Consider the following 57,671-nt stretch of genomic DNA (forward strand, 5'->3'; position numbering starts at 1 on the left):
TATGTTTAACATTGTTTTCCCCTTTAATTGAATTTTTGCATTTCATATTTATTCCTCTATGTCGAATATTTTCGTCAGTATCATATTGAATATACTCAATATAACGGCTCCTATTATGGACCCGAAAAAGCCTCTGACCTCGAATCCCGGAACCAGCGCTGCAGTTATATATAGCATGAATCCGTTGATTGCAAGAGTGAAAAGTCCCAACGTGAGAAGGTTGATCGGGAGCGTCAAAAGAAGCACTACAGGCTTTAAAAAAAGGTTCACAATTCCAAGTATTACCGCTGCAACCAAAGTGGCTCCTATTCCCGACACATCTACCGATGCCAGCATCTTCGCCGTGAGGAATATACTCAGAGCCGACACTATCCACCTTGCAATAAAATTCTTCATCATATGCATCCACCTCCCATAAAAGATGTACAATTCACAGCATCATTACTTCAGATAAAATGAATACTATTCCCAGTAGGCCCATTATGCTTAAAATGGGCTGTTAGGAATATAATATATTATTTACATCGCATAATTTTCATTATAGACTAATAATCTCCACTTCCATGCTTTCTACAGCTTCGTCCACTAGTCTTTCCACATCGAGAACCGACTCCGATTTGATTATCTTGTCAACCCTAGGTCTTGTGACTGGATGCTTTGGCAGGAACACCGTGCAACAGTCTTCTTCAGGTATTATTGAAGTTTCATAAGTCTCTATTTTCTTTGAAATATCTATTATGTCTATCTTGTCGAATGCTATTAGCGGTCTGAACACCGGAATATCAACCGCATTGTCAGTAACCTCAAGCCCGTTTATGGTCTGAGATGCCACTTGGCCTATGCTCTCTCCCGTAACAAGGGCATTGCAGTTTTCCATCTTTGCGACCTTCTGGGCTATTTTCATCATGAACCTTCTTGCTATTATAGTAAGCTCGTCCTCAGGGCAATTTTCGTTTATCTGCTTTTGTATTGGCAGAATGTTTACGCTGTGGAACTTTATAGGGCCACAGTATTTCGAAAGAGTCCTAGCAAGTTCCTTTACCTTTTCAAGAGACCTTTCGTTTGTGAACGGATAGCTGTGATAGTGGATAGCCTCTATCTCAACGCCTCTTTTGGCAACCATCCATGCAGCCACGGGGCTGTCTATTCCGCCTGAAAGAAGAACCATCGCCTTTCCGTTTGTTCCAAGAGGCATTCCTCCGAAGGCGTCGATTTTATCCGAATAGCAAAGACAGCTGTCTTCCCTGACTTCCACGTGCATTATGACGTCAGGATTGTTTACATCAACCCCTATTTTTCCGTCAAGATTAGAAAGAAGGTAGCCTCCCATGTCCCTGCTTATTTCAGGTGACTTAAGATTGAAGCTCTTGTCAGTTCTTTTTGATTCGACCTTGAATGTAGATGCGTCTTCAAAATCTATCTTGTCCGTTAAAAGCTCAAGAGCCTTTTCCTTTAAAAGGTCGTAGTCCTTTTCGATCATTATCGCAGGGCTTAGAGAAAATACGCCGAATACCTTTTTAGCTTCCCTTATTATGTCCTCGTAGTCATACTCCCCTATTCCTATATATAGCCTGCCGTGCTTTCTGTAAACACTTATATCCCTTCCTATGGCCCTTAAGCTGTTTTTAATGTTTGAAATAAGCTTTTTTTCAAAAACAGGCCTGTTTTTTCCCTTTACTGCTATCTCACCATATCTTACTATTATCACGTTATACAATATTATCACCCCGTATATTATCTTTTGACTATTTTCCTGTACTCCTCAACATGTTTTTGAACCATTTTAGCCCCCGCAAGAATCTGTGATTCGTCGTTCATTCCCGAAAGGCTAAATCTTATCGCGCCGTCAAGCTCTTTTGGCGAAAGTCCCATTTCCAAAAGAACATGGCTTCCCTTCTTCTTTGATGAGCATGCAGATCCGGTCGAAACGTAAACCCCGTCCTGCTCAAGCGAGTGAAGAAGAACCTCTCCTCTAACCCCTAAAAACGATACGTTCAGCACGTGGCATGCACCATCTTCAGGAGAATTGACCTTTATGTCGTCTATGTTTTTTTCTATTTCAAATCTGAGCATATCCTTGAGCCTTGAAATCTTTTCAACATTTCCCTTTATATTGTCTACTGCCCTTTCCGCGGCCATTACAAATCCCATTATTCCAGGGATATTTTCAGTTCCAGACCTTATTCCCATCTCCTGGCCTCCGCCTGTGATCATGGGCCTTATCTTGGTTCCTTCTTTTATATAGAGTATTCCTGCGCCTTTTGGACCGTGTATCTTGTGTGAGCTCACCGACATTAAGTCTATTCCATATTTAGACGGCTTAAAGTCTATCTTCCCGAAAGACTGGACAGCATCAACAAAAAAATAAGTTTTGCTTCCTTTTTTCCTGGAAAGATATTTCCCTATCTTTTCTATGGGCTGCACACTTCCCGTTTCATTGTTTACATGCATTATAGCTGCGAGCACCGTGTCTTCTCTAAGAGACGATTTGAAGCTGTCAAAGCTTACCACTCCGTTTTCATCTGGCTTTAGGTATGTAACCTCGTAGCCCTCCTCCTCAAGCTCTTTCACTGTATTGAGTACGGCAGGATGCTCGATGCTTGTAGTTATAATATGCTTTCCAGCCCTCTTGTTTGCCTTTACTACTCCCCTTATGGCCATGTTGTCGGATTCAGTTCCTCCCGATGTGAAAACAATCTCCTTTTCATTCGCGCCGATAAGGTTTGCCATCCTCTTTCTCGCGCCTTTGAGTTTCTTTTCAACTTCAAGGCCCATCCTGTGAACAGAAGAAGGATTTGCATAATGTGTTTTTAAATATAAAAACATTTCATCTGCAACCTCGTCGTAAACTTTCGTAGTCGCACTGTTGTCCATATATATATCCAAAAAATCACCCTCTTTTACAGTCATTACAATCACGCTTTTTCTATTATATCACACTGCCTGCATACTTGTTAGCCGTGAAAAATACACAGTTTCTTTTCAAATGATTTATATCGGTTTGATTATACTTTAAATTGTATGCGCATATATATACACACTATAAAAGATTACCCGTTTCAAGACAACATATGTCTTTTACAACCGTACATTACACACTCCCCCTACTTTCCAATTACAACAATGGCTCTATATCCTGCTTGCAGGCTTTATTATCCATTCAAATCTGTTTTAAACATTTTTTCAAAAAAAAATCACAAAAACCGTTGCAGAATTTGTCGCTTTTTGTTATACTGTCTTTAGTGGTTATCCCCCTGACAACCCGAATAAAATCTCTATTCTCAATACCCCTTTCGAACGGATTTTCACACTTTTGTGTGAACCCGCTTTCTTGATGAAGAAAGCGGGTTTTTTTTTAGACATATCAAACCTACGGAAAAGGCATGTGCCATATGAGCCCGCATTATATAACCCCTATGAGAATTTACAAAAATAGTAATACAGTATTACTATTTCATCGAATACATGGACGCCCATCGCACACAGTTTTATATATTTGTAAAATATATATGACTATTCTCAAAAAGATGATACTATTAAATAAACTATATCTACGGCAGAGCTGCAGAGCACGTCCGCTTAATAAAATAAATCAAAAAGGAGCTGGAGTATGAAAGATACCGTTGCAATAGTATTCACCGGCGGAACCATATCGATGACAATAGACCCTCGAATCGGCGCCGCAATACCTTCTCTTTCAGGAGAACAGATAATGTCAATGGTTACAAACATTGACAAGATAGCTTCAACAAGGGTTATAAACTTTTCCGAGATACCAGGCCCACATATGACTCCTCAAAAGCTTATGGATCTTAAAGCGCTTGTTGAAAGCCTGCTTTTGGACCCTGAAATAAAAGGGATCGTGGTTACTCATGGAACAGACAGCCTTGAAGAAACCGCTTATTTTCTTGATCTTACAATAAAAAGCGAAAAACCCGTTGTAGTAGTTGGAGCAATGAGAAACAGCTCTGAGCTTGGATATGACGGCCCGAGCAACCTTGCTGCAGCTGTATGTACAGCAGTGTCTGAAAAAGCAAAAAACAAGGGTGTTCTCGTAGTACTTAACAATGAAGTCAATTCTGCTCTTGAAGTCACAAAGACAAACACATTGAGCCTTGGTACATTCAGGTCGCTTTCTTATGGCCCTATTGGAATAATAGACAATGACATATTGATACTCCACAGAGATATAATACAAAGACAGCACATAAAAACTTCTACTCTCGAAGAAAAGGTTGCTCTTTTTAAAAGTGTAATCGGAATGGATTCTGACCTTATAAACCATTGTGTGGATGCCGGGTACAAGGGGATAGTCATAGAGGCCATGGGCAGGGGTAACATACCGCCTTCAATGCTCGAAGGCGTACAGCATGCCATAAGCCATAACGTACCCGTAGTAATAGTTTCAAGATGCCCTTCAGGAAGGGTATTGGACACATACGGATACGAGGGAGCAGGAAACTCCCTCAGAAAAATGGGATGCATATTTGGAGGAGAGCTAAACGGACCTAAAGCCAGAATAAAGCTCATGCTTGCGCTCGGAACGACTGATGACATGGACGAGATAAGAGATCTATTTGAAAAAGACGAATACAATTAAACCTGCCTGTTTCAGTCCAAAATATAAAGACAGCAAAATCGCCATATGCGATTTGCTGTCTTTTGTAGTTATACTTATATTTTAAAGCTGCTCTCCAGATATGAATTCATATATAGGCTTTCCAGGAGGAACTATAGGATATACGTTCTCATCCTTGTCTATTACGCATTCTATGAATACAGGCTTCCTGTTATCACCTGCATAGTCAAGCGCCGCTTCCAATTCATCCATGTTTTCTGCTTTGAATCCCTTTATGCCATAAGCATCTGCAAGCTTTACATAGTCTATCTTCTCATCTGAATCAGTCTGAGAATACCTTTTGTTTGAAAACATCTTTTGCCACTGCCTTACCATTCCAAGGCTTCTGTTATTAAGCAGCATCACTACAACAGGCAGGTCGCATTTTGAAAGCGCCGCAAGCTCGTTGCAGTTCATCCTGAAACTTCCATCTCCAGTTACAAGAACCACTCTCTCATCCGATTTGCCAAGCTGCGCGCCTATTGCAGCTCCAAGGCCGTACCCCATTGTTCCAAGCCCCCCAGACGATATGAAGGTCCTTGGTTTTTTGAACTTCCATATCTGGGCAGTCCACATCTGGTGCTGGCCTACATCAGTTGCAACAATGGCATCCTCGAATTTAGAGTTTGCAGCATTTAATATGTTAAGCGGATTAAATGCCTGCTTGTCATGGTTTTCTGGAGCTTTCCAAGAAGATATCTGCTCATGCCAGTCGCTTCTGTCCAACTTTTTCATCCTGTCCTTGAGCACTCCAAGTACATATTTCAAATTCCCCTGTATTGGAAGATATGCATCCATGTTCTTGTTGAGCTCTGTTGCATCTATGTCTATGTGTATTATTTTTGCGGAAGGTGCGAATTTTTGAGGGTTTCCTATAACCCTGTCACTGAATCTCGCTCCCACTGCTATTATAAGGTCGCTGTTTGTAACGGCCATATTGGCCTCCTCATATCCGTGCATTCCAACCATGCCGAGTGAAAGACGGCTGCTTCTAGGAAAGCTTCCAAGTCCCATGAGTGTGTTGACCACAGGTATGTCTCCCTTAAGGGCAAATGCTGTAAGCTCGGCTGCTCTGTTTGAGGATACCACTCCTCCACCTGCATATATTACAGGTTTCTTTGCAGAGTCTATCATTCCTATAGCATCTTCCAAAAGCTTTTCGTCAAGCCCGCTTTCATCTGCTTTGACAACTTCACTTGATTCAGCCCTTTCATATTCAACCTGTGAAGTAAATACATCCTTTGGTATGTCTATAAGCACAGGTCCAGGCCTTCCTGAAGATGCCACCTCAAAAGCCTTTCTCATTACATCTGCAAGCCTGCTTATATCCTTCACCTGATAATTGTGCTTTGTTATAGGAAGAGTCATTCCCACTATGTCTATCTCCTGGAATGAATCTTTTCCCAAAAGCACTCTTGGCACCTGTCCTGTTACCACGACAAGTGGTACCGAGTCCATATATGCCGTCGCTATTCCAGTGATTATGTTTGTGGCACCGGGACCCGAAGTCGCAAAGCACACCCCTACCTTTCCAGTGGCCCTGGCATATCCGTCGGCTGCATGTATAGCTCCCTGCTCATGGGATGTTCTGACATGATTAAAGTGGTCAGATTCATCGTAAAGAGCATCATAAAGTGGAATTACGGCTCCTCCCGGATATCCAAATATAGTATCTACTTTTTTTTCTTTCAAACACTCTAGTACAACCTGAGCCCCGCTTAAAACCACATCATTCACCCTTTCTCAAAAAAATTATGTCTTAGTCTTTTTTAAATACTGCTCCCTGAGCTGCCGAAGAAACCATCTTTGCATATCTTCCAAGATACCCCTTGTAACTCTTCTGCTTAAGCTGAACCGACTCTTTTCTCTTTGCCATTTCAGCTTCGTCTACAAGCAGATCGAGTATTCCGTTTAGCATGTCTATCTTTACAAGGTCTCCCTCCATCACATATGCTATTGGTCCTCCCTCGCTTGCTTCCGGAGACACGTGTCCTATTGCCGCTCCTCTTGTTCCCCCTGAGAATCTTCCATCTGTTATAAGCGATACGTGCCTGTCAAGGCCCATTCCTCCAAGTGCCGATGTAGGAGAAAGCATCTCTCTCATTCCAGGTCCGCCCTTTGGCCCCTCGTACCTTATTACTATAACGTCACCTTTTTCTATTTTTCCTGAGAGTATAGCCTCTACAGAATCCTCCTCCGATTCAAACACCCTTGCCTTTGCAGTAGTTTGAAGCATCGCGTCAACAACGGCCGACTTTTTGACTACCGCACCGTCAGGAGCAAGGCTTCCCCTTAGCACCGCAATTCCCCCGGTAGTGCTGTGAGGCTTTTCAATCGATGCAATCACATCGGATTTTTTCTCTTTTCCCTTTATTACTTCTCCCATGCTCTTTCCTGTAACCGTAATCTGATCAAGGTGAATCATTCCTTCAAGTTTTGAAACCTCGTTTATCACAGCGGTTATTCCCCCCGCCATGTTAAGGTCCTCTATATGGTGAGGTCCCGCTGGAGAAAGCTTGCAAAGATTAGGAGTCTTTGAACTTATGTTGTTTATCTTGTCAAGGTCTACATGCACTCCCGCCTCATTTGCTATGGCAGTAAGGTGGAGCACTGTGTTTGTAGAACATCCAAGCGCCATATCAACTACAAGGGCGTTTTCAAACGCCTTTTCAGTAAGTATGCCGCTAGGTCTTATGTCCTTTCTCACAAGCTCCATTATCTGCATTCCGGCCTCTTTTGCAAGTCTTTTCCTATGCGAATATACGGCCGGTATTGTTCCATTTCCAGGAAGGGCCATTCCAAGCACTTCGCTCATGCAGTTCATTGAATTCGCAGTGAACATTCCAGAGCACGACCCGCATGTCGGGCAGGCGTCCTCTTCAAGATTGTATAGCTCTTCTTCAGTGATCTTTCCGCTCGCAAGCGCTCCTACTCCTTCAAATACAGTTGTAAGATCCGACTTGCCGCTTAATGACCTTCCCGCAAGCATAGGCCCGCCGCTTACAACTATAGCAGGAATGTCAAGTCTGGCTGCAGCCATAAGCATTCCCGGAACAACCTTGTCACAATTCGGAATAAGCACCAGCCCGTCAAAGCCGTGTGCCCTTGCCATTATCTCTATGCTGTCCGCTATTATCTCCCTGCTCGCAAGAGAATATCTCATTCCCTCGTGGTTCATCGCTATTCCATCGCAAACCGCTATTGTAGGAAATTCAAACGGGGTTCCGCCCTCCATAAGCACTCCCTTTTTCACGGCTTCAGCTATTTCCCTGAGCCCTATATGTCCGGGAACTATCTCATTGAAGGAATTTACAACTCCTATGAAAGGTTTTTCAATCTCCTTGTCACTAAGCCCCAAAGCCTTCAACAAAGACCTGTGTGGAGCTTTCTGGCTTCCGCATTTTACATTTTCACTATTCACAATCGCTACCCCCAAAACCGTTTAGTCTGTATTATCTTATTTGTTTATCCAAGTCATCATAGATCTTAGCTCTTTTCCAACCTCTACTATAGGATGCTCAAGTTCATTTCTCTTTATAGAGTTGAAATTAGGCCTGTTAAGCGCATTTTCCATAAGCCAGTTTCTTGCAAATTCCCCATTTTGGATTTCAGAAAGCACCTTTTTCATCTCTGCTCTGGTCTCGTCAGTAACCACTCTTCTTCCTATCATGTAGTCTCCGTATTCAGCAGTATCAGATATGCTGTATCTCATGTTTTCGAATCCGCCCTCGTAAAGAAGGTCCACTATAAGCTTTAGCTCGTGAAGGCACTCGAAATATGCGACTTCCTTTTGGTATCCCGCGTTTACAAGTGTATCAAATCCTGCCTTTATAAGCTCTGTAACCCCTCCGCAAAGTACTGCCTGCTCTCCGAAAAGATCTGTTTCTGTCTCTTCTTTAAACGACGTCTCAAGAACTCCTGCTCTTGCCGAACCTATTCCTATTGCATAAGACATTGCAATATCTCTTGCCTTGCCGCTGTAGTCCTGATGGATAGCTATAAGAGCCGGAACTCCCCCTCCTTCGGTGTACACTCTTCTTACAAGGTGACCAGGTCCCTTTGGAGCTGCCATGAATACGTCTACGTTTTCAGGCGGTGTAATCTGAGTGAAGTGTACGTTGAATCCATGTGCAAATGCAAGTGCATCGCCTTCATTAAGATTGTCCTTTATGCTCTCCTCGTAAACCTGTCTTTGCTTTTCATCCGGAATAAGCAGCATTACTACATTAGCCATCTTTGCAGCCTCAGCAACTTCATATACCTCGAATCCATCTTGTCTCGCCTTTTCAGCTGACTTGCTGCCCTTGTGAAGCCCTATTACAACATCCGCTCCGCTTTCCTTAAGGTTTAGCGCATGGGCGTGACCCTGGCTTCCATATCCTATTACCGCAACTTTTCTGTCCTTTATCACGTTGAAATCTCCGTCTTTTTCGTAGTACATTTTTGCCATTTTAATTTTCCCCCTTAAGTTCTTCTATTTCAAATACATCTACAAGCTTTTCCATATGCTTTATTGCCTGATTTACTCCAAGTCTTTCTCCATCATTTATAGTTATAAAAAGGCTTGATGTCCCACAGTCTGAAAAATCCATTTGTAAATTTTTTATAGAGAATTCCTTTCTTCTCAAAACTCCTACAACTCTCAAAAGAGATTCCATACCGCTTTCAACCTTTACACTTAGCATTCTATCCATATTAATTCCCCCTCCGAAATATTTTTGAAGATTTCGAATATTCAAATTTCGATATTTGCAGCTCTCCCCGTCATTCTGATTCTCAAATATATATGTTAACAGCTCGGCCCACTTTTGAATTTTTGTAAACAAAAAACCTTCGCTCCTACAACTATAATATATAGTTATAGGGACGAAGGTATATATTCCTCGTGGTACCACCCTAATTCATGGCAAAAGCCATCTCTAAACTCAGGTCAGGGGCAAGCCTTAACCATATAGCCATATAACGGTGGCGACCGGCCTTGCCTACTTGGATTCTTTCGACTTGGCAGCTCGGGAGTGATCATTGTACACCTCACACGATGCTAATTTCCACCAACCATTAGCTCTCTATAATCATGCAAACAGGTATTTTTGTCTCCGTCTAAACTTTTGACTCAATTCATTTCATTTTCGATTTCTATGTATGCTATTATAAAAGCATTCAGACAATATGTCAAGCATATTGTCTGAATTTTTTATGTTTTTAGTATTTTTTGATATTGACCTCTTTTTCCTCGAGCTCTTTCTTTAAATGTTCTATCTCTTTCGCCATCTGCTTTATTATGTTCTTCATTATCTTTATTATCTGTTCTTTTTCCCTAAGTTCTAGATCTCTCTCGTCCATAACCATTCCCCCATGTCAAAACCAGCTGCTGTTTTACGTTGCAAAGCTATATATACTAATACATATTTTTTATTTATTATACCCACACAACCCTAATTTAAAAAAGATTTTCAAAATTTCATACAGGATGATTTTATTTTATTTAATCTTTTTGTCGAAATAAGTCGCACAGCTAATTCTAGTCCCAATCCAGATTTTTAGTTTACTTCAAATTCACAAGAAACAACCGCTGTGATTTCTTTTTCTATTGACGTGGTATCATTTATTCCATAGTCGGATACTTCATTTGAATAAAGCGGAGTAATTTGAAAAACCCCAAGTCTTGCGGACCTTAGTTTTCCAGGCTTATTTCCTGTTACAGAAAGAAGTTTCTGCGCCCTTTGCTTCGAATCCTGCGCCGCAAGCTCTATCATCTCTAATTTCAAATCTGAAAGTTTTGTATAGAAATATTGTGGGGAATTAGACTGAAATTCAACACCCTCATTTATAAGTTCCGTAGACTTTCTTGAAATCTGTGTTATCTTGTCTATATCATTAGAATTTATTTCAACATTTTGATAGAGCCTATAGCTTTCAATTCTGTTTGTATATACGCCATTAGGCAAAATTTCATTATATGTTGATGTATTTATCGCCGAAAAGACTATGTCCTGTTCAGGAACTCCGTTTTCCACCAGATACTCCTTTACCTTTTTTGCACTTTCACTTAGCATGCCATATGCATTCGACAATTCTGACGACTGCACGCTAAAACTGCCTGTCCAAACTGCAAAATCGGATTTGATCTGTTTTTTTGCCGAACCTTTAACCGAAAGGGTGTTTTGAAGCGACTTTACCTTTACAAATCCTCCCATAACTACAATGGATGAAATAATTAATGCTACCGACAACATAAGAGCCGCCACAGGTATAGCTTTATTTTTGCCGCCGTTTTCCATAATAACCCCTCCAATCCGTCTATACAAACATCAAAAGACTTATCGCCATTACAATCATTCCCGATATAAGACCGTATATGGATATGTGATGTTCCCCGTATTCCCTTGCTGCCGGAAGCAGTTCATCAAAAGATATGAACACCATTATCCCAGCAACCCCCGCAAAAAGAATCCCAAACACAAGATCATTGAAGAACCTAAGGAAAAGCACATATCCCACAATCGCTCCGATAGGCTCTGCAAGCCCCGACAAAAACGAATAGTAGAATGCCTTTTTCTTGTTTCCAGTGGCATAATATATTGGAACGGAAACGGCTATCCCCTCGGGAATGTTATGTATTGCTATCGCAACTGCAATTGGGATTCCAAGGGATACATCCTTAAGAGCCGCTGTAAATGTAGCAAGTCCTTCTGGAAAATTGTGTATACCTATTGCAATCGCTGAAAAAAGCCCAAGCCTTAAGAGCTTTGTCTTTTTATCCGTTTCCCCGCCGCGAAGCTCCTCGACTTCTCCCATTTGCTCAACACTTCTCACTTCGTGCGGGTTTTCAAATGCCGGAACAAGTTTGTCTATTACAGCTATAAAAGCCATTCCCCCAAAAAAAGCCGCCACAGTTATCCAGTTTCCCAGCTTCACTCCCATAAATTCAACAAGAGAGTCCTTGGCCTTAAAGAAAATTTCAACAAAAGACACATAAACCATGACTCCTGCTGAAAAACCAAGTGAATATGACAAGAATTTTTTGTTAGTAGTTTTTGCAAAAAATGCAAGTGCGCTTCCCACACCAGTTGCAAGGCCTGCAAAAAGTGTCAGTCCAAATGCCATCATCAAGTTTTCACTAGGCATAAGCTTCCTCCAATACAATAAGTTTCAATAGTTTTATACAAATATGATATCCATTATTATCCTCTTCAAACCCATTTTGTAATTTTGCGAATCTTCTTAACTTTACATTATATCACATTTTTATCATCATTATTACATTTTCATTATCCCTTCCCAGCCGTCTATTTTTTTATACTATTTTACTTTCATTGTGCACTATTTTATTTTCCTCTTGTGATAAGCTTCTTTTTTAAACAGGCTATATAGTCAAGTACCTTTATGCCATCGCCAAACTTGACCGTTATGGTTTTTTCATCTTTTTCTATAACAAGTCCCCTTTTAAAATTCTTGTGATACACATATTCACCTTTATCTGCGCATTCTGCACATGTATACATTTCATCGACAAACCTGGATGGGCTTGTCGATTTGCCGTATTTTTGCTTTGGAACATATATTTGAACGCTGTCTTTGGCCCTTGTGAGCGCAACATAAAAAAGTCTTCTTTCCTCTTCCATACCTTCTTCCACGCTCTTTTCATGCGGAGATATCCCCTCTACAGCGCCTATTACATATACATTCTGGAATTCCAGACCCTTTGCGCCATGCATTGTTGTAAGCGTAACGCTGTTTTCAATTTTCTTTTTTCTCTGCTCCAAAATTTCTGTTTTGACATTGTCTATGTGCTCAATAAATGCTTTTATATCCGAAAAATACTTAGCCGATTCCTGCATCTCGTCAAGGACTTCAAAAAGCCCCTCAGGCTTTATGCTCCTCTTATCCGAATACTCCAGTATATACCTGTCATATTCTATCTGGGTCCTTAAAACAGAAATTGCATCCTCAGGTGCAGCACTTGACATCAGAGCCAAATCCCTTTTCATCTCGTCGAGCGTCTTTATCTGCACCTTGTGGAGATTCGAATACCTCTTTAGCCCTTCTATAAAGTCCATGCATCCCCTTGCACTAGCTATGCTGTCCTTTGAGATGTATCTGAAGGGCTTGTTTATTATCCTCTTGTAGTCGTCTCCCGACGCCATTTCACACGATGCCTTGAGATATGCTATGACATCCTTTGCGACCCAGTGGTCGTAAACAGTGACTATCCTGTCAGCAACCGTGAATGGTATGTTGTGGTCCATAAAAATATCTATTACAGCCCTGGACTGCATATTTGTCCTGTATATGACCGCAAAGTCAGAAAAGTCCATTGAAACCTTTCTTACCCTTTCCATTATGTCATTTGCTATTTTTTCAGCCTCGTCTACAGAATCCTTGGCGCTGACAATGTTCACGTCACCATCATCCTCTCTTACAGGCTTTATATTCTTAAAATTTCTCTCTCTGTTATTTCTTATGAGGCTGTTGGCCGACTCAACTATGCTCGCCGCAGACCTGTAGTTTGAGCTAAGTATTATCTTCCTTACAGGCGAGAAATAGTTTTCAAACTCGCTTAAAAACTCCGGCCTTGCGCCTCTGAACCCGTATATGGACTGGTCCTCGTCCCCCACCACGAAAATGTTTTGCTCGCTTGACACCAGCATTTTCACGGTCTCAAGCTGAACCCTGTTTATGTCCTGAAACTCGTCTATTAGTATATATTTGTACCTGCCTCTTACATATTCAAGCGCCTTCTCATCCTCCTCAAAAAGCCTGTGCGTAAGTGTCAGCATGTCATCGAAGTCTATCTTGTTCATCTCTTTTTTGTAATTTTCATACGATTCGAACACCTTTTGCAGCTCATCATTTGAAATCACTTGGGAATTGAACTCCCCGATTGGAATCATGTCATTTTTTATATACGAAATCTCAAGTATCACCTCAGATACAAAATCATCATCTTGGGCGTTTTCCACCGAAAACGTCACCAATATGTTCTTAATGATCTTTTTTTTCGAATTTTCATCAAGCACATTGTCAGAGCTATAGGCCCTAAATGCCCTGAGCATCCTGAAAAACACCGAGTGGAACGTTCCAAATGAACAATTGCAGCTCTCCTGGCAAATCCCTATGGCCCTTTCCTTCATTTCGAGCGCAGATGCTCTTGTAAAGCTTATTGAAAGTATGTTTTTAGGACTTACTCCATTGTTTTTTATCAAATTCGCAATCCTGTATGTTATCGCCCTGGTCTTTCCAGAACCGGGACCCGCTATTACAGCGCATGGACCCTTGAAATGCTTCATAGCCTCTATCTGTTCGTTATCCAACCCATTGTACATATCGCCATTACCCACCTTCTATATAAAGCTTTTAGCCATCAGCTGCCAATTCACATCTGTATTCGGTAATATACAGCTCCTTGATATTTAACACTCAGTCAAAGTATAATATACACAAGAAAAGCCAAAATCGAACATATTGAATTTCCGCATGGAAATCTCTACAGCAGCTATAAAACTCAAACTTATAATCATAATAAACTACGGACTATCCACTTATTATGATAACATATGTATTTCCTAAAACAATTTTTACAAAATATTTACTAACTTTTAATTTTAAAATATAGTTCACATCCCGTCCAGCTCTCCAATCCGCTGCATTAAAAGACGGGTTCCAACGAACTTTCCTGTTAAAAAGGAGGACTTAATTCATGGAAATAATTTCGCATACTATGGATGAAAAAATGGGACTGCCTGAAAATCACTGCATATTCGACATAGAGACTACGGGACTCAGCCACTCGCATTCCCACGTTATACTCATAGGCGTTCTTTTCGAAAAAGACGGCAAGACGCATATAAAGCAGATTTTCGCACACAACAGGCAAAGCGAAAAGGAGCTTCTATTTTATTTCAAGGAGCTCTTCAATACATTCGAAGGACACATATCGTATAATGGGTTTTCATTCGACATCCCTTTTTTAAATGCGAGGCTTGAAAATTGCGGTATAGATTTTCATATCGAAAAGGAAAACGGAATAGATCTTCTTAAAATTGTAAGGTCAAACAAGGATCTTCTTGGCCTTGAAAGCTGCCGCCTAAAGGATATAGAAATAGCCCTTGGAATACAAAGAGACGACACCATTTCCGGAAAAGAAAGCGTACAGCTTTACGAATTGTTTGAAAAGAGTCAGGATGAAAATCTCAAAAGTAAAATACTGCTTCATAACCACGACGACATATACTATCTTTCAAAGCTTCTAAATATAAGGGACTTTATAAAAAGCAAAAAGGCCCAAAACTCTACCTCCTTGAATATAAACGGGCAAGAATCTCTGGCATTTATGGAATCATTCAAAGTGAAGGGTCTTTCACTCTCAATTGTTTACAGCCTGAGTTCAAATATTCCGATGCCCTTTGAGGTTTATGAAAAAAACTTCAGCGTAAAATCAAAAAATGATTCTATAGAAATGGACATAGATCTCATAAGGGCAAACCACTCAGACGGAAAAAGGCTGCTTGCTTTTGACGCAGGCAGCCTGATTCCAGTAAAAAAAGAGTCTTTTATCAAGGAAAATATATCCCAAATAGGAAGCCTTATACTTAGGGCCCTATTTCCCCTGTAAAATATACTTGATGCTTTTGGAAATCATGTCTATTATGTCAGGGGCTAGGAGTGAGTACTCCCCAAACTCTTCAAGCGCAAACCTTCCCGCTATGCTGTGTATGTAAACACCCAGCATGGCAGATTCCGAAAGGGAATACCCCTGCCCCAGCATGCTCACTATTATGCCCGAAAGCACATCTCCGCTTCCCGCAGTGGCCATGCCTGGATTGGGATCGCAGCATACATATGTCTGCTCTCCGGGCGATGCTATAATCGTAGCAGTCCCCTTGAGCACCACTGTGACTCCGTAGTCTGAAGCAAATTTTCTGGCAACGCTTATGCAGTTTTCAATCACATATTTGGTATCCGTCCCCAGAAGCCTTGCCATTTCTCCTATATGAGGAGTTATTATTATGTCCTTTTTCCTAATTATCTCCAGATTACCCTTTAGCACATTGAGCCCGTCGGCATCTATTACCATAGGAACCTGAGACTTGACAAGTTTTTCCACAAGTGCTTTTCTTTCACTGGCCTGCGACAGTCCCGGCCCTACGAGTATCGCATCCATTTTTTCAAGGCTTTCAAGCATGAAGTTTGCATCCGAAAAGTCTGATTCCACAGTTATTACTTCTGCGTTTTTACCCGATACCGCTGCAAAAGTGTTATAGTCAACATAGAGGTTGACTATTCCGCTTCCGCTTCTCATGGCCGCTTTCGAGCAGAGTAGTGCCGCACCTGGCATATTCCTGCTTCCAGCCGCTATGCCGATTTTACCGTACGTCCCCTTGTGTGAATTTCCCTTTCTCTTTTTGAACATTTTGCATATGTGCTCCTTGTCGAGAATATTCCTGTCAAAGTCGTTCAGTATGGCTTTTGGTATTGAAATGTCGACAACCTCGGTCTTTCCGCTGTGATATATTCCGTCATTTATTATGTGGGCAGGCTTGTAAGATGCAAATGTAACCGTCTCATCCGCATTGACTGCGCATCCCATTACAAATCCCGTGTCTGCATTTATGCCTGAAGGCAGATCTACTGAAAATACATATTCCTTAGGCTCATATTCGTTTATGCACTCTATCACATCTTTCATTTTTCCCTCTACAGGTCTGTCTATTCCTATTCCAAATATCGCATCCACTATGACTTCAAAACTGTTTTCATTCATGAAATCCTTAAAGTCATCTCCTGTATATGCATAGGCCACCTTTATCCCCATCTTCTCAATTATTTCAAGATTTAAGAGGGCATCTCCCCGTATGTCCTCCTTCTTCCCCGCTACAGAGACAACTACATCATATCCGTTGTTGCTAAGATGTCTTGCCACGACATAGCCGTCTCCTCCATTATTGCCTATTCCACATGCCACAAGCATTTTTTTATCTTTGCACGGAAAGCGCCTTTGTATTATTTCAAATGTCTTTCTCCCCGCATTCTCCATGAGCACCATTCCCGGTATTGAATATTCCCTTATCGCCTTTGCGTCTGTACTTTTCATTTCAAAAGAAAACAAAACTTTTTCCAAATCCATCTCCTCCTATGTTTGTTTTATACGTTTATTATAGCAAATACACATGCACTTTATACGAAATACAATCAATATTTCTATATATTTTTAGAAACACCCGAACATTCACAACTTGCGCACCTGTACATATATGGTTTAACTAAAAAGAACCGGCGTCTGCCGGCTCTTTTCATCTGTCTATCTATTTATAGGTTTTACATTCCATATATCTGCTGCATATCTTCTTATGGTTTCATCACTCGAAAACTTCCCTGAACGTGCTATGTTCACCAGTGACATTTTTTGCCATTTACATTTATCCTCATAAAGTACGCTTATCCTCTTTTGGGCCTGTACATATGAATCAAAATCTTTTAATATGAAATATGGCTCATTGTCTCTGGTCAGCGCATATCTTATGCCGGCAAACTCCTCATTGCCCACTCCCAAAAATCCATTTGTAAGCTGGTCCACAACTCTTTTTATCCGAACGTCCGAATTATATATGTCCAAAGGTATGTACCTTCCATTATTGTAATACTCAAGTACATCATCCTTTTCAAGGCCAAACAAAACTATGTTTTCATCTCCCACAGACTCATGTATTTCTATATTAGCTCCATCAAGAGTCGCAAGGGTTATAGCTCCATTCATCATGAATTTCATATTTCCAGTTCCAGAAGCTTCCTTTGTGGCAGTTGATATCTGCTCGCTCACGTTTGCCGCCGGAATCATTATCTGAGAAAGCGAAACCCTGTAGTTTTCAAGAAATACAACCTTCAGCTTGCCTCTGACCCTGATATCGTTGTTCACCCTGTCGGCCACCGTGTTTATAAGCTTTATTATGTTTTTTGCCATATCATATCCAGGTGCAGCCTTCGCACCAAATATAAATGTCCTTGGTGTCATGTCCATATTGGGATTTTCAATCAGTTTGTTATATATGTGCATTATATTGAGTACATTCAAAAGTTGCCTTTTATACTCATGAAGCCTCTTGGCCTGTATATCAAATATCGAGTTTGGGTCCACATCTATTGAGTAGATGTCTTTTATGTGATTTGCAAGCCTAATCTTATTTTGATGCTTTATTTCATACAGTCTGTCCAGAAACGCACTATCATCAATATGTTTTTCCAGCTTCCTGAGCTTTCTCGGATGCTTTATCCACTCCGTGCCTATTGATTCGCTTATAAGATTTGAAAGTCCTTTATTCGACTGCAACAGCCACCTTCTATGGGTTATACCATTTGTCTTGTTGTTGAACCGGTTTGGATAAAACTGCGCAAAATCCCTAAGCTCTTGTTTCTCCAGAAGCTCTGTATGAAGCCTTGCAACCCCATTTACGCTGTGGCTGCCCACTATTGAAAGATATGCCATTTTGACATATCCATTTGCTATTATTGCCATCCTCGCTATCCTATCCCAATCGCCATTATATTTTTTCCACACATTGGCGCAAAATCTTTCGTTTATCTCATATACTATCATGTATATCCTTGGAAGAAGGCTTTTGAACATGTCTATTGGCCATTTTTCAAGCGCTTCCGCCATTATTGTATGGTTTGTATACGATATTGTGTTTGTAGTGATCTTCCAGGCCTGATCCCAGCCAAGCCCTTCCTCGTCCATGAGTATCCTCATGAGTTCTGGTATTGCAAGCGACGGATGAGTGTCATTTATATGTATAGACACATATTCATCAAACTCTTCTATAGGCCTTTTATTCTTTTTAAAAGTCCTAACTATGCTTTGAATTCCCGCAGACACAAGAAAATATTCCTGCTTGAGCCTCAAAAGTTTCCCTTCCGGGTGGGAGTCATTTGGATAGAGCATTTCAGATATAGACTCTACAAGATAGTTGTATTCCATTGCTTTAAGGTAATTCCCCTTGTTGAACAGCGAAAAGTCAAAATCTTTTCTTGCAGGTTCAGCGCTCCACAATCTCAGCGTATTGACAGTGCTGTTAGTATGGCCTACAACCGGCGTATCATATGGGACTGCAATTATAGGTTCATAGTTTTCGTGTATGAACTCCATGCTTCCGCTTTTACTGCTAGCCCTTACATCTCCCCAAAATCTTACCTCCACGGATTTGTCCGGCTTTTTTATCTCCCATATGTTTTCTTCTGCAAGCCATTTTTCAGGCCTTTCCACCTGGTATCCATCCACTATTTCCTGCTCGAAAAATCCCCTCTTGTATCTTATGCCGCATCCATGCCCCGGTATTCCTATGGCCGCCATGGAATCCAAAAAGCACGCGGCAAGTCTTCCAAGACCGCCATTCCCAAGCCCCTGGTCCTTTTCTACATGGAGTATCTCATCAAGATCTATACCCAGTTCACCGAGGCCGTCTTTGCACACCTCAATTATGTCCAAATTGATCAGGTGCTTTTCCAAAAGCTTTCCAGTCAAAAACTCCATCGAAAAATAATAAACCTGTTTTGTCCCTATTCGGCTGTATGCAGTGTTTGTATCCACCCAGTTTTTCGAAAGATAGCCCCTTACAATACTTCCAAGCGTGGCATATAAATCCCAAGCCGAAGCCTCCTTGACACTTTTTGCCCTTTTCGCCATAAGCCCATTTATAAAGTCGCTTTTGAATCTCTTTTTGCTCAAATCCATTGCGAAAACCTCCCTGAAATCTAAAGCAAGCCAGTCACTGGCTTGCTTTTTATCATAAGCTGTTATTCAAAACCTTGTTGTAAAGACTCTTGTACATTAGCGCTGACTTCTTCCAGCTAAAATCCTCTTTCATAGCAGTTTTAACAATTGAATCCCAAGTCTTTTTGTCTCTGTACAGTTCTACCGCCCTTTCAATAGTGTAAAGCATTTCATGCGCATTGTAGTTCGAAAAGCTAAAGCCGTTCCCCTCGCCCGTATACTTGTTGTAAGAAGTCACTGTATCCCTTAGCCCTCCCGTCTCCCTGACAATAGGAAGCGTTCCATATCTAAGTGATATGAGCTGGCTCAGCCCGCAGGGCTCGAACTTCGACGGCATAAGGAACATGTCGCACGATGCATATATCATATGTGCCAGCTTGTTGTCGAATTTAAGGTTCACCGAAAGCCTTCCCGGATACATTGATTCGAAATGTCTGAAAGAGTTTTCATATCTCTGCTCTCCTGTTCCAAGTATGACCATGCTTGCATTTGTGTTTTTCATCAAATCCTGCATTATACGCTCCAAAAGGTCAAGCCCCTTCTGGTCTGTAAGCCTGCTGACCATTCCTATTAGGGGAACATCCGAACCCCTATTCAAATTCAGCATATCCATAAGCTCCAACTTGTTTGTGGTCTTTCCTTCAGATGCGCTATCCGCATCATAATTTCGCACGATATTAGTGTCAGTGGACGGATCATATATCTTATAGTCTATTCCATTCAATATGCCGTGAAGATTGGAGCTTTTATCTCTTAGCACCCCGTCAAGTCTCTCTCCATAATACGGATCTTGTATCTCCATCGCATAAGTGTCGCTTACAGTTGTTATTGCATCAGTATAGTTGAGTCCGCCCTTTATGAAGTTGGCATCCCCATAGAATTCAAGTCCCGATGGGTTCATATGTTCATATCCCAGTCCGAAAAGATCGCCAAGAACCTCCGGGCCGTATATGCCTTGGTATTTCAGGTTGTGTATGGTGAATACAGTCTTTATACCCGACATTTCCATGTTAAATGCATACTGGCTTTTGAGGAGAGGGCTAACCATTGCCGTCTGCCAGTCATTGCAGTGTATTATCTCCGGCTTGAAATCCATATTCCCTATGAATTCGAGTACAGCCCTTGAAAAAAAGGCAAACCTTTCGGCTTCATCATAAAATCCATATACCCCGCCTCTTTTAAAATAGTACTCATTGTCGATAAAGTAAAATGGAACGCCTTCATAGTCCATTTCAAATACTCCGCAGTACTGGTTTCTCCACCCAACCTGTACGTTGAAGCTCTTTACAAATCTCATTTTATTCTTGAATTCTTCACTTATATCCATATATTTTGGTATTATAACCCTGGCATCTACGCCATATCCTCTGAGCTCCCTAGGAAGAGCGAATGACACATCCGCAAGCCCCCCAGTCTTTATAAAAGGATATGCTTCTGACGATGCAAATAAAACCCTGGTCAATTAAATCGCCTCCAAATAGTATATTCAGCTTACTGTTTTTCATAAAATCCTTCACTAAACGTTTTCTATATCACAGTACCTTTTCTTATGACTATGGGACTTTTTATATCTCCCTTAAGCTCCTTGCCATTCGTTATTATGACATGCTTGTCAAGTATTGCATTTTCTATATTTGCATTTTCGTCAAGTTCGCTTCTTTGCATTACTATGCTGTTTTTGATGCATGATCCCTTCTTGATCCGTACTCCCCTGAATATTATGCTGTTTTGGACCTCCCCGTCTATAGTGCATCCGTTTGCAACAAGCGAGTTTTTAACATTGCTGTGCTGTCCGTACCTTGTAGGGGCTTCGTCTTTGACCTTAGTATATATAAGTCCGTGCTTGCTGAAAAGCTCTCTTGAGTTTTCCGTGTTTAGAACCTCCATGCTCGCATCATAATAGTTTTTAAGGGAATTGATGCATGCAAGATACCCCTTGTATTCATATGAATTCACATTGTAGTTTTCAATATTCATGAAAATTACGTCCTTAAGATAGTTTGCATATCCTTTTGATATGGAATCCTCTATCACATCCACAAGTATTTGTTTTTTCATTATATACATTTCCATTGATATATTGCTGCATGTCTTAGAACCCATATTGGTTCCTATGCTTATCACATTGCCGTTTTCATCAAGATTCAAGGTGTCGCAGTTTAGGAACTTTTCTATGTTTTCACATTCACTCTTGTATATTATTGTTATGTCGGCGCCTGAATCCTTATGGTATTCGAACGCCTTTGTATAGTCCATGTTGAAAACCATGTAGCTTTTTGAGAGTATGACGTATTCCTGCCTGCTTTTTTTTATATAATCAAGATGGTCCTTGAAATTTTTCAAATCGCCTTCCTGCATTGACGTGGCATAGTTTTGAAGCTCCGGGCTCAAAAGAAAAAGCCTGTCTATCTTCCTGTCCAGGTCCCACGGCTTGCCCGATCCCAAGTGATCCCTGAGTGAGCTGAATTTGCTGCAGGCAAACACCCCCACGTTTTCAATTCCAGCGTTAACCATGTTCGAGAGTACAAAATCTATAAGCCTGTATCTTCCTAAAAACGGTATAGAGGCTACAGGCCTGTTATAAGTGAGTTCTTTTATATTTTCTTCATTTTCGCTAAGATTGATTATACCCATTACATCCTTCATACTAAATCTCCTCCATGTCTATTCCGTTATAAGTGCTATGTCTTCAGAGTCAATATCCCCTATTTTTTGCCCTGCCTTTATTACAACACCTTCACCTATTATGGCCCTTTCAACAACAGCGCCCTCTTCTATCTTGGCGCTAGACATTATCACAGAATCGACCACCTTGGCTCCCATTTCCACTTCTACATCCGGAAAAAGCACAGAGTTTTGTATCTCTCCGTATATTACGCACCCTTCATTCAAAAGGCTCGATTTCACACTTGCTTCGTTGGATATGAAATGCGGAGGGCTTATAGGGTTTACCGAATATATCCTCCAGCTTCTGTCATAGAGATTCAGCTCATTATCGTCCTTTAAAAGGTCCATATTGGCCTCCCAAAGGCTCTTTACAGTACCGACGTCCTTCCAGTATCCGTCAAACCTGTACGCACACATTTTATTACCTTCTTCTAGCATTTTAGGTATTATGTTCTTTCCAAAGTCATTATCCGACTCTATATCCTCTTCGTCGGCTTTTAAATATTCCTTCAAAAGCTTCCAGTTGAATATATATATCCCCATAGATGCCAAATTGCTCTTTGCATTTTGAGGCTTTTCTTCAAATTCATATATCTCGTCATCCTCATCGCAGTTCATTATTCCAAACCTGCTCGTATCCTCCCACGGAACCTCCATTACCGATATAGTAGCATGGGCTCCTTTTTCCTTGTGGTACTTGAGCATTTTCGAATAGTCCATTTTATATATGTGGTCTCCCGAGAGTATTATTATGTATTCCGGATCATACACATCCACAAATTCCCTGTTTTCATATATGGCATTTGCAGTCCCCTTGTACCATCTTCCACCTTCCCTGCTTACAAAAGGCGGCAATATGCTCACTCCTCCATCCATTCTGTCAAGGTCGCAGTAGCTGCCTATCCCTATATGTGTATTGAGTATAAGAGGCTGGTACTGTGTAAGCACTCCAACCGTATATATTCCCGAATTCGAGCAATTGCTCAGCGGAAAGTCTATTATCCTGTATTTTCCCCCAAAAGGAACAGCTGGCTTTGCATTTTCCTTCGTCAGCGCCCCCAGCCTGCTTCCCTGTCCACCTGCCAATATCATCGCTATGGCTTCTTTTTTCTTTCTCTTCATGATGCTATCTCCTCTCCATCGGCTTAAACTATTTAATTTTCTACAGTCCCACAATAAATATATATCCACATAGGCGTTTGATTAAAACAATTAACGTGCATATTTTAAAAACATACCTTTTATTTATATCTTTACAGCTTATTTGGATTTGAAGCCCTCATGTCTTTTTTCAACTTTATGTAAATAGCTGTCAAAGGGCCTATGTCAAGTTCTACAGAATACTTTTGATTATTCCACGCGAGATCCTGCGAGCATATGCTTTCACATGTGCCTCTTCCATTTCCTCCAAACTCAATGTCATTGCTTGTCATTACGACTTCGTATTCCCCCATATTCGGAACCCCTATCCTGTATCCAAATCTTTCTACAGGGGTGAAGTTAAATACTCCTATTAAAAATTCTCCCTCTTCACTGCCCTTTCTCATAAAGGCTATTACGCTTTCCTCGTAGTTGTGAAGGTCTATCCACTCAAACCCTTCCTGCTGATGATCCTTTTCCCAAAGCGATTTTTCATCAATATATATCCCGTTGAGTTTTCTTACATAGTCCATAAGCTTTGAGTGCATATCATATTCAGTAAGGAACCAGTCGAGCTCCTTTTTGTAGTCCCATTCTATGAACTGTCCGAATTCCCCCCCCATAAAAATCAGCTTCTTTCCAGGGTGCGCAAACATGTATGCATAAAACATCCTGAGTCCCGCAAATTTTTGCCAGTAGTCTCCAGGCATCTTGTCCAGAAGCGACTTCTTGCCGTGAACAACCTCGTCATGAGAAAGGGGCAGCACATAATTTTCAGAAAATGCATATGTAAGCGAAAATGTTATAAGGTTGTGATTCCACTTCCTGTGAATCGGGTCAATCTCCATATACTTTAGCATGTCGTTCATCCAGCCCATGTTCCACTTGTAGTTGAAGCCAAGCCCGCCAAGATATGTCGGCGCCGTAACAAGAGGCCATGCAGTGGATTCCTCTGCAATCATGAGCGCATGAGGATGATAGCTGAACACCGCTTTGTTGAGGCTTCTCAAAAATTCTACAGCCTCTATGTTCTCGCACCCTCCATATCTGTTCGGCTCCCACTGCCCGTCCTCCCTGCAGTAGTTAAGATAAAGCATGTTGGCAACCGCATCCACCCTCATGCCGTCTATATGGTACATGTCAAACCAGAATATGGCGTTTGAAATCAAAAAGCTCTGTACCTCTGTTCTTCCAAGGTCAAAATTCGCTGTTCCCCACTCGGGATGCTCCCCTTTAATCATGCTTTTATACTCGTATGTAGGTGTTCCGTCAAATCTGTAGAGGCCGTGTTCGTCCTTGCAAAAATGGCCGGGAACCCAGTCCAGTATAACTCCTATGCCGCTTTGATGGCATTTGTCCACAAAGTACATGAAATCCTGGGGAGTCCCATATCTGCTTGTGACGCTGTAATACCCCGTAGACTGGTAACCCCATGAACCCCCAAAGGGATGCTCTGTAATGGGCATCAGCTCTACATGTGTGTATTTCATATCTTTCAGGTACTCGCACAGCTCATCTGCAATCTCCCTGTATGTATAAAAGCTTCCGTCATTCCTTGTCTTCCACGACCCCAGATGGAGCTCGTATATGTTCATGGGCAAACTGTACTGGTCTTTTTTCTTTTTTTCGCCCATCCACTTCCCATCGCCCCAGCCGTATCCCTCGAGTGAAACTATTTTAGAGGCGGTGTTTGGACTCTTTTCTGAAAAAAACGCATAAGGGTCAGACTTTAGAGTCTTTTTGCCATTTTGCGCTTTAACCTCGTATTTATATATATCCCCCTGCCCAAGCCCTTCTATGAAAATATTCCATATGCCTGATTTTTTGACCCTTTTCATATCAAAACCGCTACCGTTCCAATTGTTAAAATCGCCCACCACCCTCACGGCTTTTGCATTTGGGGCCCATACATTGAAACTTACGCCTTTTTTGCCCCTGCATTCATTAATGTGGGCCCCCATGATATTATAGCTGTGGTGGTATCTTCCCTCGTTAAAAAGATGCATTTGAAAATCATCTAGAGTCATGTAGCCTACGCCGTTTTTATTCATTTTAACTGCAACCCTTTCCATATAGTTTAGTTTATATATGCTTAAGAACAACCGCCCCTAATTCTTCAATCTCAAGTACAAGAACTCCGCATCTGGTATGGTACCTTTTTCCAGTCACAACATCTTCCAGTTCGCATTCCCTCTGGTGGACCACATCTCTGATTTGCGCATTGAGTACGGCTTTTTCGTGTCTGCTTCTGTTGACTGCAACAATTATCACGTCGTCTTCACCGCATTCCAGATCGCCTTCATTCATAATCCTTGCAAATGCAAATACATCATCACAGGAATCTATGAGTTTCCAGCCTCCCCTTTTGAGTGCATCATTTGTATTCCTTATGTGAGTCACTTTTTTATACCAGTCCAAAAGTTCTCTTTCTTCATCCCCCCAGGGAAAAGCCGCCCTGTTGAACGGATCGCTGTAGCCTTCAAGTCCCGCCTCGTCTCCGTAGTATATGCACGGAACCCCGGGGAATGTCATCTGCACAAGAGACATGAGTTTTAGCCTCTTTATGGCTAGCTCCCTGTTTTCCTGTGAAAGATGGAATTCGTATCTTTCAAAATCATCGAGACTCTTTTCATCCGGAGCCTCCCCTAAAAGAGTCAGTATCCTCACGACGTCATGGCTTCCAATCACATTCAAGTTTGAATAAAAAGCCTGCCTGGGATAGTTTTCATACATGCTCCAAAGACGTTTCCCCGCCTCATTGGACGACATGCCTCCCAGTATGTACTCCGATAATATCTTCCTGAAAGGATAGTTCATCACCCCGTCAAGTTCAAGCCCGCTGAAATAGTTTCTTCTCTTTCCATAGCTTATCTTGTTTGATGCGTCTTCCCATACCTCTCCAATTATTACGGCGTCTTCATCTATGCTCTTTATCCTGGTTCTGAGCTGTTCTATGAACTCGTCAGGAAGCTCGTCCGCAACGTCAAGCCTCCAGCCCATTACTCCCTTTTCCATCCAGCGGCTTATTACGCTGTCTTCATCCCATATTATAAAATCCGTGTAGCTCTCTTCCAGCTCGTTCACCTCCGGAAGATCCTTTACTCCCCACCAGCCCTTGTATTTATCGGGATGCTCTTCGAACTTGTACCAGCTGTGGTACTTTGAATTATTTGACTGGTACGCCCCCAGTTCGTCGTATTTGCCCTCTTTGTTGAAGTATACGCTGTCGCTTCCTGTATGGCTGAATACTCCGTCAAGCACTATGTTGATGCCCCTATAACCCGCCAAAGCGCAAAGGCGTTCAATATCATTTTCGTCTCCAAACATGGGGTCTATCTTCTTGTAGTCTCCAGTGTCATATTTATGGTTGCTTACGGCTTCAAAAATTGGATTCATGTATATGCATCCCACTCCAAGATCTTTTAAATAGTCCAGTTTTTCTATTATGCCTCTTATGTTGCCCCCATAAAAATCCCATTTCACTATTTCGCCCCGCCCGTTCTTAACATAAAACGGGGTGTCGCTCCAGTTTGAGTGAATAAAACTTTGGGGCTTGGGGTTTGAAACCTCTCCGTCTAAGTTTCCATTAAAAAATCTATCAACAAATATTTGATAGACAATCGACTCCCTGTACCACTTCGGAGTGTTGTATGTGGGTTTATATACTGTTATTTGGAAAGGCAGAGGATTTTTGTGCTGGTACTTAATGCCTTTTCCGCCAAGCGTCTTTTCATTGTTCCCGTAATATATTGTTTCATGCTCTGTAATCACAGCGAAAAAATACCATACTATATATGGATCGCAAGGCATTTTCATATCTATAGCATATGTCGACACACCTTTATTCTTAAATTCAAATCCCATATCAAGGTCTTCAACATTCATTCCGTCTTTCCTTATGAGAAGCTTTATATTTGATATGTCTTCCACACCCGACACATCCAGTCTGAGTTTGACCAAAGCATCGCATGTCACAGCCCCAAACGGGCTCCTGTAAAATTCATCATGAGAATCATGTAAAATTTCAATCATAGGGCCCCTCCATTTTTGACATTGACAAAACATTGAAATCTTATTATTTATACCCATGTATAAATGATTCTAAATATAAAATTCAAACTATTTTTCAAACGCCAATGCCCTTTAAGGAGTTTCAAATTTCATGCTGCATAAACTGCGGAGTCAATCTGTTCAAAAAACAAAAAACCCTCCTACAGGGAAACCTGCAAAAGGGCTCTTTTTACTGGAGCGGGTGAAGGGGATCGAACCCTCGCAACCGGCTTGGAAGGCCGGGGCTCTACCACTGAGCTACACCCGCATATCATATTTCTCTTTCCAACGAAAAATATGATATCACATTAAATCGTCCACGTCAATATATTCACTTTATTTATTTTGTTTTTTTTCTATTTCCAAATGGCATGCCTGCGTTATCTCATCATCAGGGTCTATTTCAAATGATTTTTGAATGTATTCATTCGCCTTTTCCATATCTCCCATGTTGTAGTATGCCATTGCTGCATTGCACAGTATCTCGGGATCATCGCTTCTGAGCTTTAGAGCATTTTCAAAATGATCAACAGACTCTTTCAGCTCTCCAAGCATAGCCTTGCAAAGTCCCATCTCAACCATGGTATCCACATTGTCCTTGTCGATAAGGAGTATGTCCCTAAAGTACATCATGGCCTCCTGGACCTCTCCAAGCTGCCTGTATGCAACCCCTATGAAAAATAGCAGCTTCCAGTCTCCCGCATGCTTGTTTACAAGAGGAAGCAGCGTCTCAAGCGCCGCATGAGACTCGCCTGATATTACAAGCTCTATGCCCTCTTCAATCTTGACCTTGTCCGCGCAAAGCCCTATCATCTCAATGGCTCTTTGCTCAAGTTCCTCGTCAAGTCCCGCCTCAACGGATTCGTTCCACATATTTTTGGCCTGTTCATATTCGCCTTCTTCATATTTAAAAAATGCAAGGTTGTAAATCCCCTTCGAAAAGTCAGGATACTCGTTTGCAAGCTTTTCAAAATAACTCTTAGCCTCTTTCAAAAAATCCCTGCGCTTTTTGCTCTCTTTTTCACTGTCACATGAAAAAGCCACATCCTGGCAAAGAAGCGCATAGTTGTAAAGCCCGTTTATGTTTTTCTCGTCCAATTCCATCAGCGCCCTGAAATAGACTATAGCGTCAGTCTTTTTGCCCTCGTTGGCCATTTTGACTCCGCTGTATTCGATATATCCCCCTATGTCCTGATACATCGCAGAGAGCATCTTCTTGTATTCCCCGTTGTTTCTAAAGGAAGGATCAGTTCCTATTATGTCTATTATGCCCCTTGCTATCGAGGCCACGCTTATGCCCTTTTGCGCCGTTCCATCCTGTATCCCTTTTGCAAGGTCTGCATTTAGAACAGGAATATCCAGTCCCGCCTTGGGAAGCGTGTATCCCTTAATGTTTAATTCCGCATTTTCCTTTATACTTATGAACGAAATGTCTTTCGTCCTGTCCAGCAGATATTTTTCTATATGAGACTTCATAAAATAAAACTACCTCCATTTGCAAATCATATTTTCTATTTAAATTTCTATAAAATAAACATTGGACTTTTCAAGCAGGCTGTCAACGCCATCGTATACATATAGTACGAACGTGTCTTTTTTGACAGGCTTGGTCTTCATGTCCCCAAACAGGGCTTTAATGTCATAAGAAAACGCCTCTATTCTTATCTTCCTGAGAATCCCCTTTGAATCAAGTCCGCTGTACATTCCCATATATTTTGACACGTTTTCAGGACTGCTGACAAATTCATAGCACCTGCCCTTGAAGCAGGCTATATCATAACCCCCAAGAGCCTTTGGTGCCGCAGATGCCTTCGCGCTTGCCATGTAGTCATGTCTTAGCAGTTCCCTGAAAAGCTCCATATTATTTCCTATCCGGAATTCATAAAACCCTGAAAACATTTCATAAAGAGCGTTTCTAGAATGGCCCACTTCGAAATATCCCCTGTCGCTCCAGTATCGTGAAAAATCCTCAAAGAATCTGAACGGGCTTTCAGAGTAGAAGTTTTCAATAACATACGTGCACGATTTTGAAAAACCGCGGGAATTCCAGTAAAGCTCCAGTATCTCCTCTATCTCCTTTAGCCTTAAAATCTCTCCAAATCCTATATATTTATTGCTGAGGATTTCGTAGGGAGGCTTCGAAGAGAACTCATACCCATGCTTTGAAATCTGGTTTTCCCTTATGGGCGACCCCTTCAAAAGCTTTAAGAATCCAAGCTGCACATGGTCCGCCCCTATCGAGAATACGTCGTCAAAAGATCTTGCAAAGCTTTCATACCCTTCATAAGGCAGCCCCGCTATGAGATCAACGTGCTGGTGCACCTTCTGGCATTTGGCTATGGTGCCCACAACATGCCTTATCCTGCCAAAATCCTGACTCCTGCATATCTCCGCAAGAGTGTTGGGATTTGTGGACTGGATCCCTATCTCTATCTGGAAAAGCCCCCTCCTCGAATCTGAAAGCGCCCTTATGAGCTCATCATCCATTATGTGGGCGGCCACCTCGAAATGGAAATTGGTATATCCGTTGTCATTTTCCTTTAAAAAAGCTATCATTTCGAGAGTTCTGTCCCTGTTTGCATTGAACGTCCTGTCAACAAACTTTACCTGTTTAACATTTGCGTCTACAAATTCCTTCAGCTCTTTTTTGACCCTTTCAAGAGGAAAGTTCCTCACTCCCCTTATTGTGGAAGACATGCAGTACTGGCAGTTGAAAGGACATCCCCTTGAGCTTTCGTAGTATATTATCTTGTCCTTGTACTCACCCTCATCCATGTCCTCATATGGGCTCCTTACACTGCCCATGTCATTTATGAGCTCTCTTGGCGCATTCTTTACGACATCTTCTCTTTTTCTGAATGTTAGCCCGTCTATAGACTCATAGTCGCCCCTGCCTTTCATGCACATTATGAGCTCGCGCAACGACTCCTCTCCCTCGCCGGAAAGCACTAAGTCTATAAAAGAATTTTCCAGCATTATTTTTTCGGGGTCGAATGAAACCTCCGGCCCCCCGAACAGTATGTGGACTTCAGGCATTACCTTTTTAATGTTTCCGGCTATTTCAAGCATGTAGTCTATGTTCCATATATAGCATGAAAAGCATATGATGTCCGGCTTTTTAAGGTATATATTCTTTAATACTATATTCTTGTCAGTGTTTATGGAATTTTCAAGAATATCTACATCGGCGATGTCATAACACGCTTTTTCCAGATATCTCACCGCTAAATTCGTGTGTACAAATTTTGAATTGATTGCTACTAGAAGTACATTCATAAATTTTCCTCCAGAACTATTTCTAATCTATAATATATTAGCACAAAATTTTTTTTATATCCATTTCAAAACAAATTAAGTGCATAATTTCAACATCCGCACAGACAATTTCAAAACATTTCAAATTACGTTTACAATAAAACTTGAATTTTTACATTTATTAGCATACAATAATAGATAGGGCAACATACTATATCAGCGAAAAGAGGTTGATAAATTGTTAGCGCAAACGCATAAGATCATAGGATCGCATCTCCATGATAATATAGAGAAGAAAACCGGAATAAAATTAAACAGGAATCTTTTGATATATGGAAGCATAAAGCCTGACATATGGCCTACGCTTGCCGTAAAGAAGCATTACAAGGACAAGAGCTTTGGTTTTGTAATTGACGAGATAGAAAGCCTTATGGCTCTGGGCCTTCACGACAATCCAATTTCAATAAACAGGTTTTCTGTAAAACTGGGGATAATAACGCATTTTCTTTCGGACTTTTTCTGTCTTCCTCACCACGACAGAGACTACTTCCACGACAAGCTCAAGGAGCATTTGACATACGAAAAGCGCCTACACGACAGTTTCAAAGCCTTTTCGGGACTGAAAAACGTAAACATGCCGTACATGGACGGAATAAGCAGGCAGAACATAATAAAATTCATAGAAGAGCTTCACCTTGAGTATAAGGACAACCCTGCAGGATACATAAACGATGTGCGCGGCTCCATAAATGTATCTTCAGCTATAGGGATACTCGTTTCAGAACACTCCGTAGTTACAAGCAAAAGCCTTCAAAAGGCAGCCGGATATTCCGGATATTAAATTTAAATTGGACACATAGAAAGGATGCGATTTCGCATCCTTTTTCTTTTACACCTTTACAGACAATACTCCTTTTTTTATTTTTGCATCACACGCTTTCCGCATCTTCTTCGGCAGAAACCACAGCCTCTTCACCAACCTGTAAAACACTGCACGTGCCTCTGAAGAAAGCCCCTTTTTCCACCGAAAGAGTCTTGTACGCCATACTCCCTTCAACCCTCGACTTAAAATCCAGTATTATACCTTCAGACACGTTTATGTCTCCGTATACCTCCCCCTTCACATGCACGTTCGGCGCATCTATATTGCCCCTCACCAAAGATCCTTCCTCTATTATGACCTCACCCGTGGTAATCACGTTTCCAATTACAGTCCCGGCTATTTTAATGTCGCAATCCCCCTGGACATCCCCTTTTATGCTGCAGCCCCTAGATATTATCGTTATTTCGTCCTTTTTTATAATCTTTTTGTATCCCTTTTTTATATCCATATCCTTTATCATATTATTCCCCCGATTCATTCATTTTTTATTTTAAGTTTTAATACCCTTTTATATTGGTATTATTAACTTTAAAAGAAAATTTTGAGGTGATAGAATTGAAATCATTAAAACGCCTTTTGCAAAAACCCTTCTTCAAAGAGAACATAACCCTCCACTTCTACAGCACGAGGGGACAGCTGAAGACTCTCCGGCTCAACCAGATAGTATCCTTTTCACTCATCTTTGTACTCCTTTGCGCAGCCATAAACATGGGCAGCTTCTACTTCCATATGAAAAGGGAGTATTCAAATATGAAATTCGAATACACAATTGCAGTGGACAGGTGCAGTGACCTCGAAAATGAAAACGCCCTTCTCAAAAATGACCTGGATGTTCTTGCGAAGCAGCTCCAGAGCGCAGAGGAAGACATGGACGAGATGATAATATACAGGAACAATCTCGAAAAGAGTTCCTTTATAAAAAGCATATTAAAATAGGATGCGTAGCATCCTATTTTAACGCCTTTTGTTCATTCAGTTTCATTGCTTTGGCAATTATTTCAGGCCATTCCTGATCCGATGCATATCGGCTGCCTATTTTCCTCAAAGTTCGGTGTCCCTGGCCAAAATACCTGCTGTTTATCATCTTTGCAAAATACATTATGCACTCCTCTTTCGAGCTGTAAGTCATAGCACTCTCATAGGGGCTTGAATCATATGCCCCAAGCCCGAAGAGATTGTTTTTGCTTCTTGCAAGCCTTGACATTCCATTTCCCGACTCATGCTGTGCAAGCGAAACTATGAAAAGAGCGTTTACCCCGTATATGTGCTCCGCTGCAAGCACGTATTCTCCTATACCTTCAAGAGGGGTACCCTTCACCATTTTTTCCAGCTGGCTTTTTGAATAACCGCATTTTTGGTCTAACTTCATGTCAATATAGTTTTTCCTGTAATATCCTCCCCTTGAAGTATCCTCCCCTTCATAAGGACCTGAATAGGCCATTTTTGAGATTTCTTTCAAATCTTCCTTCACAACAGATGCCTTCTCATTCAAGCTTGATGCGTTTTCTATAAGCTCATGGACTTTTTTGTCAGCCTGCTCAAACTCAGAGCCTGTATCCTCAATGTTCACAGCCTGTATTAAATCCCTTCCCAAATTCACTGTTAAAAAAGATGATATTATACACACAGCGGCTATTAAAAAATACGAAGTCAACCTGATCAATGGTACCACCTCCTTCTATAATATGCTTTGTAAAATGTTATTTTACTTTTTTATATACCCACAGAGCATGCGTATTACTTAAAAAATAAAAAGAGCGCCTGAAAACCAGTAAATCAAACTGGTTCTTCAAAACGCCCTTGCCTTAGTTAAAAATGGTCAGTATTTATGATTTTTCAAGACATATGTGTATTTGGATTACCTGCCAAATATCCTCGCCGCGTCCATAACCGCCTTTATGTTTTCAGGCGGAGTTCCTATTGGAATCTGGCATCCAGTGCTGAGTATGAAGCCCTTAGGACTGTCCCCGCCTTTTTCTATGCATGCCCTGGCCTCTTTATAGATATCCTCTATGCTTCCAAGTTTTACGGTGTCCACAGGCTTTATGTTTCCCATTATCACAACCCTGTCACCGACAGCATTCTTGGCTTCCTCAAGGTCCTCTATGTTGTCTATGCTCAGAACCGAAATTCCACAATCGACCATGGACTCCCATATCCCCTTGCTCTTTCCGCATATGTGGAGTCCTCCTCCGCTTCCCCTCCACTTTGCTATCCTGTCCATGCATTTTTTCATGTAAGGCTTTACAAATTCTTCAAACTGCGGAACGCTTATCATGCTCTGCGATGAAACCGGGTCTGAAAATCCGACTCCAAATCCCATGCTGCAAGCCTCGTCTATGAATCTCAAATTGCTCTCGGTTATTATTTCCAAAAGGTAGTGAAGCTCTTTGGGGCTCTTTCTAAGGTCTTTCAGCAGATTTTCTGTACCCCTTACAGCGGCCGCGACGCTGAAGGGTCCCGCTATGTCAGTTGAAACCTCAACCTCATGTCCTATCTCCTTGTCTATCATCTCAAGCGCGCGCAGTATTATAGGAAGCCTTCCGTCTTTTCTCGGGTCTGCAGGCTTTATCTTCCCAAGGTCGTCGTAGCTTTTGAGAACAGGTTTTTTAACGTAGGATATGCTTTTTTCAGGATATACAAGCTCAGTGCCCATGGCCTCCGCAACTCCCCTAAGCCCCGTTCCTATTCCAGCCCCGTCGGGTCTGAACATCTTGAATACCTCTACTTCAACCTTTGTCATAAGCTCCGAGGAATGGTTGTGCTGTGCGGGATATATTCCAAATATGGGCGCACACGTCTCACCCATTATGGGACAGCACGGAATTCTGTCTACTTCCTCGCCCTTTGCAAAAGCATCCATTCTCTCCCTTGGTGTCATCTCATCCGGCTTTATAAAATATTCCACGGTAGTCCCTCCTAGTGATTATTCGATTCCAAGCACAAACATCATGGGGTTTTCATATATCCTATTGCCAGTCTTTATGCATCTGTGACCTATGAAAACGGCCTCGTCCTCTTTGTATATGTCGCAAATGGCCATCCCATAGCTCTTTTCCTTTTCGTACTCAACTTTTTCAATATTGGCGGTCCCTCTCGACTCAAGCGCAGTGGAAGTCTTTCCGCAGATGTGCACAACCACTCCCCTGATTTCCCTTTTTATCCTTCCAAGCACATTGCCTATCACAGGCTCGCATATGCTCCTGTAAAGCTTTGGCCCTACTATATTTATGTCGCCGCTGGGGTCTGCAAAAGATATTATCTTGGCGCCTCTTTTTACGCCTTCTTTTATATATTCGAATATGTTGCTGCTCATAGTCTCTATGAAATAGCTGCAGGCGTTTTCGTCCTTCCTGAGAGCCTTGTAAAACGCGGCAGAGTCCATAATCTGCATGGCTATCGTGATTGGCCCCTCAACATTAAGTGCCACAGTCTCTCCCATTCCTGAAAGCTTTTCCACTGCATCAAGAACAGTGCCTATCCTACCCTCAGAAAAGTCATGCTTTCCTATTTTGTATATGCCATTTGCATCGTCTATAAAATATCCTCTTGACCTTGGGCCTATATTCTCATCGCCAAGGTTTATGTCTGCGCCAAGGCTGTCTGCCTCGACAGTCACGCAAAATGGTACGCTTGCAAAGCAGTCACCTCTGCTCTCCTTTACGAGAAGCGAATAGCTCACCATCTGATCGAGGTCAGTGTGAATTTTAGGAAACGATATTCCCTTTTCAGTAAATTTTTTGCTGTCTATAACTTCAAACTTGTCGGCCTTGCATTCAAAACTCATAGCATCCTCCCTTACAGCTTCAATATGGTTTAGAACCTGAGCTCTTTTATGAAATAGTCTTGAAACTCCGCCCTTGTCGAAAGCTCAAGCACAGAAATGTTTTGGGCCTCGCGCTTCATGTCCTCCAAAAGGCTCCTGTTTATAAGAGAAAGCCTGGCACCCTCTATGGATGAGTTTCCAACAAAGTTTATGTCTCCCTTGAAACCCTTTGGTATAAGCCCTACGGTCTTTATATTTTCAGGGTCTAAGTGGTATCCGAAAGCTCCTGCTATGACGGCTTCCTCAACCTCTTCTATCCCTATTCCAAGCTCCTTGAGAAGCATTGTGACTCCTGTTGCTATCGCCCCCTTGGCAAGCTGTATCTGCCTTATGTCCCCTTGCGATATGAACACCTCGTCAGTTATTTTGAACTTCTTGCCGTCAAGCCTTGAGACGAATTTTTCATCCATCCCCTTGGAGTTGAACTTGCCGCTTTTCATGACTATTTCCTTTTCCAAAAGCTGGGCCACAATGTCTATAAGACCGCTACCGCATATCCCAACAGCCCCTTTGCCTCCTATTACGCCTATTTCAAACTCTCCGTTTTCTCCTATTTTGAAAGACTCTATTGCCCCGTCCTCGGCCCTCATTCCGCATGATATGTTCATTCCCTCAAGTGCAGGCCCTGCGGCCGTTGACGTTCCCGCCATATTGCCACCGCTTATCGCGACTATCTCGCCGTTTGTGCCTATGTCTATGAATATGCAGGTGTTTTCCTTCTTGTTAAAGCCCGTGGCTATTATTCCCGAAACTATGTCGGCTCCCACATATCCAGACGCACTCGGAAGCACCGTTACAATTCCCGACTCGTTTATATCCATCCCGCAGTCGGCAGGGGAAATATCAATGGCATGCAGAAACACCGGCCTGTATGGGGCCCTCGCTATCGAGACAGGGTCCACCCCCAAAAGAAGGTGGAGCATAGTGGTGTTTCCAGCTATTACGACGTTGTACACGTTTTCAAGTCCGCATATCCCGTCCACAAGTTTTGCTATCATGCTGTTAAGCTCTTTTACTATGCACTCTTCAAGCTGGGGCGCTCCGTTTTCATTGTTCATTATATATGTTATCCTCGAGAGCACGTCTCCGCCGTACTCAGTCTGTGGATTAAGCCCAGAAACCTTTCTGATAACCTCACCCGTTTCAAGGTTTACAAGGTAGGCTGAAAGCCCTGTAGTCCCTATGTCTATGGAAACCCCCATTATGCCCTGCTTTTCACTGTGGGCATCTATTATTTCGTTGTCGCAAAGTACGGCATGGAAGTTGCTCAGCTTGTCTCTCTCTATGCCTCCCATTTTCCTGAGAATTCCAGGCCTTGACGCCCCAAGCCCGAACACATTAAACTGCGGAGAAGAAGACAGCTGCTCCCCGCACTCTATCTCAAGCCCTCTTATCCTCGCGTCCACAGGAACTTCTATTGAATACCCCCTGTTTATGGTCTTCATTTCAGATCCAGCGGGCTTTATGTTGAAAAGCTCCACCTCGACATCGCCCTTCACCCTCGCCTGGCATGAAAGCCTCACATTTTCCTGCCCCTCTATAATCTTCTTTTCGGCCTCATTTGGAGGGTACATGTCGCCTCTTGCAATCACCCTGCATTTTCCGCATGTCCCTATTCCATTGCAGGGAGTCTCTATTTTAAGCCCTGCACGCCTTATGCACTCAGAAAGCTTCTCTCCGTCTTTCGCATCTATTTCAATTCCATATCCCTTAAATGTTATCTTTGACATATTCCAAAACTTCCCCTCTGACATATGAATAGTCTCCATCTTTCACATGGCCTGTCATGGCCCTGAGGTTTTCAACCGGAGTGGACATTCCAAGTCCGCACGCCGGAGCCACTATGTCGACTCCCGATTCTATCGATACGTTTGTAGCAGTCACAACCTTTTCAGGAAGCCCGTCGTTTAAAAGCTGAGTGCTTACATTTCCCATAAGCCTTGTATGTACTAGCCTTCTGGCCATTTTCATTCCGACTGCAGAGTCAAAGCTAAGGGCGTCCGCTCCCATTTTGTTCATGCTGTCCACTATGGCCTTTGCCTTTCCGCATATGTGCACTATAACCTTGGCGCCTTCTGCGTGTATCCTCTCTATGGACTCAGTGTAAAGCGGAACTACGAACCTTTCGAAGTTCTTGCTTCCCAGTATCTCTCCAGTGGCTGTAGGGTCTGAAAAGGTTATAACGTCCGCCCCAGCCCTTACCATCTCAACAGCGTATCTTATGGAGTACTCGTTTACATACTTCAAGAACTCAAACGCCTTGTCAGGATCTCTTCTTAGCATCTTTAGAAAATCAAGAGGATCGACTATGGAAGTTGCGGTGCTCAGCGGCCCTGTTATGTTTCCTATTACGGGAACCTCGTCGTTTTTAAGCCTTTTTATAGCCTCTATTACAACGGGCATCCTGTAGTCTTTCAGCGGATCTACACTGTAGTTTTTCATTATTTCGTCAACAGAGTCCTCGTTGTACTCCTTCACAAGAGGCTCAACCAGCTTGCCCCCAAAGTCAAGCTTAACCCCCAAAGGCTCGGCCTCTATTGTCATGCAAAACGGGACTCCGTAGTTTTCAAACCCTAGGTCCTCGTTTATCCTCTTCGCAACATCCACCATGGCATCGACGCTGCAGTTGTGATTTTCATCTATATTGTCGAGTATTCCAGTGACTCCCGCATTCATCATTCCACCCGGACATATAACCGGAGGCCTGTCGACTTTTTCTCCGTTTAGAGCCTTTAAAAGTCTCTCCTTCTGATTCAATACAAACACCTCTATTCATATATTTTTCAAAAAAATTTCCCACCACATGAAAATTTTAAACTAAATACACCTAAGTGTCGAATTAGAAATCTCTATAGTACATGTTCTTCCCATTCAACAGCTTTATACCATATAATTCCTTATAAATCCAATGCCTATACAGTACTATCACAAGCATGTAAAATATTAACCACCGGACATATTACACCTTGGAACTGCATGCAACTCATTCCATATTTCATTTTTTATCTTATATCTCTACTTTACATATTTACAAAAACCCTTTTTTTGAATATAATGGTTGTGTGCAAACAATACTTTTTCGGGGTGTGGCGCAGTTTGGTAGCGCACTTGACTGGGGGTCAAGGGGTCGCAGGTTCAAGTCCTGTCACTCCGACCAGTAAAAGCCTTCAAGGATCAAATGATCTTTGAAGGCTTTTTTATTGCTGTTTGACTATAAATTTACTACAACTGGATTGAACCGCCCGGACTGAAGTCATGAGTATAGGGTATAAACTAAGGGAATACATTTACAAGAATATAAAAGATACAGTTTGTAAAATACAGACAAATTTACTCTGTCAGGCAGGTGGTAAAATGGACTCCAAACCAACGTTCACAATCCCTTTGGATAGGGCCTGCGAATATCCTATTCAAGCGATTGGAAGAAAGAGCAGGAATCTGTCAATATGCAAAAGAGAGGGATTCAACGTGCCCGACGGCTTTTGCATAAACACGAAATGCTATAGGCGATTTTTGGCCCACAACAAACTGAATAAATTCATAAAAATGGAAATATCCAAAAAGCCATTTGAAGACATGCGGTGGGAGGAGCTTTGGGATGCCTCACTCAGGATACAGTCTGCGTTTATTAAAGCCGAAATGCCCAGTGACATTGAGCTCGATATATTAAACCAGCTGTCCAGATGGTCCGAAGGAACCTCTTTTGCAATTCGTTCTTCATCTCCGCAAGAGGACACTAGGGCCTATTCATTTGCTGGCATATATGAGTCATATGTTGACGTAAAAGGGGCACTAGATGTACTGGATAAAGTCAAACTGGTATGGGCCTCCCTCTGGAGCGACCGTTCGCTGCTTTACAAAAATGAGATTTCGCTGGATGTTCTCAAAAGCTCTATGGCGGTTCTTGTCCAAAGGATGGAGTATAAGGACGTGTCCGGAATTGCATTCACCGCAAATCCAATATCCAATGATGCTACGTCCATTATCATAGAAGCCATAGAAGGGTCTTTGGACATGCTTGTAAGCAACTTGAAGACGCCTGAGCGAATTCAAATCGACAAGGCATCTGGAAATATAAAGCTGATTCAGTCTCCCCTAAGCAAGCGGCTGCTTGAAGACTCCAGGATAAGATCGCTTCAAAAACAAGTGCTGAGTCTGGAGAAGCTGTTCAACGAGCCTGTAGATGTCGAGTGGACAGGGCTTGGAGAAGATTTTACCGTACTTCAGGTCAGGCCGATCACAGGGCTGTCGCGGGAGTCGAGCGAGGAAAAGCAGTGGTACTTGACTCTTACGCCAAAAATGCAACAACTTGTAGACCTGGCAAATCGGGTTGAGCACATATTGATTCCTCAGCTGATGCAAACATGTGAAAGGTTTGCCGGAACATCCCCTGAAGGCCTGTCCAAAGAGGCCCTCGCCAACGCCCTTAGGAAGAGAGGCGAAAGCTATGATTACTGGACAAGCGTATATCAGAATGAGTTCATTCCGTTCGCACACGGCATACGACAATTCGGGCTTTTTTACAATGAAATCATTCATCCCCAGGACCCCTACGAGTTTATGGACCTTCTGGAAGGCACCCCTTTAATGGCCGAAAGCAGAAACCGTGAAATGAATGTGCTGGCTGAATCTCTAAGACACCTGCCGTCTTTGAAAAATCGCCTGCAAAAAGCCGTCCGCTCGGGCCTGCGGGGAGAACGACTTTTCAAGGAGCTAATGGTAATCAGACAACGCGGACCAGAGGAGGAGGCTTTCATAGATGCCTTCCTGAAATTTCTGAAAGAGAATATGAACACACACTACCAAAGCGTCAATTTAAACAGGGCTCCCGAGATTTCACTGAATGTAATTATCAAACTGTCAGAAAGTCCATTAGCCACAAAACATGGGGACAATTCAGGTCTACAAAAGTATATATCACAATATTTCGAAAAGGCTGGAGATGAGAGAAAAAAAGAAGCCGAACAATGGCTAAGAATCGGCAGGGTGAGCTGGCGCCTCAGAGACGATGACAACATATTGCTGGGCAAGCTTGAGAACCAGCTGCTTGCTTTTATGCAGCAGGCGGCAATCCTCCTGAAAAATGAAGGGCTACTCGATAATTCGCCTGCAGACTTTGTATTAGACGACTGGATACAATTTTGGGAAGGGCTCACAAATAAAAAGAAGGTTCAGCTGAGTTCAAGCCAAGAATCAGCAAAACCCTCCGACGTGAAAATTAACAGGCCCAGTCAAAGGATCGGCCAACCCTCTTCACCGGGTGTATTTACAGGCACTGCTCGTGTGATTCGCTCTCTTGAGGACTTTGAAAGCGTCAAAAGCGGAGAAGTACTCGTTTTTGACGCAGTAGAGCCACAGATGACATTTATCATACCACTGGCAGGCGCAATTGTTGAAAGAAGAGGCGGAATGCTAGTCCACAGTTCGATTATCGCCCGAGAGATGAACATACCTGCAGTCAACGGCATAAGCCGTGCAACGGAGTGGATTAGAACAGGGGATATCGTCACCGTCAACGGCGATATTGGCGTCGTACTTATAGGCAAACCTTCATTCAAAAGAACAAAAAGTAAACATGGCTATCCGTAAAACAAATCAGGCAGCTGTCCCTCTCAGCTTTCAGCTGCCTATCTCATTGTAAATGTTGTCAAATGCGGATGTGTTTTTTCTGAACACGTTCAACATATTTGTACATAATTCAAAGCCGTAGGGTGAAAAAACCGCTGCTTTTTAGCCATATTGATTTGACACATCATATTTTCCATGATATAATGCATATTCACTCTAATTTTCCAAAAGGAGGTGTTTGTTATTAAAAATTCACATAGTACACTGCGTGTTTTTATCGCTACAGTATCTGTCATGTCATACTATCTTATCAGCGTAATATAGTAATTCACATTTCTAAAACTCTAGTTGTAATATCCATCGCAATCATAATACCCTACTGATTTTTTCCCAAAAATAAAAAACCCGCACATCAAAATAAAAAACCCGCACATCCTCGGGAGTTTTCCCAAACAAAATGTGCAGGCTGCTTTAAGTCAAACTATTTCAATTGCTAGTAGTACAGTCTCTCTGATGGATATTCCGGATCGCAAGTCACATCCATTCCAAGCTTCATGAATGTCTGCTCGTCATTAGTGCTCAGTATTGTAGTCGAGTGAACCTGGCATCCCTTAAGAAGTGAAAGCTTCTCCATAGCAACCTCTGCCATAGGATTTGTAGCCGCACTTATGCTAAGGGCTATCAGTATCTCTTCACAGTTTAGAGCCGTTATGCTGCTTCCAAGAGTCTTTTCCTTAAGGTTTATTATTGGCTCAAGTATAACAGGTGAAATCAGATGGATTTCGTCATCCATGTTCGAAAGATGCTTTATTGCATTAAGCAGTACTGCCGATGCAGCATCCATTGTATCCGATCCCTTACCTGTAAGTATTGTTCCGTCGCTAAGCTCAAGAGCCACTGCCGTGCACTGCTCATTTTCAGCCAGCTCTTCCTTGAGTCTAGCCGCTCTTTCCCTTGCAGGTACAACAACTTTTCTGTCCTCAGGCTTAAGGTTAAGCTCTTCCATTATAAGTCTCGCCCTTTGGAATGTCTCAAGGTCTACATATCCTTTTTTGTATTCGCAACCGGTTTTGAAGTATCTTCTTATTATTTCCTGTCTCGAAGCCTCTTTGACAACTTCATCGTCAATTATTCCAAAACCTACACGGTTTACCCCCATGTCCGTAGGCGACTTATAAACCGCTTCCTCTCCCGTTATCTTTTCTATTATCCTCTTTAGGACAGGGAAAGTCTCTATGTCTCTATTGTAGTTTACAGCCACTTCGTTATATGCGTCGAAGTGGAACGAGTCTATCATGTTTACGTCCTTAAGGTCGACAGTTGCCGACTCATATGCTATGTTAAGAGGGTGCTTAAGCGGAACATTCCACACAGGGAATGTCTCAAACTTTGAGTATCCCGCAACCTTTCCGTTCTTGTGCTCATGGTAAAGCTGGCTCAGGCATGTAGCAAGCTTTCCGCTTCCAGGTCCCGGAGCCGTAACAACCACTATAGGCTTTGTAGTCTCTATATACGGGTTCTTTCCGTATCCCTCGTCGCTTACTATGGTATCCACGTCTGTAGGATATCCCTTTGTAGCGCTGTGAGTGTATACCTTGATTCCCCTTCTTTCAAGCTTGTTCATGAATATTGTCGCCGCAGGCTGATTTGCATATCTGGTTATAACAACGCTGTTTACATCAAGCTCATACGCTCTCAGGTCGTCAATAAGCCTTAACACGTCCATGTCATAAGTTATTCCAAAATCTCCACGGATTTTGTTTCTTTCAATGTCTCCTGCATAAACGCAGATTACAACTTCCACTTTCTCCTTAAGCTTGTGAAGAAGCTTTATCTTTGCATTTTCGTCAAAGCCAGGAAGGACTCTCTTTGCGTGCATGTCAAAAAGAAGCTTTCCTCCGAACTCCAAATAAAGCTTGTCGTAATTGTTGACTCTCTCAAGTATGAACTTTGACTGTTCTTCCAAATATTTTTGTGGATCAAAACCTATTTTCATAATCAACCTCACTATCCTTATCCTTAATTATTCTCCGTAATGTTTCTCCGCAATTATTCTCCGTTGACTATTTTACCACAAATCGAATTTATTATAAGAGAAAACTAGAATATTTTTGTTTTTTTTCTTGAACAAAGTAAATCTACATAAAAACAGCCGTATCCGGCTGCTTTTATATCCCACGCTATTCCTTTTTCAGCTTGAGCGCGCTTATTTTGCTCTTCATTACCATTGACTCGTCTTCATATTTCATCTCCCAGGTTCCTTCAAGCGAATAGCCCTTTCCAGTGTCTTCAATCTCGACATTGAAATTCATGACTTGGTTCTTGTCAAAGCTCGAGTCCTCTTTTACAGTCTCTATGGATATTTTCCCATTGTCATATATGAATGCATAAGGACCTTCGGTCGAATCCGATTCTCCCGGGTACATGTCAACGACCTTTATTGAAACTGTGCCGTTTTTTTCATCAACAGCATTTATGTTAAGCACAACTCCTCTTGTCTGTCCCTTTATTGACTCGAACATGTTGATCTCCTCAAGGGCCGTTTCGGCATCTCCGGACTTGTTTGCGATCTCCATCTTGAAATCGTCCTCTATGCTGACCTGCTCAAACGTTATAGTTCCTTCCGTCCACTCCCCCTCTACTTCCTTCAGCTCAGGAGCCTTCCCTCCGCAGCCTGCCGTAACAATTCCTATAACTGCAAGCAGCGCCGCCATTATCCATAGTCTTTTTCCCTTCATGCCCTCATCCCCTTTCAACTATAATATGTTCAAATCATTTAATTAATCATATTTTAAAAATACCCCCCCAGATTCAAAAACAACAGCAATTTATGATAAACAGTAATTTAAATATGTATTCATTTTATATTTAGGGCTCGTCTTATGCAGCGCCATGTCTTATAATTAATTCTGTAGGGAGATACATACTGAAATTCATTTGAAATTATATTTTCACTTATACATATTATTAATTTGCTTCACATGAAATTTGGAAGGAGTCCGACACAAGTAATGATCAATCAAATTTTCAACAAAAAAAATCCATTAGTTCTAGTCGCTGACGATTCAGCGCTTATACGTTCCACACTTCGTAACTTTTTAGAAGAGCAGGGCTACAGGGTTATAGAAGCGGAAAATGGCGCCAAGGCACTGTCATTATTCGAAATCAAAAATCCTGACCTTGTCCTTATGGACTTTGTTATGCCTGTAATGGACGGGGTCACGGCCTGTTCAAAAATTCAAGAGCTGAAAAACGGAAAAGATACTCCAGTTATAATGATAACTTCCATGGACGATGAGTCTTCTGTAAACCGCGTATTCAACTCAGGGGCTGCGGACTATGTAAGCAAGCCCATAAACTGGGCCGTGCTGCGCCAGAGGATTACGCGCCTGCTCAAGGCCCGCCATAACGAGATATCACTGGGACAGAGCGAAGCCTTCGCCCTGTCAATAATAAACCATGCCGTTGAGGGCATAATAACAGTAGACTCCATGGGAATTATAAAGTTCATGAATCCCGCTGCCGAGATCACATTCGGATATTCACAAAGCGAACTCCTGGGCAAGAACATATGCAATTTGATATCGGGTCTTAGGTTTCCCGAAATATATTATGAAAAAACAACTGACAGCAATTGTGAATTTTCAGGATATCAAAAAAACGGGGATAAAATTCCAATAGAGCTGACAATAAGCAAATTCAATTCGTCCGATTCCCCGCTATACACTGTGATTTTAAGAGACGTGACTGAAAGAAAAAACTATGAGGACATGATAAAGTACAAGGCCTTTTACGATTCCCTTACCGAACTTCCCAACAGGCTTCTTTTGAAAGACCGTTTGTCTCTTGAAATTTCACATGCAAAGCATACAAATCAAAAGCTTGCAGTAATGTATCTCGATCTTGACAGATTCAAGCTCATAAACGACACTCTCGGACATAATACGGGAGACAGCGTGCTAAAGCAGGTTTCAGCAAGACTTAAGGAATGTGTCCGCCCTGACGACACCGTTGCCAGAATAGGTGGAGACGAGTTTGTCATACTTCTTCCCGGAATAACCCAGGAAGAGAAAATAGGCAATATAGCTCACAGGGTGCTCAATTCCATAAGAGAACCCATAATAATAAATGAGCACGAGCTTTACCTTACAATAAGCATAGGCATAACCGTGTTTCCAAACGACGGCGAAGACGAAGAAACTCTTCTAACAAACGCAGATGTCGCTATGTACAGGGCCAAGGAAAAGGGCAAGAACAACTTCCAGATTTACACTCACGCCTTGAATGCAAAGGCTCTTGAAAGGCTGGCGCTCGAAAACAGCCTGAGAAGGGCGCTTGAATACAAGGAATTCGTAGTCCACTACCAACCCAAAGTGGACACTGAAAGCGAACAGGTCATAGGCATGGAGGCCCTTGTCAGGTGGCAGCATCCTAAATGGGGCCTTGTTCCCCCGCAAAAATTCATACCTCTTGCAGAAGAGACCGGACTTATAGTCCCAATAGGCGAATGGGTTTTGCACACCGCATGTACGCACACAAAGGCTCTTCACAACATGGGGCTTAAGCCGCTTACAGTTGCCGTAAACCTGTCTGCAGTACAGTTTGAGCTTCAAAACCTTACAAAAATGGTATCGAAGGTTTTAGCTGAAACAGGACTTGACCCGCAGTATCTTGAGCTCGAAATAACCGAAAGCGTCGCCATGCAAAACGTTGAACACACGCTGAATATGATACGTGATCTCAAGGCAATGGGCATAAAGTTCGCCATAGACGATTTTGGCACAGGCTATTCATCACTCAGTCAGCTGAGTAATTTTTCAGTGCACAAGCTTAAAATAGACAGGTCATTTGTAAGCAAGATAAACGGAGAAAAGGATAATTCTATAATCCCTTCCACTGTACTTGCACTTGGCAAAAGCCTCGACCTTTCAATAGTTGCCGAAGGGGTTGAAAGCCAGGAGCAGGTTGACTTCCTCAAGGAAAACAACTGCGATGAAATGCAGGGGTTCTTCTTTGGAAAACCAATGCCGATAGAAAATTTCAAACAACTCTACAGCACAGACTTGAATATTGATATTTCAAAAAAATAAAAAGCAAGCCGCATACTTAATTGGCGGCTTGCTTTTTATTTTCCAAACCCGCTCATTCTTCTCCATTAATATCCAGCACTATTTCACAAGCTGAGATATCCCCTTGAACTCTGAAGACCTTGCATCCCTGCACAGCTCAAAAAGTATTGATTCATACGTCGTTATTATGGCTCCCTCCTGCCTCATCCTTTCAACCGCAACATTCTTGTCGTTTTCCTTTCTAGATGATATGCAGTCTTCCACCACAACAGGTATATAGCCTTTGCCTAAAAGGTCCACAGCAGTTTGCATCACGCATATATGCGATTCTATTCCAGCCAGTATGACAAATTTTTTCCCCATGCCCTCTACTTCCTCTGCTATATGGTCGGCATCACAGCAGCTGAATGTCATCTTTTCCCTAGCCTCTACTTCCTCCAGTACAGCCCTTACTGGCTCTATGGTTTCTCCAAGACCTTTTTTGTACTGCTCCGTCATAATCATTGGTATGTCGAGTATTTTAAGTCCTCTTACAAGTTTCTCCATGTTTTCTATGAGCTTGTGATTGTAAAACATATGGGGAATGAATTTTTCCTGTATGTCTATTATCATAGCCGCCGTTTTTTCTCTAATAACTCTCATCTCCATTTTCCTCCTAAGCCTAAACTTTTTATTTATTCTACCCTATAATAGATACCCAAATAAGCCTTGTTAGAACTCTCAATTCGAACGGCACCTTATTCCAATGGCAGCATCAGCTTTACACTTGCGCCCGAAAGTATGCTTCTTGATATTTCTATTCTTCCTCCATGCAGGTTTGCAATCTTATCGCTTATCGAAAGCCCAAGGCCGCTTCCCGGCATGTTCGGATTTCCCTTGTAGAATTTCTCTTTTACCTTTTCCATATCATCATCGGGTATTCCGCAGCCGTCGTCTTCAACACATATGTATGCGTAGAGCCCTTCGACTCCAACACTTACATGTATCTCTCCCTCCCCGAATTTGGTTGCATTTTCCATAAAGTTTATGAGCACCTGCTTTATCCTGTCCCTGTCACAGCTTATGTTCAATGTGTTTTTCTCAAATTTGCATTTTATGGATATGCCTTCTGACTGCGCCTTGGACCAAAACTGCCTGACCGTGTCCGTGCAAAGGGGTATTATGTCCACATTTTCCCTCTTCAGTGTCATTTTTTTCGAGCTGAATCTCGAAAAGTCGAGAAGCTCCTCAACAAGATTTATGAGGCGGTCCGTTTCTGAGGCTATTATCTGCAGGCCTTCCCGCGTTTCCTCCTCGTCATCCATGTCCCCTCCGAGTATTGTCTCGCTCCAGCCCTTTATTGAAGTCAAGGGCGTCCTTATCTCATGCGATATCGACGATATGAATTCGTTTTTTATACTGTTGCTCTTTACTATTTCATCAGCCATGTAGTTTAGAGTGTCAGCAAGTTCACCTATCTCGTCTTCGTTTTTTATGTCGGCCCTCAGGCTGAAATCTCCCCCCGCCATTTTCTCGGATATCTCCCGCAGGCTCTTTATAGGCCTTATTATTCCCCTTCCAAGAAGGGCGCTTACCACAAGGGCCGCAATCAATGCTGCAACGCCCACGAGCGCTATCCTTGCTATAAGCGCATTCACCGTTTTGTCGACATCCTCCATTGAGGTTATATACCTTACAACACCTGTGATCTCATCGGCATAATAAAGCGGAGCCGATACCGATATGACCTTTTCAGATGTTCCTACATTCTCGCCAAGCCAAGAGCCTATCTCGTCCCTTTCAACCGCACCTTTAAAGTCCGGAGTGTCCACATATTCACTTGAATAGAACCCGCTCGAAGACTCAAGCACGTTGCCATTTTTGTCTATTATCTGTATCTCCAGGTATTCATCCAGAGAAAAATTTTCCATCATGTATTTGGCCTTGTCTTCAAGCCTTTCATACTTCATATAGCTGTTGTAGAATTCAGAAGATGCAAATGCCCTGCTCGAAAGGGACTGCTCAATATTCCACCTGTAGTAGTGTGTTATTCCGGCGTAAAACATCACCTGGAATATGCCTATAGTCAAAATGCTCACCGCCGCATAGCTTAGTATGAGCTTTCTCCTTATTCCCTTCAAGCCTGTTCCCCCTCGCACCATCTGTATCCGTATCCCCAAAGAGTTTCTATATACCTCGGCTGCGACGGCTCATCCTCTATTTTACTTCTAAGCCTTCTTATGTTGACGCTGACTATCTTCATGTCCCCTATATAGTTTTTCCCCCATATTTCATCCAGTATGTGGTCTTTGCTTATGTTTTTGCCATCGCTCTTCATGAAAAGCTCAATCATCGAAAATTCCGTAGGTGTTATTTCTATTTCCTCGCCTGCCTTGAAAAGTCTTCTTTCATCCATGTCAAGCACAAACGGACCCGACTCCAGTTTGCTTGCGGCCTTTTTTTCTCTGCTGCCGACTCTTCTTAAAAGCGCATTTACTCTTGCCATGAGCTCACTTGGGCTGAATGGTTTGGTCACATAATCATCAGCCCCCGTGTCAAAACCCTCTATCTTGTCTTCTTCCTGTGATTTTGCCGTAAGCATTATTATTCCTATTTCACTGTCGCTGCTTCTTATGCCTTTGCAAACCTCAAATCCGCTTATTCCAGGCAGCATGACATCCAAAACCGCCACGATTATGTCTTTGTTTTCTCTAAACAGCTGCAGGGCCTCCTCACCAGTCGACGCCTCTATTACTTCAAACCCCTTTCTCTTGAGGTTTATCCTTATGAAACTTCTTATTGCCCTTTCATCTTCAAGAAGTAGTATCTTTGCAGCCACATATATTGCCTCCCCGCTATCTCAGTATTTTAAAATTGTCAAATATCTCGTCCCTTGTCATTATCATATTTCTGTACTCATCGTCGGCCAGTTCTGTTATTTCATTGTCCTTGTAGTCACTCCTCAAAATATATCTCGCTCCGTCTTTTCCTTTTATCCCCATGAATCTATTCAAATCTTTATACTGGTTTTTATTGTACTCAAGTTCCGAATTAATCGTAAATATGGTGTAAATCGGAATCACTTTTTGGGCATTTTTTTCAATATAGCTTATGGTGATCCAGCCCGGCTTTTCTCCAAAGCCGGACCTTGTAACAGTCATATTGTCATTCCACCTTTCGGGAAACAAAAGCTCATATCCTTCCGACGAGTTCAAAAAACTCTCCCTTGAAAGTCTAAGTCCGCCGTCCCCGTCCCACTTGTACCATCCCCATATCCACGGGATTGATAATTTCGGGGCATCCTCATATCCCAAAGGTCTTATGGGCTTTCCTATCTCAACCACCCCGTCCCCGTCGACATCACTGCTGTCAATTTCGTACACCTTGTACGTCTCTTCGTATATTTCGTCAAACTGCGCATATTCTCTATAAGTTTGTCTTTTAAATACTCTCTCAAGCATTGAATTTTCTACAATAAGCACCTCAGTGGCAAAAGACTCGCTTGAATATCTAAAGTCAATGAACACTCCCTTTTTGCCTTCAGACAGCCTTCCCGACTTCACCGAATAGAAATCGGTTATATATTCATATGGCTCCAGCTGCAATTCGTCTGTCTTTTCAACTGACTGGTCTCTATATTTGAAAAGCTGCGCATATACGCCATCTTCGCCGTACTGCCCCTGCAAATTCAGCAGCACTATCTCAAATGATCTGTCGCTGTCCAGATTGTCTATTGCCAGCTCGTCATATTCACTCGAAAACACCTTTTCAAGTCTTGCATTGTTGAATCTGTATATATAAAGCTCCCTATAGTCTTTTTCATTTGCATGGGCCTCCCATCCTATTTGTATTTCGGACAGTCCGTCATAATCCATGTCTATAAAGCTCACATAGTCTATCCCTTCTCCTGGAGCCTCTATGTCTGTCATCTTTTTAAGCTTGCCCCCATCCTGGCCTATTACAAGCATCCCATATCTCGGATGCTCCCTGTATTTGTAAAACGCTATTATTTCGTCTGTTCCGTCGGCATTTATGTCTACAAAATTTATGGCTGCAAGCTTTTTCATCTCTAGCGGTGCCGACAATACGCATTCCTCCGGTATTGTATTTGAAATAAACTTTCTTATCTTTTCCTGGCCTCGGCTGAGGCGCGGCGGCTTCATAAGCTCTTTTGGCTCTTTAAGGAGCATATCACTGCACCCTGAAAATACGAGTGCGGCTAAAATCACAATGGCTGCAAGCCTTTTTTTTACATCCACTAATTTCTCTCCTTTGCATATCCTCTGTTTTCACATTGAATTTTATAAGTCCTTTGTCATTGATTCTCTACACCTACTATAATAAATCATTTTAGTAGGCTATTGTTTACAAATTTATTACGTTTAAGGCACATCCATATTATTTATGGTAAAATACTTTATATGGCCTTTTAAAAACAAAATATTTCTGGCATTCAGCTGGATTTTCATAAAGGGGTGTGAATTGTGGAAGATTTCGAAAAGATATCTATTGAACAAATTTCCAAAAAAGAGTTGCTGCTTATTCTCAAGTCTCTTGAATTCACTTTTGAAAAGACGGGCATTGATGAATTTGTACAGCTTAAAAGCAGTATACTTGAAGAGCTTTGTTTCCTGACTGAATCTTCATCCGAGGACTTCATGAAATTTCTAGAAAAATAAATATCATAAGTTTAAACTGTCTTTATTTTCACATAACAAACAGGGGCCCATACTGAGCCCCTACTTTTTTTTGAATCTAAATACATATTTTCCAGCTTTCGCTTTTATTTGAATGTTCAATACGCCCTCCGACATGAATACGTCCTCGACAATCACGTTTCCCATTATTGGGTCAGCAAAGAGTTCTCCCTTTTTCAGGCGCACAAGGTTTCTGGGGTCGCCTCCTTCCTGAAGGTATTCTTTTCCTATCGAGTATTCCCTGAGCTTTAATATATAATCCACCATACTGCATAGGAATTCCCAGTTTTCTATGCCCAGCTTCAATGGGTCTTCCTCAATCTTTACGCCTGCCGCTCCCATAAGCGCTTTTTTGACGCTCAAAAGCTCATTATCGCTTTCATCGAAGTCCTCTATGAATATCTGATGCAGCACCCTCAAAAGCGCATCTACAGGATTTTTCTCGCCTATGCCTTCAAGGTCTCCTCTAAGCAGCCTGTCAAGTTTTTGCATTGAATATATTCTGGCCTTTTCAACGTTTATTATGTCCATGCTGCCACTGCATTCAAAGCTTATGTTTGCAACTTCGCCTTTTAAATATTCCGCCAGCTCCTCTATGTCTATGCCTGGCTTTTGCAGTATTTTATGGTATGCATTGCTCAGCAGCATTGCCGAAATCATGTTCTCATGCTTTGATCCAAAAACAGCATTGGCATATGCACTGATGCTTTTTACAGCCTCGAGTTCTGATGCATTTTTATTCTTGTTCGATGCAATCACGCAGATAAGAGGGGCAAGTCCGTATATGCCCCTCTTGTGGTTTTCAAAATAGTATCTATAGTATAAAAGCTCGCCTTTAAGCCTTTTTTCGTCTATGCGTACGGCTTTTCCCTCTTTGTCGTCCACAAGGGATTTTGCGTTTAATACTATGAGATTTCTTATGTTTGCATCATCTGTCAAAAAAGAATATGCTATGGAATTTCTTATTCTTTTTTCCATGCCGCGCCTCTACATTCTCTCTGGAGATTCCACACCAAGAAGAGTAAGAGAATTTTTTATTGTCTGTCTTGTCGCATCAACAAGTGCCAGTCTTGCGTTTTTGAGCGTCTCGTCGTCTATTATTATCTGGTTGTTGTGGTAGAACTTGTTGAATGCCTTTGCAACGTCCATAACGTATCTAGAAACCACATGAGGCTCGTTTTTAGCGCATGCGTCCGCAACTGCCTTTGGCATCTTTTCAAGTTCCTTTACAAGGTCGAATTCGTCCGCAGCCGTAAGAACAGAGTAGTCTATGCTGTCTTTGTCGTACTCTCCCGCTTTTCTAAGTACAGAGCACGCTCTTGCATGAGTGTACTGAACGTATGGCCCAGTCTCTCCTTCAAAGCTAAGTGTTCTGTCGAACGAGAAAGTGTAGTCCTTTATTCTGTTGTTGTAAAGCTCCTGGAATATTACAGCGCCTATTCCAACCTGTCTTGCAACCTGGTCTATGTTTTCAAGGTTTGGATTCTTTTCCTTTATTATGTCTGTTGTCTTTTCAACAGCCTTTTTTAGAACGTCCTCAAGGAATACAACTCTTCCCTTTCTAGTCGCAAGAGTTCCCTCTTCAAGGCTCACAAGGCCGAAAGGCACGTGCTCGCACTCGTTGGCCCAGTCAAAGCCCATAAGCTCTAGTACTTTGAACCACTGCTTGAAGTGAAGATTCTGCTGAGATGCAACTACATATATGTTCTTGAAGAAGTCGTAGTGCTCTTTTCTGTAAACTGCGGCAGCTATGTCCCTTGTTATATAAAGAGTAGACCCGTCGCTCTTTCTTATAAGAGCCGGGGGCATAGAGTGCTCTTCAAGATCCACAATGTCCGCACCTTCAGACTTTTTAAGTATGCTCTTGTCTTCCATTATGCCCACTATTTTGTCCATCTTGTCAGAATAAAAGCTCTCTCCGGCATATGAGTCGAATTTGATTCCAAGCATGTCATAAACTCTTCCAAACTCAATAAGCGATACGTCTCTTATCCACTTCCAAAGTCTTTGAGCCTCTTCGTCCCCGTCTTCAAGCTTTTTGAACCACATTCTCGCCTCGTCTTCAAGCGCTGGCTCCTTCTCAGCTTCATCGTGGAACTTTATGTATATCTTAAGAAGTTCCTTTATAGGGTTTTCCTGTATTACCTTTTCGTCTCCCCATTTCTTTATGGCAACTATGAGCTTTCCGAACTGAGTTCCGTAGTCCCCAAGGTGGTTGACTGTCACCGTGTCGTATCCCATTGCATCATATATCTTGTGTATTGAGTTTCCTATCACTGTACTTCTTATGTGTCCTATGTGAAAAGGCTTTGCTATGTTTGGAGAAGAAAACTCCACTATTACCTTCTTGCCCTTTCCAAAGTCGCTCTTTCCATAGTCTGCTCCCTTTGAAATCACTTCATCCACAACGGATTTTGCCATTGAAGACTTGTTTACGAAGAAGTTTACATATCCTCCGGCAGGCTCTGCCCTTTCAAGGTATTCGCCATTTTCAACCTTCTCTGATATTTCCTGGGCAATCATGTTAGGAGCCTTCCTGAATATCTTTGCAAGCTTGAAGCATGGGAAAGCGTAATCCCCCATCTCCTTGTTAGGCGGTACCTCTATCGATTCCAGTATGCCTTCCAGCTCAAGCTCTTCAACTTTTTGGGCTATGGCATTCGCCACGTCCAATTTATAATCTCTCATTTAAATTTTCCTCCCGTTGTCGGCTTAACCAAACTGCAAAAGACTCTGGATTAATAATTTTCCAGAGTCGAACCCCTAAGGGGATTTTTTGTAAAGCCAAATTGTATTTCTGAATAAATGATATATAAAAAATCGGATAAAATCAAGGGGCAAAAGAAAATGAAGGCAAAAACCTTCATTTTCAGTCTTTTTTAAAGATATTTTTTGATGCCCTTTTCAAGTACATTGTCGTAGTCTATAAAGCCGTATATATCATCGCCGAACGAATCGTCGAATTTTTGGAACTCTTCAAGGCTAAGGTCTTCTATCCCGCAGCCCTTGTCCTCGCAGTATATCACTATCTGTCCGACTATTCCGTGGGCGTCCCTGAATGCAACTCCCTTGTTTACAAGGTAGTCTGCAACCTCTGTTGCATTTAGGAATCCATGCTTTACGGCCTTTCTCATATTGCCCTCGTTGACCTTTATTGTAGAAAGCATCCCATTCATCACCTTTATGCAGGCCATAACTGTGTCAAGCGAGTCGAAGAACTGCTCCTTGTCTTCCTGCATGTCCTTGTTGTATGCAAGCGGAAGTCCCTTTAGAGTTGTAAGAAGCGACATAAGGCTTCCGTAAACCCTTCCAGTCTTTCCTCTTATAAGCTCTGCCGCATCAGGATTCTTCTTTTGAGGCATTATACTGCTTCCAGTCGAAAAAGCATCTGACATGTCTACAAATTTAAACTCCTGGCTGCTCCATATTATAAGCTCTTCGCTCAGCCTGCTCATGTGCATCATTATTATCGAAAAGCACGAGCAAAGCTCAAGAAGGTAGTCCCTGTCGCTAACTCCATCCATGAAATTGTCCACGGGCTTTTTAAAACCAAGCGCATCACTTGTGACATTCCTGTCTATATCGTATGTCGTTCCAGCAAGCGCACAGCATCCAAGGGGACTCTCATCAAGTATGTCTATGGCGTTTTCAACCCTCTTCTTGTCCCTTGAAAACATGCTGTAGTAAGCCATCATGTGGTGCTTGAACGTTACAACCTGCGCCCTTTGAAGGTGGGTGTACCCAGGCATTATGACCCTGTTTTCATCCGCCAGCTTTTTGATTGTCTCCAGAAGCAACCCAAGCTCATTTGCAATCTCGATTGCTTCTTCCTTTGCGAACATTCTCATGTCCACTGCAACCTGGTCGTTTCTAGATCTTGAAGTGTGGAGCTTCTTTCCAAGCTCGCCTATTCTCTTTATGAGGTTGACCTCCATGAAAGAGTGTATGTCCTCATAGTCACCTTCCACTGAAAGCTTTCCGCTTTCGATGTCTTCGAGTATCGACTTTAATCCTTCCTCTATCTTACCGGCTTCTTCGCCAGTAAGTATATTGCATTTTGAAAGCATGTTGACATGTGCTATGCTTCCCACTATGTCCTGCTTGTAAAGTCTTCTGTCGAAAGGAAGCGATGTGTTGAAATCTTCCATCAGCTTGCTTTCTTCTGTTTTAAATCTTCCGCCCCATAGCTTCATATCTCATACCGTCCTTTTTATTTTACGCTTTATTTTTCATTCTTTTTGTTTGTCATCGCCTGTATCTTAAGAGGCAGATTGAATATGTTTATGAATCCTGTAGCATCCTTTTGGTCGTAGAAGTCACTTGCTCCAAATGAAGATATGCTGTGCTCATAAAGCGCATATGGAGAATCCATTCCAGCGAATATTATATTACCCTTGTAAAGCTTAAGCTTAACCCATCCAGTAACAGTCTCCTGAGTCTTGTCTATGAATGCGTCAAGAGCTTCTCTAAGCTGGCAGAACCAAGTTCCGTTGTATACAAGCTCTGCATATTTAAGCGAAAGCATCTGCTTGTACTGGTATGTCAATTTGTCAAGGCAAAGATGCTCAAGCTCCTTATGAGCGCTCATCAGTATTGTAGCTCCCGGTGTTTCGTATATTCCTCTAGACTTCATTCCTACTAGTCTGTTTTCAAGTATGTCCTCTATTCCTATTCCGTGCTCTCCGCCTATCTTGTTAAGCTCTGCAAGTATTGCCGATGGCTTCATTTCCTTTCCGTTGAGCTTTACAGCCTCACCGTTTTCAAAATAAAGCTCCACGTACTCAGCCTCGTCCTTTGCATCTTCAAGGGTCTTAGTCATAATGTATAGATCTTCAGGCTGCTCATTTTTAGGATCTTCTATAGCCCCGCCCTCGTGGCTTATATGCATAAGGTTCATGTCTCTTGAATATATCTTTTCCTTTGTGACTGGAATTTCTATTCCCTTTTCATTCGCATAGTCTATGGCATCTTCTCTTGAGCTTATGTCCCATATTCTCCAAGGAGCTATTACCTTTATGCTAGGGTCAAGCGCTGCTATTGCGGCCTCGAATCTAACCTGGTCATTTCCCTTTCCAGTACATCCATGAGCTATGTACTTGGCTCCTTCCTTGTGTGCTATTTCAACAAGCTTCTTTCCTATAAGAGGTCTTGCGATAGAAGTTCCCATAAGGTATTTATCTTCGTAAACCGCATTTGCCTTTATAGCCTTGTATACATAGTCGCTTACAAACTCGTCAACCACGTTTTCAATATAAGCTTTTGAAGCTCCTGATTTTATAGCCTTTTCTTCAACCTTGCTCATATCGTCGTCCTGTCCCACGTTTATGCAGGCAGCTATTATATCTAAATCGTAGTTTTCCTTTATCCAAGGTATTATTATAGATGTGTCAAGTCCTCCAGAGTACGCTAGTATAACTTTTTCTTTCATGTCATATATCCCCTTTCAATTGTTAATGTAAGTTGTATGCTCTTTATTTTTTATAATTTTATAGTATGCCTGCAGCCGGGTAAAATCAAGACCGCAAGCTGTTTTACTATTTTAAATTCATACCTGTATTAATTGTCTGCAAGTTCTGTAGCAGCAGCCACGAACTCGTCTATCTTTTCGTCATTCATAAGTCTGTCAAGTGTAGCATCCACAGCCGCTACAAAATCCGTGCTTCCCTTTTTAATCGCTATTGCAGATCCGCTGTCTCCAGTGTTGAAGTCTATCTCTGCAACCCCAAGATCGTCATTGTTTTTCGCATAAGCCTTTCCAACAGGGCTTTCAACTATTATCGCGTCAACCTTGTCGCCTTTAAGTTCAAGTATTACGTCTGCAACCTTTCCAAGGCCCTTTATCTGATCTGCAGGAACTACACCCTTTGCTATTTCTTCCTGAAGCGTTCCCTTTTGAACTCCTATCATCTTGTCCTTAAGGTCTTCTGGAGTCTTGAAGTTTTCAACTTGGTCCGCCTTTACTATTACCGACTGTGTTGCAACATAGTATACTTTTGAGAAGTCTACGCTTTTCTTTCTTTCTTCCGTCGGAGTCATTCCCGCAATTACCATGTCTATCTTTCCTGTATTCAGTGCTGCAAGAAGTCCTTCAAACTTCATGTCCTTTATTACAAGCTCGACTCCAAGGTCGCTTGCTATCTCTTTTGCTATTTCAATGTCAAATCCAACTATCTGGTCTTTTCCATCTATTTGCTTGTGGAATTCGTACGGAGGATATGAAGCACTAGTTCCTATTACAAGCTGTCCGCTTTCCTTTATCTGCTCAAGCTTTGTCTTTGCAGCTTCTTGAGCCTCTTCCTTTTGCCCACACCCTACAACAGAAAATACAATCATTACCGAAAGTACAACAGCCAATATCTTTTTTAGATTTTTCATAAAACATCTCCCTTTCAATTTTTTAGATTTTTTATAAATTCAAATATTAATAGCATTCCAAGTTTCAGTTTTTTGCAGCTTTTCACCTCCCCATCTTCTTTTAATACCCAAATCAGGCATAGTCTTAAATGTAAAATTGTAATAAAAAAAACCCCGCACTTACACTAACGTAAGAGACGAAGCTTATCCGCGTTACCACTCTTCTTAAAATGAGCCCGCCTGCAAAGTCAGACAGTATACTCATTTTCACTCAAGGCCCTTAACGGGGGCTTCCGGATTTTCCTACTCGATTTCTCTTTCAGAAAACCTCTTCATGGGTACGCTTCAATAAAACCTTTGTTCCGGACTCTCACCAACTCCGGCTCGCTTTGACAAAACGATTTATCTACTCTCCCAATCAATAGATTTGAACTCTTATTCAATATATTTGTGTAAAATTGTAATAAAAAAACCCCGCACTTACACTAATGTAAGAGACGAAGCTTATCCGCGTTACCACTCTTCTTAAAATGAGCCCGCCTGCAAAGTCAGACAGTATACTCATTTTCACTCAAGGCCCTTAACGGGGGCTTCCGGATTTTCCTACTCGATTTCTCTTTCAGAAAATCTCTTCATGGGTACGCTTCAATAAAACCTTTGTTCCGGACTCTCACCAACTCCGGCTCGCTTTGACAAAACGATTTATCTACTCTCCCAATCAATAGATTTGGTTATCATTTTTTATAACTCTCACACCACCATATTTATCTGATGTTTTCGCAAGTTAATTCTTGAATA

At 42.0% G+C, this 57,671-nt stretch carries 45 protein-coding genes, 2 tRNA genes and 3 other annotated features (1 of these 50 only partly in view); of the genes, 8 read left to right on the forward strand and 39 right to left on the reverse strand.

The annotated features are described in order from the left end of the window. From BUQ87_RS08210 to BUQ87_RS08225, 4 genes are all read right to left on the reverse strand, one after another. Positions 1-12: the 5' portion of a CvfB family protein gene (locus BUQ87_RS08210; protein ID WP_038262579.1), read on the reverse strand. It extends 837 nt beyond the left edge of the window; only the first 12 of its 849 coding nucleotides appear in the window; its start codon is at positions 10-12; its stop codon lies off the left edge, out of view. A gap of 36 nt (positions 13-48) precedes the next feature. Continuing rightward, positions 49-399, reverse strand: a complete 351-nt coding sequence (locus BUQ87_RS08215) for a phage holin family protein (RefSeq protein ID WP_242943812.1) — start codon at positions 397-399, stop codon at positions 49-51. Positions 400-538: 139 nt separating this feature from the next. Beyond that, on the reverse strand, positions 539-1,717 hold the full coding sequence (thiI, locus tag BUQ87_RS08220; RefSeq protein ID WP_038262576.1) for a tRNA uracil 4-sulfurtransferase ThiI: 1,179 nt from the start codon (positions 1,715-1,717) through the stop codon (positions 539-541). 17 nt (positions 1,718-1,734) lie between these two features. Beyond that, on the reverse strand, positions 1,735-2,886 hold the full coding sequence (locus BUQ87_RS08225; protein ID WP_143182433.1) for a cysteine desulfurase family protein: 1,152 nt from the start codon (positions 2,884-2,886) through the stop codon (positions 1,735-1,737). 724 nt (positions 2,887-3,610) lie between these two features. On the opposite strand from BUQ87_RS08225, the gene BUQ87_RS08230 reads away from it, so the two are divergent. Beyond that, positions 3,611-4,600 (forward strand): asparaginase, encoded by a 990-nt coding sequence (locus BUQ87_RS08230; RefSeq protein ID WP_038262570.1) that lies wholly within the window; start codon positions 3,611-3,613, stop codon positions 4,598-4,600. 81 nt (positions 4,601-4,681) lie between these two features. Here the strand turns inward: BUQ87_RS08230 and ilvB are convergent, their stop codons facing one another. The 8 genes from ilvB to BUQ87_RS08265 form a co-directional block, all read right to left on the reverse strand. Further along, complete coding sequence (gene ilvB / locus BUQ87_RS08235; RefSeq protein WP_038262567.1) at positions 4,682-6,346, reverse strand: biosynthetic-type acetolactate synthase large subunit; 1,665 nt, start codon at positions 6,344-6,346, stop codon at positions 4,682-4,684. 31 nt (positions 6,347-6,377) lie between these two features. Then, positions 6,378-8,039 (reverse strand): dihydroxy-acid dehydratase, encoded by a 1,662-nt coding sequence (ilvD, locus tag BUQ87_RS08240; RefSeq protein ID WP_038262564.1) that lies wholly within the window; start codon positions 8,037-8,039, stop codon positions 6,378-6,380. Positions 8,040-8,075: 36 nt separating this feature from the next. Further along, a complete protein-coding gene (gene ilvC, locus BUQ87_RS08245) occupies positions 8,076-9,068 on the reverse strand; it encodes a ketol-acid reductoisomerase (RefSeq protein ID WP_038262560.1) in 993 nt (330 codons plus the stop codon). 1 nt (position 9,069) lies between these two features. Continuing rightward, positions 9,070-9,312: an ACT domain-containing protein gene (locus BUQ87_RS08250; protein ID WP_038262558.1), complete on the reverse strand. Its 243-nt coding sequence runs from the start codon at positions 9,310-9,312 to the stop codon at positions 9,070-9,072. A gap of 165 nt (positions 9,313-9,477) precedes the next feature. Beyond that, positions 9,478-9,730, reverse strand: a binding site (T-box leader). Positions 9,731-9,820: 90 nt separating this feature from the next. Further along, positions 9,821-9,961, reverse strand: coding sequence for a hypothetical protein (locus BUQ87_RS15170; RefSeq protein ID WP_159434290.1), 141 nt, complete (start codon positions 9,959-9,961; stop codon positions 9,821-9,823). A gap of 197 nt (positions 9,962-10,158) precedes the next feature. Then, positions 10,159-10,899, reverse strand: coding sequence for an SIMPL domain-containing protein (locus tag BUQ87_RS08255; protein WP_038262555.1), 741 nt, complete (start codon positions 10,897-10,899; stop codon positions 10,159-10,161). Between the two features lie 19 nt (positions 10,900-10,918). Beyond that, positions 10,919-11,746, reverse strand: coding sequence for a zinc transporter ZupT (zupT, locus tag BUQ87_RS08260; protein ID WP_038262552.1), 828 nt, complete (start codon positions 11,744-11,746; stop codon positions 10,919-10,921). A gap of 200 nt (positions 11,747-11,946) precedes the next feature. Beyond that, positions 11,947-13,944: an ATP-dependent helicase gene (locus BUQ87_RS08265; RefSeq protein ID WP_038262548.1), complete on the reverse strand. Its 1,998-nt coding sequence runs from the start codon at positions 13,942-13,944 to the stop codon at positions 11,947-11,949. Positions 13,945-14,318: 374 nt separating this feature from the next. Between BUQ87_RS08265 and BUQ87_RS08270 the strand changes: the two genes are divergently transcribed. Continuing rightward, a complete protein-coding gene (locus BUQ87_RS08270; RefSeq protein ID WP_052635957.1) occupies positions 14,319-15,233 on the forward strand; it encodes a ribonuclease H-like domain-containing protein in 915 nt (304 codons plus the stop codon). On the opposite strand, the gene BUQ87_RS08275 is transcribed toward BUQ87_RS08270, so the two are convergent. The 10 genes from BUQ87_RS08275 to BUQ87_RS08320 all read right to left on the reverse strand — a co-directional run bounded on the left by BUQ87_RS08275 (position 15,219) and on the right by BUQ87_RS08320 (position 30,518). Then, positions 15,219-16,739, reverse strand: a complete 1,521-nt coding sequence (locus BUQ87_RS08275) for a bifunctional ADP-dependent NAD(P)H-hydrate dehydratase/NAD(P)H-hydrate epimerase (RefSeq protein ID WP_052635955.1) — start codon at positions 16,737-16,739, stop codon at positions 15,219-15,221. The genes BUQ87_RS08270 and BUQ87_RS08275 overlap by 15 nt on opposite strands. Positions 16,740-16,919: 180 nt before the next feature. Continuing rightward, positions 16,920-19,346, reverse strand: coding sequence for a glycogen/starch/alpha-glucan phosphorylase (locus tag BUQ87_RS08280; RefSeq protein WP_038262543.1), 2,427 nt, complete (start codon positions 19,344-19,346; stop codon positions 16,920-16,922). Between the two features lie 52 nt (positions 19,347-19,398). Further along, on the reverse strand, positions 19,399-20,847 hold the full coding sequence (gene glgA / locus BUQ87_RS08285; protein WP_038262539.1) for a glycogen synthase GlgA: 1,449 nt from the start codon (positions 20,845-20,847) through the stop codon (positions 19,399-19,401). Positions 20,848-20,912: 65 nt separating this feature from the next. Next, positions 20,913-22,031, reverse strand: a complete 1,119-nt coding sequence (gene glgD, locus BUQ87_RS15030) for a glucose-1-phosphate adenylyltransferase subunit GlgD (RefSeq protein WP_038262536.1) — start codon at positions 22,029-22,031, stop codon at positions 20,913-20,915. An 18-nt stretch (positions 22,032-22,049) separates the two neighbouring features. Beyond that, positions 22,050-23,174 (reverse strand): glucose-1-phosphate adenylyltransferase, encoded by a 1,125-nt coding sequence (locus BUQ87_RS15035; RefSeq protein WP_038262533.1) that lies wholly within the window; start codon positions 23,172-23,174, stop codon positions 22,050-22,052. A 131-nt stretch (positions 23,175-23,305) separates the two neighbouring features. Continuing rightward, on the reverse strand, positions 23,306-25,264 hold the full coding sequence (glgB, locus tag BUQ87_RS08300; protein ID WP_242943813.1) for a 1,4-alpha-glucan branching protein GlgB: 1,959 nt from the start codon (positions 25,262-25,264) through the stop codon (positions 23,306-23,308). A 10-nt stretch (positions 25,265-25,274) separates the two neighbouring features. Beyond that, positions 25,275-27,224 carry a glycoside hydrolase family 13 protein gene (locus BUQ87_RS08305; RefSeq protein ID WP_038262530.1) on the reverse strand — a complete coding sequence of 650 codons (1,950 nt, stop codon included), beginning with the start codon at positions 27,222-27,224 and terminating at the stop codon, positions 25,275-25,277. A gap of 212 nt (positions 27,225-27,436) precedes the next feature. Beyond that, positions 27,437-27,510 (reverse strand) — tRNA-Gly (locus BUQ87_RS08310). A gap of 68 nt (positions 27,511-27,578) precedes the next feature. Further along, the gene (locus BUQ87_RS08315; RefSeq protein WP_038262527.1) at positions 27,579-28,718 is read right to left on the reverse strand and encodes a tetratricopeptide repeat protein; all 1,140 of its coding nucleotides are present in this window, start codon (positions 28,716-28,718) and stop codon (positions 27,579-27,581) included. A gap of 39 nt (positions 28,719-28,757) precedes the next feature. Further along, the gene (locus tag BUQ87_RS08320) at positions 28,758-30,518 is read right to left on the reverse strand and encodes a B12-binding domain-containing radical SAM protein (protein WP_038262524.1); all 1,761 of its coding nucleotides are present in this window, start codon (positions 30,516-30,518) and stop codon (positions 28,758-28,760) included. Between the two features lie 217 nt (positions 30,519-30,735). On the opposite strand from BUQ87_RS08320, the gene BUQ87_RS08325 reads away from it, so the two are divergent. Further along, positions 30,736-31,338 (forward strand): zinc dependent phospholipase C family protein, encoded by a 603-nt coding sequence (locus BUQ87_RS08325; protein WP_038262522.1) that lies wholly within the window; start codon positions 30,736-30,738, stop codon positions 31,336-31,338. An 88-nt stretch (positions 31,339-31,426) separates the two neighbouring features. Here BUQ87_RS08325 and BUQ87_RS08330 read toward each other — a convergent pair whose 3' ends face one another. Continuing rightward, positions 31,427-31,840 carry a bactofilin family protein gene (locus BUQ87_RS08330; RefSeq protein WP_038262520.1) on the reverse strand — a complete coding sequence of 138 codons (414 nt, stop codon included), beginning with the start codon at positions 31,838-31,840 and terminating at the stop codon, positions 31,427-31,429. Between the two features lie 95 nt (positions 31,841-31,935). Here BUQ87_RS08330 and BUQ87_RS15040 point away from each other — a divergent pair, with 95 nt between their 5' ends. Beyond that, complete coding sequence (locus tag BUQ87_RS15040; protein ID WP_143182434.1) at positions 31,936-32,316, forward strand: hypothetical protein; 381 nt, start codon at positions 31,936-31,938, stop codon at positions 32,314-32,316. Positions 32,317-32,329: 13 nt separating this feature from the next. Here the strand turns inward: BUQ87_RS15040 and BUQ87_RS08340 are convergent, their stop codons facing one another. The 5 genes from BUQ87_RS08340 to BUQ87_RS08360 all read right to left on the reverse strand — a co-directional run bounded on the left by BUQ87_RS08340 (position 32,330) and on the right by BUQ87_RS08360 (position 37,963). Then, positions 32,330-33,043: a glucosaminidase domain-containing protein gene (locus BUQ87_RS08340; protein ID WP_052635953.1), complete on the reverse strand. Its 714-nt coding sequence runs from the start codon at positions 33,041-33,043 to the stop codon at positions 32,330-32,332. Positions 33,044-33,238: 195 nt separating this feature from the next. Then, on the reverse strand, positions 33,239-34,288 hold the full coding sequence (locus tag BUQ87_RS08345; RefSeq protein WP_242943814.1) for a uroporphyrinogen decarboxylase family protein: 1,050 nt from the start codon (positions 34,286-34,288) through the stop codon (positions 33,239-33,241). Positions 34,289-34,306: 18 nt separating this feature from the next. Further along, positions 34,307-35,167, reverse strand: coding sequence for a uroporphyrinogen decarboxylase family protein (locus BUQ87_RS08350; protein ID WP_038262516.1), 861 nt, complete (start codon positions 35,165-35,167; stop codon positions 34,307-34,309). 29 nt (positions 35,168-35,196) lie between these two features. Continuing rightward, on the reverse strand, positions 35,197-36,936 hold the full coding sequence (locus BUQ87_RS08355; protein WP_038262868.1) for an ASKHA domain-containing protein: 1,740 nt from the start codon (positions 36,934-36,936) through the stop codon (positions 35,197-35,199). Then, positions 36,917-37,963 (reverse strand): uroporphyrinogen decarboxylase family protein, encoded by a 1,047-nt coding sequence (locus BUQ87_RS08360; RefSeq protein WP_038262506.1) that lies wholly within the window; start codon positions 37,961-37,963, stop codon positions 36,917-36,919. The genes BUQ87_RS08355 and BUQ87_RS08360 overlap by 20 nt, the downstream gene beginning before the upstream one ends. Positions 37,964-38,286: 323 nt before the next feature. Here BUQ87_RS08360 and BUQ87_RS08365 point away from each other — a divergent pair. Beyond that, a tRNA-Pro gene (locus BUQ87_RS08365) sits at positions 38,287-38,363 on the forward strand. A gap of 227 nt (positions 38,364-38,590) precedes the next feature. Beyond that, a complete protein-coding gene (locus BUQ87_RS08370) occupies positions 38,591-40,795 on the forward strand; it encodes a PEP/pyruvate-binding domain-containing protein (protein ID WP_159434291.1) in 2,205 nt (734 codons plus the stop codon). Positions 40,796-41,267: 472 nt separating this feature from the next. Here BUQ87_RS08370 and BUQ87_RS08375 read toward each other — a convergent pair whose 3' ends face one another. Together BUQ87_RS08375 and BUQ87_RS08380 are read right to left on the reverse strand one after the other, a co-directional pair. After that, positions 41,268-42,770 (reverse strand): DUF1846 domain-containing protein, encoded by a 1,503-nt coding sequence (locus BUQ87_RS08375; RefSeq protein ID WP_038262500.1) that lies wholly within the window; start codon positions 42,768-42,770, stop codon positions 41,268-41,270. A gap of 184 nt (positions 42,771-42,954) precedes the next feature. After that, positions 42,955-43,512: a hypothetical protein gene (locus BUQ87_RS08380; RefSeq protein WP_038262496.1), complete on the reverse strand. Its 558-nt coding sequence runs from the start codon at positions 43,510-43,512 to the stop codon at positions 42,955-42,957. Positions 43,513-43,785: 273 nt separating this feature from the next. Between BUQ87_RS08380 and BUQ87_RS08385 the strand changes: the two genes are divergently transcribed. Beyond that, entirely contained in the window at positions 43,786-45,864 is a 2,079-nt protein-coding gene (locus tag BUQ87_RS08385; RefSeq protein ID WP_038262493.1) for a GGDEF domain-containing response regulator, read from the forward strand. A 78-nt stretch (positions 45,865-45,942) separates the two neighbouring features. On the opposite strand, the gene BUQ87_RS08390 is transcribed toward BUQ87_RS08385, so the two are convergent. The 4 genes from BUQ87_RS08390 to BUQ87_RS08405 all read right to left on the reverse strand — a co-directional run bounded on the left by BUQ87_RS08390 (position 45,943) and on the right by BUQ87_RS08405 (position 50,081). After that, positions 45,943-46,485: a hydrolase gene (locus tag BUQ87_RS08390; protein WP_038262491.1), complete on the reverse strand. Its 543-nt coding sequence runs from the start codon at positions 46,483-46,485 to the stop codon at positions 45,943-45,945. A 95-nt stretch (positions 46,486-46,580) separates the two neighbouring features. Further along, on the reverse strand, positions 46,581-47,963 hold the full coding sequence (locus tag BUQ87_RS08395; RefSeq protein WP_052635951.1) for a sensor histidine kinase: 1,383 nt from the start codon (positions 47,961-47,963) through the stop codon (positions 46,581-46,583). Continuing rightward, entirely contained in the window at positions 47,960-48,661 is a 702-nt protein-coding gene (locus BUQ87_RS08400) for a response regulator transcription factor (protein WP_038262482.1), read from the reverse strand. The genes BUQ87_RS08395 and BUQ87_RS08400 overlap by 4 nt, the downstream gene beginning before the upstream one ends. A gap of 16 nt (positions 48,662-48,677) precedes the next feature. Continuing rightward, positions 48,678-50,081, reverse strand: a complete 1,404-nt coding sequence (locus BUQ87_RS08405) for a hypothetical protein (protein WP_038262480.1) — start codon at positions 50,079-50,081, stop codon at positions 48,678-48,680. A gap of 225 nt (positions 50,082-50,306) precedes the next feature. Between BUQ87_RS08405 and BUQ87_RS08410 the strand changes: the two genes are divergently transcribed. After that, the gene (locus BUQ87_RS08410; protein ID WP_038262478.1) at positions 50,307-50,501 is read left to right on the forward strand and encodes a hypothetical protein; all 195 of its coding nucleotides are present in this window, start codon (positions 50,307-50,309) and stop codon (positions 50,499-50,501) included. A 60-nt stretch (positions 50,502-50,561) separates the two neighbouring features. On the opposite strand, the gene BUQ87_RS08415 is transcribed toward BUQ87_RS08410, so the two are convergent. The 5 genes from BUQ87_RS08415 to BUQ87_RS08435 all read right to left on the reverse strand — a co-directional run bounded on the left by BUQ87_RS08415 (position 50,562) and on the right by BUQ87_RS08435 (position 56,894). Then, complete coding sequence (locus BUQ87_RS08415) at positions 50,562-51,497, reverse strand: hypothetical protein (protein WP_038262476.1); 936 nt, start codon at positions 51,495-51,497, stop codon at positions 50,562-50,564. A gap of 9 nt (positions 51,498-51,506) precedes the next feature. Further along, positions 51,507-53,207, reverse strand: a complete 1,701-nt coding sequence (gene argS / locus BUQ87_RS08420; RefSeq protein ID WP_038262472.1) for an arginine--tRNA ligase — start codon at positions 53,205-53,207, stop codon at positions 51,507-51,509. A gap of 191 nt (positions 53,208-53,398) precedes the next feature. Further along, positions 53,399-54,712 carry an argininosuccinate lyase gene (gene argH / locus BUQ87_RS08425; RefSeq protein ID WP_038262469.1) on the reverse strand — a complete coding sequence of 438 codons (1,314 nt, stop codon included), beginning with the start codon at positions 54,710-54,712 and terminating at the stop codon, positions 53,399-53,401. Between the two features lie 29 nt (positions 54,713-54,741). Then, a complete protein-coding gene (locus BUQ87_RS08430; RefSeq protein ID WP_038262465.1) occupies positions 54,742-55,947 on the reverse strand; it encodes an argininosuccinate synthase in 1,206 nt (401 codons plus the stop codon). A 128-nt stretch (positions 55,948-56,075) separates the two neighbouring features. Continuing rightward, positions 56,076-56,894 carry a transporter substrate-binding domain-containing protein gene (locus BUQ87_RS08435; RefSeq protein WP_038262462.1) on the reverse strand — a complete coding sequence of 273 codons (819 nt, stop codon included), beginning with the start codon at positions 56,892-56,894 and terminating at the stop codon, positions 56,076-56,078. 169 nt (positions 56,895-57,063) lie between these two features. After that, positions 57,064-57,304 (reverse strand) — a binding site (T-box leader). 59 nt (positions 57,305-57,363) lie between these two features. Further along, positions 57,364-57,604, reverse strand: a binding site (T-box leader). Positions 57,605-57,671 lie beyond the last annotated feature (67 nt).

This window comes from Peptoclostridium litorale DSM 5388, assembly GCF_900141635.1.
GTDB classification, from domain to species: Bacteria; Bacillota; Clostridia; order Peptostreptococcales; family Peptostreptococcaceae; genus Peptoclostridium; species Peptoclostridium litorale.

Bases quoted from the DNA above. Each gene is read 5' to 3' on its own strand.
- BUQ87_RS15035 (WP_038262533.1), bottom strand. From the start codon at position 23,174: ATGAAGAGAAAGAAAAAAGAAGCCATAGCGATGATATTGGCAGGTGGA.
- BUQ87_RS08230 (WP_038262570.1), top strand. From the start codon at position 3,611: ATGAAAGATACCGTTGCAATAGTATTCACCGGCGGAACCATATCGATG.
- glgD (WP_038262536.1), bottom strand. From the start codon at position 22,031: ATGAAGGATGTAATGGGTATAATCAATCTTAGCGAAAATGAAGAAAAT.
- BUQ87_RS08390 (WP_038262491.1), bottom strand. From the start codon at position 46,485: ATGAGAGTTATTAGAGAAAAAACGGCGGCTATGATAATAGACATACAG.
- BUQ87_RS08215 (WP_242943812.1), bottom strand. From the start codon at position 399: ATGATGAAGAATTTTATTGCAAGGTGGATAGTGTCGGCTCTGAGTATA.
- zupT (WP_038262552.1), bottom strand. From the start codon at position 11,746: ATGCCTAGTGAAAACTTGATGATGGCATTTGGACTGACACTTTTTGCA.
- BUQ87_RS08250 (WP_038262558.1), bottom strand. From the start codon at position 9,312: ATGGATAGAATGCTAAGTGTAAAGGTTGAAAGCGGTATGGAATCTCTT.
- BUQ87_RS08305 (WP_038262530.1), bottom strand. From the start codon at position 27,224: ATGATTGAAATTTTACATGATTCTCATGATGAATTTTACAGGAGCCCG.
- BUQ87_RS08375 (WP_038262500.1), bottom strand. From the start codon at position 42,770: ATGAAAATAGGTTTTGATCCACAAAAATATTTGGAAGAACAGTCAAAG.
- BUQ87_RS08270 (WP_052635957.1), top strand. From the start codon at position 14,319: ATGGAAATAATTTCGCATACTATGGATGAAAAAATGGGACTGCCTGAA.
- BUQ87_RS08430 (WP_038262465.1), bottom strand. From the start codon at position 55,947: ATGAAAGAAAAAGTTATACTAGCGTACTCTGGAGGACTTGACACATCT.
- argS (WP_038262472.1), bottom strand. From the start codon at position 53,207: ATGAGAGATTATAAATTGGACGTGGCGAATGCCATAGCCCAAAAAGTT.
- BUQ87_RS08380 (WP_038262496.1), bottom strand. From the start codon at position 43,512: ATGAAGGGAAAAAGACTATGGATAATGGCGGCGCTGCTTGCAGTTATA.
- argH (WP_038262469.1), bottom strand. From the start codon at position 54,712: ATGAAGCTATGGGGCGGAAGATTTAAAACAGAAGAAAGCAAGCTGATG.
- BUQ87_RS08435 (WP_038262462.1), bottom strand. From the start codon at position 56,894: ATGAAAAATCTAAAAAAGATATTGGCTGTTGTACTTTCGGTAATGATT.
- BUQ87_RS08320 (WP_038262524.1), bottom strand. From the start codon at position 30,518: ATGAATGTACTTCTAGTAGCAATCAATTCAAAATTTGTACACACGAAT.
- BUQ87_RS08355 (WP_038262868.1), bottom strand. From the start codon at position 36,936: ATGTCAAAGATAACATTTAAGGGATATGGAATTGAAATAGATGCGAAA.
- BUQ87_RS08330 (WP_038262520.1), bottom strand. From the start codon at position 31,840: ATGATAAAGGATATGGATATAAAAAAGGGATACAAAAAGATTATAAAA.
- BUQ87_RS08315 (WP_038262527.1), bottom strand. From the start codon at position 28,718: ATGAAGTCTCATATAGAAAAATATCTGCTGGACAGGACGAAAGACATT.
- BUQ87_RS08265 (WP_038262548.1), bottom strand. From the start codon at position 13,944: ATGTACAATGGGTTGGATAACGAACAGATAGAGGCTATGAAGCATTTC.
- BUQ87_RS15170 (WP_159434290.1), bottom strand. From the start codon at position 9,961: ATGGACGAGAGAGATCTAGAACTTAGGGAAAAAGAACAGATAATAAAG.
- ilvC (WP_038262560.1), bottom strand. From the start codon at position 9,068: ATGGCAAAAATGTACTACGAAAAAGACGGAGATTTCAACGTGATAAAG.
- glgB (WP_242943813.1), bottom strand. From the start codon at position 25,264: ATGGAAAGGGTTGCAGTTAAAATGAATAAAAACGGCGTAGGCTACATG.
- BUQ87_RS08385 (WP_038262493.1), top strand. From the start codon at position 43,786: ATGATCAATCAAATTTTCAACAAAAAAAATCCATTAGTTCTAGTCGCT.
- BUQ87_RS08280 (WP_038262543.1), bottom strand. From the start codon at position 19,346: ATGGATTTGAGCAAAAAGAGATTCAAAAGCGACTTTATAAATGGGCTT.
- BUQ87_RS08415 (WP_038262476.1), bottom strand. From the start codon at position 51,497: ATGGAAAAAAGAATAAGAAATTCCATAGCATATTCTTTTTTGACAGAT.
- BUQ87_RS08350 (WP_038262516.1), bottom strand. From the start codon at position 35,167: ATGAGTTTTGAATGCAAGGCCGACAAGTTTGAAGTTATAGACAGCAAA.
- BUQ87_RS08255 (WP_038262555.1), bottom strand. From the start codon at position 10,899: ATGGAAAACGGCGGCAAAAATAAAGCTATACCTGTGGCGGCTCTTATG.